Below are 57671 nucleotides of genomic sequence, written 5' to 3'. Positions count from 1 at the left end.
GGTTACTCTCCTTATATTGACTACTATAACCCATTGGCAAGTATCATGTATCGGGATAATCAACGGGAGAAACTTGCTTTCATCGGCAATATGTATGGGGAATGGCAGATTATAAAAGGATTGAAGTTCAAGAGTAGCTTCGGAGCGGAAATCAGAAGGGTAGACAATAAAACCTTCTCGCCTGTCTATGAGGTATCCTCAAGCCAAAGAAATTTAGAGAGTAGTTTATCGAAGTCGCAGACCAAAGGGCATTACTATACGTTCGAGAATACCCTTTCGTATGAGAAAACGTTTGCCGAGAAGCACTCCATATCCGCTCTCGTAGGTTATACCAACGAATGGGGTAAGCAGGAAACCTTGAGCGTAAATGCGAGAGATCTTATCGGAGAGTCGGATAACCTGCATTATATAGACGCTACGCTGGACAAGAACAAGACCACGGCCAGCAATAGCGCTACGGAATATGGTTTGATGTCTTATCTGGGCCGCCTACACTACGATTACAATAACAAATACCTTATTACAGCCACTTTCCGGCGAGACGGCTCCTCTAAATTCTCTTCCAAGAATCGCTGGGGTAACTTCCCCTCGTTCGCTCTAGGTTGGAGAATCGACAACGAACCGTTCTTCCAGAAATTGAACGCCGAATGGGTTTCCTCCTTGAAACTCCGCGGGGGCTGGGGACAGATCGGAAATCAGAATATCACCAATTATGTGGATCGTAGTTTGCTGTCATTGAGTACGCAATACGGCGCTTTATTCGGAGCGAGAGAGAATGAGACCTTGTATCAAGGTATTGCCGTGAGCAGATTGGGCAATCCGGATATTAAATGGGAGACCACGGAATCTCTGAATATCGGTCTTGACGCAAGCTTCTTTAACACCCGCATGGTCTTCAGCTTCGAGTATTATTACAAGACAACGAAGGACATGCTGCTGGCCGCTCCTATGCCTATCTATATGGGATATGCCAGCAACACCTACACCAATATCGGCGAGGCGAACAACCGCGGTATCGAGATGAATCTCGAGTGGAGAGACAAGACCGAAAGTGGTTTCGAATACAACGTGGGAGTAAATATGTCGACCATCCGTAACCGCATGACGAAATTGAATGGTGGCACACCAATCTCCGATGGACCATTCCGAAACGGAAGCATGTACCTCACCTATACGAATGAAGGTATGCCTATCGGCGCATTCTGGGGCTATAAGACAGACGGGCTTATCCAAACACAGGAACAGTTGAATGCCGTTAAGCGGGCGGATTTCCAACCTAATGCCGAATTGGGCGATGTATTGTTCGTAGACACGAACGGCGATGGTAAATTAGACTCGAGTGATAGATGCATGATCGGTAATCCTATTCCGGATATCATATACGGTATCAACATGGGTATGGCGTGGAAAGGTTTCGACCTCAATTTGCAGTTTGGTGGAACAATCGGTAATCAAATATTTAATGCGATGCGTTATTACACCTACTTCCCGAACGATATAACGAACAAGGATAGAGCGTTAATGAACTATTGGACGCCAAATAATACAAATACGGACATCCCTCGCCTGACGGCTACGGACGTAAACGACAATGACCGCTTCTCGGACATGTACGTAGAAAACGGGACTTATTTCCGCTTGAGAAACGCCCAGCTAGGTTATACCCTGCCCGCTTCTCTCACGCAGAGGATAAAACTACAAAAAGTACGTTTTTATGTAAGCGGCCAGAACTTGTTTACGATATCCAGTTACTCGGGTATGGATCCGGAAGTGGGTCAGTCCAGCTCTTTGTCTAGAGGTATAGATTACGGTATCTATCCTCAGAACATTTCATTCACCGGAGGTATTAATGTTACTTTTTAAAATTTATAATGTCATGTTTAAAAACAAATATATCATAGGAATCGTACTAGCGATTTTAACAGGATTCAGCAGTTGCGCAGATTTGGATTTAGCTCCGTTAGGAAGTCCGGAGGCTGGAGAGATATCAGAGGAAAGACAAGCTTTCTTGCGTCTGACCGCTGTCTATTCCGTCATGAAGGACTTCCGTTACACATGGTCAATGCAATGTTTCGGCGACGTGTTGTCGAATGACGCGACCTACAGCGGTTCTTCGAACGACGCACAAACCTTCACGTTGCTGGAGAATTATCAGTATCAAGCGGATCATACCGAGATCTTGAACAAATATCGGTATTCTTACCAATGTATTAATAAGGCCAATTTGTTTATACGGGATATGGAAATGGCAGACGATGCCCTATTCTCGAAATATAACAGGGAACAGATGATCGGTGAGGCCAAGTTTATTCGCGCCTATACTTATTTCGAGCTTGTGAAAACCTTTGGTGGTGTTCCTTGCTATACGGGAGTCTTGGATCTCGATCATGAGAGACTCGGACGTGCGTCTGTCGAAGAGATATACTCGGTTATCGAGCAAGACCTAAACGATGCGGTTAGCGTATTACCTAAGAAAAGTGAGGTGGCTAACTACGAGTCAAGCTATGCGGGAAGGATTACCAAAGGCGCGGCCATCGCCATGCAAACACGTATTTATCTGTATGAGAAAAAATACGATGAGGTAAAAAAGGCATTCGAGAAATTCCAGAATGAGTGCGGGGGTGAGTATAGCTTGGTCGCTCCGGAGGATTACGCTTGGCAGTTCTCACTGGACGGCGAGCACTGCTCTTCTTCAATCCTTGAAGTAAATATGTATACCTCCACAACCCAAAGCGGGTATGGCGTTAATAACGGCAACCGTCACGTGCTGATGTCTATGCCCCGAAACATGACGATCGGCTTCGGTTGCGCACAACCTACACAGGCCTTGGCAGACGCTTATGATGCCGAGGGGGATATCATACGAAAGAAGACCACTCTCCTTTCCACGGAAGAGGCCATAGAGATCGAGACCGCAGCCAAAGGCGATGTGGCACCCGTTACGGACGACCGAACCGGTTGGTACAATCGCAAACTATATCTCGCGCCCGGGCAAAGAGAGGAGAATAGGGGAAATAATCAACCCACGAACCTCAGGCTTATCCGCCTTGCGGAGGTATATTTGAACTATGCCGAGGCTTGTTATTTCAGCGGCGATATCGCTAATGCGCAAAAGTATCTGAATGAGGTAAGAAGTCATGTCAACTTGGCTCCTAAGAACCATACAGGAAGCCAATTGTTTGAAGACATCATGAATGAGCGTCATCTGGAGTTCGGAATGGAAGGTTTCCGGTTCTTTGACGTGGTACGTGTAGGATGGGGCGAGAAAGTCTTTAACGGAACCAAGAAGGCGGAATTTGGAGCTAAGACTCCTTTCAGCACCGGTGCGGAAGTATTGCCTATACCTCAAACCGAGATTGATATTAGTGACGGTTTAATAACTAATTAATAAGGAAATAACAATTCGCAAAAATCATAATAGCATGAAAAGGAATTTAGTATTGCTCGGAATCTGTCTCTTGGCCGTATCGTTCGTTGGAGAGGCCTTTGGACAGAAGAAAAAACCTCGTATCGGTATTGCCGGTATACAGATAGAAAACAGCGTGTTCGTCCCGAATAGGCAGCCGCTCGTAGGACACCCCGTAAGAATGCCGGACTATCTCAGCCCAGACTCCGCAATGGGACAGGCGGCCACTTGGCTTCCCACGCAGATTGGCTATGGCGGTGGAAGAGGCCCCGTGACAAAAGAATCGTACGACGCGTTTGTGGAAAAAACATTGGAGATGATCAAGGCCAATATGCCATATGACGCTTTCTGGTTTTATAACCACGGAGCTTGTAGCGTGGAAGGCGTAGCCGATCCCGAGGGCGAATTCATGGAGAAGGTGCGTAGCTTGATCGGAAACGATGTCTTGACTACCACCACGATGGATCTTCACGGAAATACGTCTTGGTTGGTAGCTCTCAACTCCGATTTGATTACGACTTATCGTCAAGCACCGCATGCGGATTCTCGTGAATCACATCGGCGAGGGGTTGTCAATTTGTTGGAACGTCTTGAATCAGGGAAAGGGCGTCCGGCATACAAGGCATGGGTTGCTGTTCCTGTCCTAGTTTCCGGCGAATGGTCGAGTACCCGTGTCGAGCCTGCGAAATCGCTGTACGCATTGGTTCCCGAGGTTGAAGCCATGCCCGGAGTGATAGACGCAGGGATCTGGATCGGTTATGTTTGGGGAGACAACCCACGGAACCAAGGAACCGTGATGGTTTACGGTGACGATGAGGAACAGGTAAAAGCCGGGGCGAAGAAACTCGCCCAGAAATTCTGGGATGTCCGTAAGCAGTTCTCGCTGGAAGCTCCGGGATATTCGCTCGAGAAATGTATCGATTTGGCAATAGCAAGCAAAAAGAAGCCTTTCTTTATCAGTGATATGGGAGATAATCCCGGCGGAGGCGGCTCAGGCGAGGTCACTTGGACTTTGGCGAGACTCTTGAAGCGTCCGGAATTCCAGACTGATAAGGGAAAGAGCGTTCTTTATTGCTCCATCCCGGGAGAAGAAGTGGTTAAGCAGGCACGTAAGGTCGGCGTAGGCGGACACGTAGAAGGCATGGTAGGTGCCATGGTCGATAATTCCTACGAAGGTCCCGTGAAATTATCGGGTACCGTGGTTTATGTCAGTCCGGAAGAAGACAAGAACGCGGAATCATGGAGACGGAAAAGAGATATCGCTATCGTAAAGACCGGAAGCGTTTATGTGGTAGTAGGCACATCGTCTCCCACTCCAAACCTAGAGGGTTCAGGAATTGACCCGAAGGAAATGGATATCGTAATGGTTAAACAGGGTTACCTTGTAACCCAATGGTACAATATACAAGCGGATTGGGTGATGGCTTTTACAAGGGGAGGCGTGGATCAGGACTTCAAGAAGCTTCCCTATAAGAATATCGTGAGACCGATGTTCCCGATCGATCCAGACATGGCTGATCCGGAATTGAACGTTATCATGGTTCCTTCCGCCAAGCATTACTATGGCAGATAGATCGTATTGATCGATTTTTTACTGCAATGCCTATGCAGTGTTACTGCAATAGGTGTTGCAGTATTACTGCACAGGCATTGCAGCATCACTGCAACCCGGGTTGCAGTGATGCTACTAAATTATCCTATATTCCTACTCAATAACTTTCGGACTTGCTCCTCCGTTAAATTCCGGCGGCTCGCATAATCTCTCATCTGCTCCTCATCGATAGAACCGATCATGAAATATTGAGAAGAGGGATGGGCAATATAAATCCCACTAACCGAAGCCGTAGGATACATGGCACCATTCTCGGTTAACGAAACACCAATTCGCGACATATCGAGCAATCCATCCAATGTGAAATTCAATAATTGATCCGGTAGAGAAGGGTAACCGATAGCCGGACGGATTCCTTGGTATTTCACCTTGTAAAGATCCGGGATAGACAAGGATTCGTCTTTAGCATATCCCCAATATTCTTTACGTACTTTCTCATGAAGATATTCGGCTGTAGCTTCCGCTAGGCGATCGGTCAAGGTTTGCAGCAACATTGAATTATAGGTATCGCCTTCTTCCTCAAATTTATCCTTCAAACAATCAGCGCCAGCTCCAGCGGTAACGACAAACGCCCCTACATAATCAGTTCGCTCCTCGGAAACCGGTATTACATAATCGGAAAGACATTTATAAATATTTTCCTCTTTTTTTACTTGCTGACGTAATAAAGGCAGCGCTATATCACCCATTCGGATCGTATCCCCTTCACTATTCGCTGAGAAAAATCCGTAAATCGCTTTACAATATTCAACCTTCATATTGACCAGCCGATCCAATAACCTAACAGCATCCTTGTATAATTGCATCGCCTCGGTAGCCTTCGCACGATCTTTTTCCGGGAATCCGGCCAACCAAGAGGCACGACAAGAATCGCAACCATGTATCTGGGAGATTTCCGAGAAACGGCCATTCAATTTCCATGCGCTAAAAAAGAAGGTCCAGTGGATATAAGGAATCACTTCTTCCAAGGGGATATAAGGGATAACATGTACCCCCATCCGGGCCGGAACAACCGGTGTATACCCGGTCCAATCTATTTCTATCGGATGCTTACGAGCCTCTGAAAGAGAAGCCAAGGTCTCTTTCTTCTGCCCTAAAGAGGCACGCAAGGCTTCTTGTTCTTGTTCCAACTCCCTGATATAAGCGTCACGGGTATCTGGATTCAATAGTTTGGCGGCGATCAACGGATTCTGTGAGGCATCCAGCACATGAATCACCGGATAATCATAATGCGGAGCGATCTTCACCGCCGTATGCAATTTGGAGGTCGTAGCGCCACCCACCATCATAGGAATCGTAAGTCCCGCTTTCTGCATCTCGTCTGCGACATGCGCCATCTCTTCTAAAGAAGGGGTTATCAAGCCGGATAAGCAAACCAGATCCGGTTTCTCCTCGATCGCTTTCTTTATGATCACATCTGCGGGAACCATTACCCCTAAATCAATCACCTCGTAGTTATTACAAGACAATACGATAGAGACGATATTCTTACCTATATCATGTACATCCCCTTTTACCGTAGCGAAAATCACTTTACCGGCCTTCGCGGAGCCGGAAGCTTTCTTTTCAGATTCAATGGCCGGTTGTAAAATAGCCACGGCCTTTTTCATCGTACGTGCGGTCTTCACGACTTGAGGGAGAAACATCTTTCCGGCACCGAATAACTCGCCGACCTTATTCATTCCGCTCATTAACGGACCGTCAATTATATCCACGGCATGCGGATAAATCCGCAAGGCTTCTTGTAAATCGTCCTCCAAATAGTCTCCGATCCCTTTGATTAAGGCATGTTCCAAACGCTCCTTCAATGAAAGCTCACGCCAAGCCTCATGCTTCTCCGGAGTTTCTCCGGAAGCTTGAACATGTAAATTTTGAGCATAAGTAATTAATTCCTCGGCAGCTTCCGGACGGCGTGCCAAGATCACGTCTTCCAACAAGGTACGGAACTCCGGCTCTATATCCTCATAAAGTACGGAGGTAGACGGATTCACGATACCCATATCCATCCCCTTCCCGATCGCATGATATAGAAATACGGAATGCATAGCCTCGCGTACATGATTGTTCCCCCGGAAAGAGAAAGATAAATTACTTACACCACCACTCACCTTCGCACCCGGCAAGTTCTTCTTGATCCATTCAACGGCACGGATAAACGCCAGACCATAGCCATTATGTTCCTCCATACCGGTAGCGATCGCCAATACGTTCGGGTCAAAAATAATATCTTGGGGATTGAAATCGATCTTCTCGATCAATAGGCGATAGGCCCGTTCACAAATCTCAATCTTTCTTTCATAGGTATCCGCCTGCCCCTTCTCGTCGAAAGCCATCACGACCGCAGCCGCACCCAGTTGCTTAATACGGGCGGCATGTTTAAGGAAGACCTCCTCTCCTTCTTTCAAGGAGATGGAATTCACGATGCTCTTTCCTTGCACGCACATCAAGCCTTCCTCGATCACTTCCCATTTAGAAGAATCGATCATGACGGGTACACGGGCAATATCCGGTTCGGAGGCGATCAAGTTTAAGAATGTCTTCATTTCTTTCACGGCATCCAACATACCATCGTCCATATTGATATCGATCACTTGGGCGCCATCCTCCACTTGCTTACGAGCGATCGTCAACGCTTCCTCATAACTGCCTTCTTTTATCAAGCGTAAGAATTTCCGAGAACCGGCCACATTACAACGCTCTCCCACGTTCACGAAATTATTCTCCGGTTTCACCTCCAGCAGTTCCAAGCCCGACAGCCACAGGCAATCCGGTTTCGGAGCCGGGATATGCGGTTTAGCTCCTTTCACCAACTCCGGATACCGGGAGATATGCGCTGGAGTCGTTCCGCAACAGCCTCCGATAATGTTCACTAATCCCTCTTCCACAAAAGGCTTCACATGTTGGGCCATTTTATCCGGCGTCTCGTCATAGGTACCAAAACTATTCGGCAATCCGGCGTTCGGATAAGCGCTGATATAATAGGGGGCATACTTCGCCAACTCTTGTAAATAGGGCTTCATATCCGCCGCTCCGAAAGAGCAGTTTAAGCCAACCGAAACAATATGTGTATGCTGTATGGAAGCTAAGAAGGCCAATAAAGTCTGTCCGGAAAATGTTCGTCCACCTTGCGCAGACAAAGTCAAAGACAACATAATCGGCAGGTCTTTTTCTTTCTCTTTCAACACGACCTCAGCCGCTTCCAATCCCGCTTTTACGTTCAACGTATCGAAAGTAGTCTCGAAAAGGATGATATCCACCCCGCCATCAACAAGTCCCTCGACTTGCTCCTTGTAGGCATTATACAAATCTTTATAAGTTACGGCACGATAAGCGGGATCGCTTACATCCGGACTCATGGAAGCTGTCTTATTGGTAGGACCGATCGATCCGGCCACGAAGATCGTACGATCCGGATGCTCTGCCATATAGGTATCCGCCACTTCCCTCGACAATCGGCCGGCGGCCAGATTTATCTCACGTACATAGGCCTCCATCGCATAATCTGCCATGGAAATAGCATTCGCGTTAAACGTATTCGTAGCGAAGATATCCGCTCCCGCATCCAAATACTGACGATGAATAGACTGGATTACATCCGGGCGGGTGATACACAATAAATCATTGTTCCCCTTCAACTGTCTCGGAAAATCGGCGAAACGTTCGCCTCGGTAATCTTGTTCGTTTAGTTTGAAACTTTGGATCATGGTACCCATACCACCATCCAAGATCAAAATGCGCTCATTCAAGAGTCGCAGAAATCGTTCCTTATTCATAAATATGTTTTACCTTTCTTGCGTACATATAACTATATCCCCGGAGGATCCATACCACAGCGATGGCGAAAAACAGACGGGTAGGCACCACCCAAAGAACGGGTACCCCTATCGCGGCAAAGATGATCGTATCTTCCAACAGGGAATGGCACACGGCCAAATGATGGTTCAGCAAGTTGCCGTCACCGTAAGACAACTTCCTCTGCTCCATTTGCTCTACCATAATAGCCCCGCCATAAGCCAGTCCGACCACATTACCTACCAACCACAAAAAAGCGGCATCTTGAGGCAAGCCAAATAATCGCATCAGTGGAGAAAAGACCGAGGACAATCCTTTCATTAGATTAAACTCTTCCAATATATAATGAAGGATCATTAAAGCCGTAACAATTATCAAAATAGAAATCACCACCTTCATCGAGCTGGTAAACCAAAGTACGAATACTTCCAACCAATTATCGCATACAGCCGCGCTTTGAGCGATCCCGACCTGTCCCCATCCTTCATGGGGCATTACCCAATTCAAAGAAAAGGCGATCACGAAACTCATGATCAAACGGAGCAGCGTCATCTCCCAGAAAGAAGACCCGGTCTTTGCCTGTACGGAGGATTCTACCATTAGATTATGGGAAGTAAGGCACATCAATGCCAATATCGTAGCTTCACGGACTCCTAAAGACATCGAGGTGATCAAAGCGATCGGAGCATATAATGGGGAGAATATACTGGTTATAAAAACAATGGCTGTCTCCCCCGGCAGACCCACCAACGAGAACACGGGCACTAACCAATCCGAGATCTGACCTAATATTCCGGAATATTGCAATATACGGACCAATAAAGAAATAGGCAAAATAATCTTTAGCAGCCATAAACACGTCTTGCCTGCTTTAGGCAGAGCTTTCAGGATACATCCCCAAACCCTACCGATCACGCCTTGCCCTGTTTCCATCTCGACTTATCGTTTGAAAGCCCGATCCATCTCCCGTCGGTCGTCACGTTCCCGGATGGAGTCTCGCTTATCATATTCCTTTTTACCTCGTGCGATCGCGACGACTACTTTCGCCAATCCTTTCTCATTGATAAACAAACGAGTGGGAACGATCGTAAAACCACTAGCACGAACCGCACCCTCGATCTTTCGTAATTCCTTTTTGGTAAGAAGTAATTTCCGGTCCCGCCGTGCGTTGTGATTATTGTACGTACCGTAAAAATATTCGGCGATGTACATATTCTTCACCCACAGTTCCCCTTTTTCCACGATACAAAACGTATCTACCAAACTCGCCTTCCCTAAACGGATCGATTTAATCTCCGTTCCGGTCAGTACGATCCCGGCCGTAAAAGTGTCGAGCAACTCGTAGTCGAACGTCGCCCGCTTATTCTTTATCTGTATGTTATTACTAATCTTCTCCTTCATCTTGTGTTATTCTGTCAAAAACTCAAACCGGGCATCAGCATCGATAACAAAATCTCGATAACTGCCGGAGTCAGTAATATAATGGCGGTTGTAAATCCTACGAACTTCAAGCGGATCTTCTCCTCGACTCCCATATACGGACCAGCGCCTTCCCAAACAATATAGAATGTATAAAGGATAAATATCCGCAAGAAGAAAAACTCGGGAAGCAACATCAATACGATATTCAAAGCGAACATCAACGACGAGGAATACCCGACGAAGCGCAACCACAGTTTCAAATCCTTCTCCCGTTTAAATATACCTTGCCATATCTCGTTCATCAGATAAGCCCCGAGGTAAAAACCACCGAACGAGGACACCAATGTCCGGATAGACGACTTCAAGGCCAGCTCTAAATCAAACTCCTTCCGCGTAAACAATACGCCCAGAAAAGCCGCGACAGTAACGAAGCCGATCAAAGGATACACGAATCGGGATAAGAACTCCTCCTGCTTCTCTCCTTTTTTCGCTAACAAGACCCACGCCTTCGCCGGCTGTGAGATGATAGCGATTACCCACCTAAATATCTCCTTATACATCTCTGTTTACTTTTAAATAGCAAAAGTATATATTTAATTCGTAAAACGCAACGTAAATACGTCGGTAGCCCCCCAAACACATGCGGTTGTATCCGCATTATAGCGTTCGGCATAATTTATTTTAAAGTTTATCTCATTTTGCCCCTCCCTGCTCTCTATCGCTTTGGCTTGGTCCAAAAACTTATCGATCGTAAAAGCGGTCGTATTGATCCATTTAGTGGAATCGCCGGTACCCCCCTCTTGGGTTACCCGGAGATATAGGTTATAGATCCGTTGTCCGTCATCATCTTTTTCCACCTCCTGATCAGGGTTATAGGATAAATTGAAAATATCCTTTTGGTCTACCTGATGATTTACATGTTGGGTTTGCAAGAAGAAACGTCCTTCCAAATAAATACTTTTCTTAAAGTCCAGCGTAACCAGACGCTCCTTGTCCAATACAACCGTAGTATCAGTCAATGTCTCATGCAAAGGCCATACAGCGACCGAATCATACTTATAAATCTCAGCGTTGTAAACACCATTGCCCAATTCCTCGCTAAAATTCGTCTTGAAATCAACCACACAGCAGTCGCCATCTTTCAAATCCGTCCGATTCTCAAACTCAGAGGAAGAGACGATAAAGATCTCCCCTTGATCATCCGCCGTGTAGATACATCGCATAGGATTCTCACGTATCACTCCTACTCGATGATAATTGATGGAATTACTTCCATCCCCCATACAAGAGGTCATTAAGAAAAATAAGGATAAAAATAAGCCGTATAAAATTCGCTTTCTCATCTTCTTTAGTTTATAAGTAAAGGATCTGTTACTCCCCATGTAAACTGGGTACTATCTTTCGGATTAATTTGATCGATATAATGAATCCGAACATACATATCCGCGTCGCGTCCACCTTGTTCTCGCATATCCTTGATAAAATTCGCCAGATTAAAGGCATTGATAACCGCGATAGCCTCCTCTGCCTTATCCTCTGGCTTTCCGGTCGTAGCGGCAGCCCGTAAATATAAGGAATAAATTGATTTCCGATTTTCAACAACTGGTTGTTGAGTCGGATCATAAGTCAGTTGCCAATTTAAAGCCCGGTCTTTTGTTGTCCAACAGGCGGAAGGCAAAAACAAATAATCTTCCAATTTGACGTACAGAACAGAGTCGTTCGGATTAACCGCAAGTATCGGTTGCTCATTTGTCAATAGTTTATGCGTATCCGTAAGAGGACTCTCAGCGTTTTGCTGGTTAACGGCGGTTTCCCCTTGTATCGTCACCGTATAATACCCTTTTTGTTCCGCACCCGTATTTTCCGGCAAGCTAGGATCATAATCAAAACTCACCAACAAGCATTTACCCTCTGAGTATGAGCTCAGCTTCGTCGCATAGATCCAGCCGAACCGGGTATTAGCCATCATCAACGCGCTATCTCCATGTTGACGAACCACAGCGGCGGTCGTTCCCGGATTATAGACGTTATTTATGTCTTTCAGGCAAGAAGTAAACAGACTCACGATAACCGCCACCCAGACAAAACCTATTAAATTCTTGTATCTCATTTCACAATACTCCTCTTAAAGTACGCAAAGATACGATCTTTACCCATATACATAAAAAAAACGGCAAAAAAATAGGGCGTATCGATAATCTTCTTATCGGTACGCCCTCAACTTCTATACTAATTTCTTTATGAGTTTTTCACGACTTGGAATAGAACGGTATAAGAAGCCCATTTCAAATCCGTACTATCTTTTTCATTAATCGTATTTAGATAATTGACCTTAAGATTAAAAGACTTTGAATCTTTATTAGCCTCAGCGCTATTCACAGACTCCAATACAGACTTAACATTAAACGCACGGACTTCTCCTATGGATGATGCAGCAGAACCTGTTCCGTCCGCTACTTTAGCGACACGCAAGAACAAGTCATATGTCGGGACATTATCCACCATAGTAGGCTCCTTTGAACGATCCCAATATAAAGTATAAGAATTTTTCTGATCCTTAAACATATCCATTGTTATAAAGAAGAATAAATAACCGTCTACATACACCCCATAGTCGCCATTGCTAAATAGGTTTTTTACAGGTATCTCATTCTGAAGTAAGCTGGCCGAATCTGGCACATTATAAAAGACTGGCTGTCCTTTTGTTATCTCATCTGCCACAGAGATTGTCGCTGTTAAATAACCATTTGTCGCCGCATTCGCATTCTCCGGAGAATTTAGGTCTAATTCATAGTTGATCAAGTAACAAGCTCCGTCAACTACTTGTGCCGATAAAGACGGAGAGTATAATGCTCCCATATTTGTATTCAGTACCGTTTTATATGTCTTTTCAGAAAGACCTGCGACACCAAAGCCGGCACGAGTCACCGTATTATTCGATTCTCCAAGACAAGAGGTCAACAACAATAATGACGCAGCCGCCGCTGCTCCAATTAATTTAAATGCTTTCATAATTCAATTTTTCTATTTTTAAGTATTTGTATTTACACTGTTAATCTATCGAGTATTAAAAACCAAAACGAAATCCGAACTGAAGGCTCATGTTAAACGGCTTCTCCGAATGGATGGTTTCGATCTCGCTACCATTATCAAAATAATAACTGGCTCCCACCTCAGCGAAAGCGCTTACAAAACGGATAATCGGATAACTTACACCCGCACGGGCATTTACAGACCATAGCCATTCTTTCATTCGAATATGTTCGCTTTGCTTTGCGATCTCTACCTCATCCGAGAATAATTTCATTCTACGTTTGCCTGCGACATTCACTTCCGCCATACCTCCGGCAGAGGCGTAAAACATAAAACGATTCCATTCCGCGATCTTATAAGTCAATGATAATGGAATTCCTATAAAATGCAATCGCTGATCATTCTCTATATGATACGTATTATTCGTACTCCACTCCGATCTTAAGTAAGAATAAGTTAATCCAGTCTGCAAAGAAAAACGATTATTCAAATAACGACTAATTGAGATCCCCACCCCAATAGGCGTCTTATGATGAATATCCGTCTTAGCAGGATCTTTCTTCTCCGCATCGAACGAATTTAAGCTCATCAGATTCTCACTCTTAAGCACGCTGCTATTCGTCACATACTGAGGGACCAGATTATCAGCGCCCATAGAAAGACCTCCACCTCCCATACCGAACCCCCATTTCCGGGACGCAGTCTTCTCCGGCTTCTTTTTAGCAACAGGAGTAGCATCCGCGACAAGTACATCATTCTTGAGAACAACTATCTCATCATTATTCCTTTCAACCTCCGGCTCAACGGTATCTTTCTCATTCGCCGGTATATCAGCAGACATTACCTCCGACTCAGAAATAGGCCGATCCTCTGCGCTCTCTACATTTTGCCGGAACGCTGCCATCCTAGCCTTAGCTCCCACTTTAACCGCTCCAGATGCCGCTTTTGCCTTCACGACCGCAGCAGCAGGAATAGTCGCTAATACGGGTGCTTGCTCCATCGTTTTCTCTACCGGAACAACCGGGGTATCCACGGATGTCGACTCTTGTGAAGACTGTATTTCTTGGGCTATAGGTAGATCTTCCATCTCCCTGTCATATAAATAGATACCACCCGATACGACCAATAAGGAGATCACGGCGGCGGCAACCCAGTAGCGAAGCGTACGACGCAAAGGAACCGGAGCCTTTCCGGGCAATCGATCGGCTATAGCCTCCCAGTCGCCGGGTAGCGTATCCATCTCGAAATCCTCTAGCTTCGATCGGATCGCGTCATCCCATATATCTCTTTCCTTTTTACTCATCTTATCTCAATACAATGCGTTAATTCTACGTTGTAATAACTGCTTGGCACGGGTATATTGGGAACGGGAAGTACTCTCTGTTATGTTCAACATCTCACTGATCTCCTTATGAGAATATCCCTCTATCGCGAACATATTGAATACGGTACGGAAGCCAACCGGCAACTCCTTCACTAGATTCATCAACTCAGCCGCCGACATGTCCGAGATAGCCGAACTATCGGGTTGAATCAGTTCCGCCGTATTGTCAAGATCGGTCGCTTCACGCAACACATCCGACTTTCGCAGATATTCCAACGCACAATTAACAAAGATCTTCCGCATCCACCCCTCAAATGAACCACTCCCTGTATAGGAATCCATACTGGTAAAGATTTTCACGAAGCCATCCTGCAACAAATCACGAGCCGTTTCCCTGTCGTTCACATAACGAAGGCAAACTCCCATCATTTTTCGGGAATACGCATCATAAAGCTCTTTTTGAGCTCGTCTCTCCCCCTTCCGACAACCCTCTATCAGTTGTAGCTCATTCATTCAGTCGTGCCTTGAACGTCTCCCTTCTGGAGACTGTACAATATTAGGATGTAAATAATTAAACAAACGCTGCATTCCGTAGAAAAATTATTTCATAAACAGGGCGGACACTCCGGCCCGCCCTCACGGAACATCTGCAAAGATAAGATGTTCTTATGAATTTCCATGTTAATGAGCGTGAGTATGCTCACTTTTTTTCGCCGGAGGTACCGGACAGCCGGCGCCATTATCTACCGGAACCGCTTCCATACCGATCTTTTTGAAGGCCGCGGCCAAGCGGGTCTTCGAAGTCTTATCCGTCTTGTAAGTCACAATGGCCGTACGGGTGCTCAGATCACATTTCAAGTCGGTCACTCCTTTCTCGAAAGCGATATTTTTCTCGATCTTCTTGATACAGTGATCACAATCCATCGCTTCGATAAAGAATGTCACAGAGTCCTTCTTCTTTTTCGCTTCTTGGGCGAATGTCATCGATACCGTACATACGGCACAAAATAGCAACATAATTAATCGTCTCATAATCAATTGTTTTTTTAATATTAACAGTTCTAATTATCCATTCATATCTACCAAAAGAAAAGCACCACTATAGGCATCGGGCTACACGTATATAGGCGTAGGGGCACACCAGTATACGCATAGGCCTACACGTATATACGTACGGGCTTATACGTATATACGTGTCAATCCCTGCTTATATTAAAGCGGATACCCGCATAAATTTTCCGTCCATGCACCGGTCCCCACACCATAGATCCATCGAAGTTATCCCCTCTGGGATTGCTGGCATCGATAATCGGATTCGGTTGTTTGTAATTAAACAGGTTCTCCGCTCCCACGTAAATAGACCATTGACGGAAATATTTCGTAATCTGCGCATTCACAACCGTATAAGCCTTAAAATTCGGCTCCCATAACGGATTAGACGCATCCGGTGTCGGCATACGACCGCCTCCATTAAACTGGCCGGTCAAATCAAACTGCCATTTTTTCAACGGGGTTTGATAAGAAGCGGTCAATAAACCTTTATAATCACTAACCAACGGCTTTTTCAATCGATGCGCCACACCCTCCTCATTCCGGTAATCGGTCTTCGCGTCCGTATAACGATAAGCGGCCGTTAACGTAAATCCCCGGAAAAAAGGATAGGAAGCCTCCACTTGGAAGCTATTCGAATAGGAACGCCCATCCAGATTGTAGAAACGAACCGCATGAGGATCACTATCCATATCCACCACGATTTGCTTCAAGAAATCGGTATAATACCATTCCCCGCTCAAGCTCAGTTCCTTCCCGAACAAAGGTATATAAAATGACAGATTCAGACCGGTATTCCACGCTTCTTCTTGATCCAGATTGTCGGCGATATACATTTTTCGACTACTGGATAACAAAAAGTTGTTCTCTGCCAGCACATTCGCTGTCCGGAATCCTTTACCTGCCGAAGCCCGGATATGGAACCAGTCAAAAGGATTATATTTAATATGTACACGAGGGGTTACAAAGAAATCATACAACGTACTATAATCCGCACGTACACCCGCCAATAAGATCAGTTTATCATTCAGATTGAACGTATATTGGGCATAAGCTCCCGGCACGACTTCCGTACGGTCATAGGCATGACGGACCGACTCTCCTCCCGCATATTGAACCAGATTCTCGTCGAAACCATCATAGTTCATACTTAATCCGGTACTCAAGCTATGCATCGGCGTAAACTCCTTTTCATACAGCAAACTGGCATATACATTATTCTGATATACATTATAGGGCGTACGGTCATATCTTGATTTTTGCTCATGATAAGAACCGGAAAGTATCAATGCCACGCTCTCTACCTTTTCCTTATCGATAATATAGGCCTGCTTCGTAAATAATTCGGCCCGGTTCGTATTTAAATGAATCCGATACGGGTCGGTGAAATCATGGTGTTTCGTATCCTGCCCACCGGTACGGCTCTCATGCAGATAGCGAACTCCGTATTGAGCCACGTATTTATCCAATTTATGATACCAACGATTCATTACGTTCACCTGTTCCCTTAGCGGCGTATCGAGAAAACCATCGTCATTACCGTCATGTTGCATTTTATCATTCGAGTAGTGTACCAATAAAGCGGTAGAGAGCTTGTCGTTGATATGCCAAGAAGCATCCGCATTCCCTTCATAACGTCCGGCATCACTAGCGAACACATTAGCAGAGAAAATATCCGCCGTAGGGGGCTTCTTGAATTCCACGTTGATTTGTCCGGCCAACGCCTCATACCCATTCTTAACCGAAGAGGTTCCTTTAGACACCTGAATACTTTCCATCCAAGCTCCCGGAACATAATCCAGCCCATATAAGGAAGCGGCCCCCCGGAAATTCGGGTAATTCTCGGTCAACATTTGTACGTAGGTTCCCGCCAATCCCAACAGCTTAATTTGCCGGGCACCTGTAGCCGCATCCGAGTACGATACATCGACAGACGGATTTGTCTCAAAGCTCTCCGCCAGATTACAGCAGGCCGCACGGCAAATCTCATCGTACGTAATTTTCTGAGTTTGCAATACGCTCGTACGGGAAGCGATGGTTCCCATCTTGCGCTCACTAACCACGACCTCATCCAAGGCGATCTCACCTTTTAAGAAAATCTGCATAGCATCGTCCTTCTCATCCACAGGGGTGACCTCAGTCATATAACCGATATAGCTAACCACCAGATTCTTGGAGTCACCTTTTCGTTCTAACTCGAAATTTCCATCCACATCGGACGTGGTTCCATTTTGGGTTCCTTCCCAATATACATTTGCACCGATAATAGGTTGTTTGTTTTCATCACATACACGTCCTTTCACTTTCTTGCCGGAATCCTCGGCCCAAGTCAAAGTAAAAGTCAAACAGGGCAGTAAAAATATCAGATATAATTGTCTTAACATGATAGTTGTTATTTGATTGAATCGTTAAATACAGTTTCCGCAGGGATAGAGCATCCCCTACCTTAAAAAACCAAAGGGTATTCAGCGAGCAGCTTCCACCCTCACGAATACAATCAAATCAAAAGCGTAGTCAATAAAGAAAGGTACACACGAGGACAGGCTACGGGAGGACCTGTCACCCTAATCTCATAGGAATCAGCAAATAAGGAAGCGATTTGTAAACTCTCGAAAATAGAGGAGAAGAGCAAATCATGTACGACTGGTTGCAGATCCGGTACTTGTATATTTACAGAATTCCAATCAAAATCAACCCGTTCAATGCCACAGCCGTTCATGCCACAACACTCCACCGTATTATTCGCAAGATTATCACGACTATGATCATGTCCATGAATCTCACAGCACTTAGCTTCCAATAAAGCCTCCACTCCCTCTTTCTCGCAAACGCCACAACAATAAGATACGAAATTAACCCCCGCTCCCCCATAAAAGATTAAGGAAGCAAGAATTACAAGAAACAAGGATGTGGCAAATCGTCTCATATGCCGCAAAAATAAGCAAAAAAACTCGAAATCAAAATACCCCCTTTACTTGATAAATTTAGACAGGTAATAATAGGTATCCGGAGAAGGTTCACTCTCTATCCGGTAACGGGTGGAAGCCGTTACAGAAAATGTATACCCACGTTCAGACTCTACATCGATAGGAAGAAAAAGCTCGTTGCCATAAATATTTGTAGCTAATATGGATTTTGCCGAAGCCGTATCGATCGAATCTGTCAATGAATAATAAACGGTATAAGTTAAGTCCTGCTTTTCCGACACAGGTTTCTCCCAAGTTAAGTGCAACTCATCGTCCAAACGTTCCACTTTGATCCCCTCCGGTGCGGCAGGTACCGAATCATTCAGCCAAGTCAATGGAGGCAATTGGGCCGGATATTTATAGTAATTGTCTCTCAACTCTTTATAGAGTCCCTTATCATTATACAGGACATTTCCACAACGAAAGAACGCACAGCCGGCTCCTCCGTAATAACGGCTATAATCGATCTGGTCCGTTATATCATTCACGGCCCAGTCCGCCTCACTCTTGTCCATCCGATAAGCTCCCAAGCCGGGTACGACCAAACGCCCGTTACAATTATCCACCCAATTATCCACGAAAGGAAAGAAATTCTTATGCAGGTAATACATCATCGGAACAATCATATCTTGTTTACCTTGTTGCATCCATATCTTCGGGTCTTGGAAGACACTTTCGTAAGCGGTCCAACCCGCGTTAGGTACCCGTTCAATACGATTATATTTCCCGAGTGGCGAACTGCTCACCTGTACCCAAGGTTTCGTTTGCTTTACCCAATCGTAAATACGGTAAACCATCCGGTTGATATTCTCCCTACGCCAGTCTGCCAGAGACTTTTTCTTACCGGATCTATTATACAGCGCTTTATCCGGGAATGTTTTCGCCTCTTCGGGATAGCGGATATAATCAAAATGGATGCCATCTATATCGTAGCCATTCACGATCTCCTTGACTAAGGATAAGATATAATCAGCGGTCTCCGGTACGCCGGGGTCCAAATACCACTCCCCATTATGCCGTTTGCAGAGTTTTGGTTTCTTTTTAACCACGGAAAGCTTTCCTTGCTCCTTCACGCTTTTTTCCGTTCCCAACGGGAAAGTCACGAACCACGCATGACATTCCATTCCCCGCTTATGGCATTCATCAACGACAAAAGCGAGTGGATCATATCCCGGTAATTCTCCATACTTACCGGAGAATGTCTTACTGACTGGTTCGATAGCCGAACGATACATCACGTCTCCCCTCAAGCGAGCCTGAATGAAGACCATATTAAAATTCGCTTCTTGAAGCCGGTCCAAGATATCAAGCAATGCCTGTTGCTGGGCTTTTCGTCCCGCCTCGGTAGTAGCCGGTTTATGAGGCCAATCCAGACCATAAACCGTAGTCAACCAAACCGCACGAATTTCCTTTTTGGGAGGCTCTACCGCTTGTAACAGACAAAAAACGGGTAAAGCCAGCGACAGGATAAGCAACAGACAAAACTTTCTCATCTTTATAATGCCTTATTGAGCCCGCGAATGTAGTATTTTTTGAGTCTCTTCCGGTAAATCAGTCGTAATAAAATCGACTCCCAGATCGATCATCTCTTCCATTAATTTAGGGTCATCTACGGTCCAGACATTCGAAGTCATGCCTAGGACTTTACAATCCTCCACCCAATCCGGATGAGATTGCAAGACTTTATAATGGTAGTCTAATCCTGTAAAACCAAGCTCTTTCAATTCCATCGGGGATAATTCTCCATTCAGATAAGAAACCTCAGATTTCGGACATAGACGGATAAATTCTTTACAAGCATCCATATTAAAAGATATGTAATCCGTACGTTTCGCTAATTTCATACGCTTCACCATATCTACAACAGCTTTAGCAGCCTCACGGTTGCGTTCCGGGGTCTCATGAGCTTTCAGTTCTAAAATTAACCGGACATTCTTCAATTTCTTCGCACGTTTCAAATATTGCTCTAAAGTAGGGAGCTTTTCGCCGTTGCTCAATTGCAAATCTTTCAATTCATCATAAGTACAGGATTGAATATGTTTTCCTTGGATATCATTATCATGGAATATTACCAGCACATTGTCCGCCGTAAGATGTACGTCGAATTCCGAGCCATAGGCACCAATCTCGCTGGCACGTTCCAAAGAACGGATAGAGTTCTGAGCAGAGCCCTCCGTTTTCCAATACCCCCGATGGGCGATCACTTTCGTGTTATCCTTTGCCGCTACCATTCCTGCCATCATCAGGCAAAGTAGCAAAAGAAGAGTAGATTTTAAATTCATGGAAATTAAATTAGTTGACAAATGACAAGTGACAGTTGATAGTTGACAAGTGACAGTTGACAGTTAAATACCGCTTGTCGCAACTGTCAACTATCAATTGTCAACTGTCAACTATTTTCCGATCTCTGATAAATAACGTTCAGCCTCGATAGCAGCCTTACAACCACTTCCCGCAGCGGTAATAGCTTGACGATAATGGGGATCAGCGACATCTCCAGCGGCAAACACACCCGGAACTTTCGTTCGGGGAGTTCCCGGAACTGTCTCGATATAACCGATCTCGTCCGTATCTATCCATGGCTTGAAGATATCCGAATTAGGTTTATGGCCAATCGCCAAGAAGAAACCATCGATGGCGATATCCACTTTCTCCTCATCCGGCTCTCCCATACGTTTTACCAAATGAGCACCCTCCACGCCATTCTCTCCAAACAAACCTAAGGTATTATGCTCGAAAAGTACCGTGATATTCGGAGTCTTGAAGACACGTTCTTGCATTACTTTTGAAGCACGCAAATAGGGTTTACGCACGATCAAGTAAACCTGCTTCGCCAAACCAGCCAAGTAAATCGCTTCCTCACAGGCCGTATCTCCACCACCCACTACCGCTACCGTCTTTTTACGATAGAAGAAACCATCGCAAGTAGCGCAAGCGGATACACCCATACCCGCATATTTATGCTCATCCGGAAGACCCAGATACTTCGCGGAAGCACCCGTAGCGATAATCAAAGTCTCCGTCTCGATCACTTTCTCACCATCAATCGTAATTTTATAAGGAGCCTCACCCAAATCAGCGGCGGTAGCGATACCGAAACGGATATCCGCACCAAAACGGACGGCTTGTTTTTTTAAATCTTCCATTAACTCAGGACCGGTTATACCGTCCGGATATCCCGGGAAATTCTCCACCTCCGTAGTTGTTGTTAATTGTCCCCCCGGCTGTATTCCTTCATAAAGCACCGGAGATAAATTTGCACGGGAAGCATAAATCGCTGCCGTATAACCTGCTGGACCCGAGCCTATAATAAGGCAACGTACTTTCTCATTCACTGAATCGCTCATAGTATCTAAGTATTAATTATCAATTTTCAATTCTCTATTATCGAAGGTCTATCACCTCTACGTCCGGATAATCCCCTTCGTTAAAAACAAAAAAACGATCCGGTTGGTTTATACCTGTTTTCAATTGGCTGATCTGGATCGTACTGCTAACGCCGTTTTTAGAAGTAACCGTGATACGAGCCGGGAAATTTGAATATTTCTCGATTTGCAACTCCACTTTCACGATATCCCCTTTTTTCTTCGGTGTCAATTCCACATCGTAAGCGGCTTTTCCGTTCGGTGCCGTACTCTCGCCTTTATATGTTGCCGTGAATCCTTTCTTATAACTATTTAATAAAAGAGCAGGATTCGTAAATTGTAACTCCTCTCCCGTAGGATTCGTCACGTTCACCTCATCGTTCCGTTCCACATACGTCCATTGCGTCGTACCATTAAACCAAGTAAGCGCATCCGGCGTGACTAATGTAAACTTATCACCTTTCATCTGGATGGTTCCCTCAAAACTCTCTCCCGCATTTTGACCGGCAGAACGGGTAAACATCGTAAAAGAAGCGCTTATCCCGTTCGAATTCTCATAAGCAGCAGCAGCCTTCCCCAAGATATCATTCGCGTTCTGGGCATGCGCCCCCACTCCTAACCCCAACAGGAAACACAAGAATAATCCGACAAACGCGATACACCGCCACACTCTTATTTTATGTTCTCTTCTCATATTTATTTCAAAGCATTTAATACTTGCTCCAACGAATACTCATCTTGCACCAATACTTGACGGGCCTTACTTCCCTCAAACGGGCCAACAATACCGGCAGCCTCCAATTGATCCATCAAACGTCCGGCACGATTATAACCGATAGCGAATTTACGCTGGATCAAAGAAGTAGAACCTTGTTGCTGAATCACGATCAAGCGAGCCGCCTCGTCAAATAAGGGGTCTCGATCTGATAAATCGACAGCTCCCGAAGTCGATGCCTCTCCCCCTTCCGGTACATAGTCCGGAAGCAGATAAGCGGTTTGGAAGCCAGCCTGCTCACCGATATAATCCACGATATCCTCCACCTCGGGCGTATCTACGAAAGCGCACTGCACACGAACCGGCTCTTGTCCCGCCACGACAATCAACATATCGCCCCGTCCGATCAAACGGTTAGCGCCCGGAGCATCCAGAATCGTACGTGAATCGATCATAGAAGCAACCTTAAAGGCAATACGGCTCGGAAAGTTACTCTTGATCGTACCGGTAATCACCTTTGTATCCGGGCGTTGCGTAGCCAAGATCATATGGATACCTACCGCACGGGCCTTCGCCGCAATACGAGAGATAGGCAACTCGATCTCACGTCCGGCCACTGCGATCAAGTCGGCAAACTCATCCACTACCGCCACGATATAGGGTAAGAAGCGATGTCCCTTCTGCGGGTTCAACCGCCGTTCGATAAACTTAGCGTTGTATTCCTTTATATTACGAACATTCGCGTTCACCAGTAAACGGTACCGGTCTTCCATCTCGATCACCAACGAGTTCAATGTAGCGACAGCGTCAGCTGGCTCCGTAACGATCGGCTTCTCCGCATTCGGAAGTTTCGCCAGATAATGACGTTCTATCTTGGAATAGATACTAAACTCAACCATTTTCGGGTCTACCATCACGAATTTCAACTCCGATGGATGCTTCTTATATAATAAGGAAGTGATGATCGCATTTAGACCGACAGACTTACCTTGTCCCGTAGCACCGGCTACCAATAGATGCGGTGTCTTACAAAGATCGAACATGAACACCTCGTTCGTAATCGTCTTACCCATCGCCACAGGCAACTCATACTTACCCTCAATGAATCGGCGTGAAGCGATAACAGATTGCATCGATACCGTCTGAGGATTCTTATTCGGCACCTCGATACCGATCGTTCCTTTTCCGGGCATCGGGGCGATAATACGGATCTGCAAAGCGGATAAACTCAAGGCGATATCATCCTCCAAGTTCTTGATCTTAGAAATACGGACACCCGCCTCGGGTACAATCTCATAAAGCGTAACCGTAGGTCCGACTGTCGCTTTGATCGAAGCGATCTTTATATTGAAATCTTCCAAGGCTTGCTTGATCAAGCGTTGGTTTTCCGCCAATTCGTCCCGATTGATCTCCATGCTCCCACTATCATACGCTTTCAGCAAGTCCAAGGTAGGGAATACATAACGGGAAAGATCCAAACGGGGATCATACGTACCCAAGGCCGAGGCATCGTAGGTCTCATCATTACCGGCGGCAACTTCCACCGTAAATCCGGCATCCTCCTCATCCTCTGACTCCGGGGTATTTATCTCATCTGTTTTTTCGTTTATCGGATCGTCGTCACCTTGAGCGATCGTAACTACTAAATCATCAGCAACAGCGACCTCTTCGTTCTTATATTCCGGTACTGTTTTACGGTTTTCTTTCCCTTCGGCTTTCAACAATTCAGCCTCCGTATCGAACTCCTCATACTCATCCATTTCCGGTTGTTCATCCGGTTGCTCTACGACAGGCTTAGAGCGAGGAATTACATTATCCTCCTTTTCCGTCTGATCGACATCTACCTCGCCTTCACGTTTCAAACGATCTTTCACCCAACCTAAAGAAAATACGCGCTGTAAGAACGGGATTGTCTTCTTACTGGTAAAAATAGCGATGATTAAGAATGAGCCTAATAAAAGCAAGATCGTACCGGGGATTCCGATATTGGTAATAAACATCTCCGAGATGTAATATCCGTGTTGACCGCCTAGATAAATAAACGTATCCTCATATCCCTTGATAAATATAAAAGCAAAAAACACAGATCCCCAGATCAACGCCGAAGCGCTAAACAAAAAACGCCTCAACAAGGATACTTTATTTAAGTTCATGAGTTTCGCCCCAACCGATCCCAAGAAAAAGAGGATCATAAAAGAAGAGATACCGAACCAACGATTCATCAACAGATCAGACAAATACGCCCCGCGTACACCCGTCCAATTCTCTACCGATCCTCGATTGATCAATAAATCACCTAAAGGAACATTCTCTATTTTGCTTTGATCGGCAGCTCCTGTAAAGAAAAACGAAATCAAGGCAAGCCCTACATAAATGGTTAGTATAGAGATAATCAAACCTGTAATGAAACGGGTCCGTTCATTTGTAAAAAAAGTCTTCAAGGCTGCGAACCAGCTCGGCTCTGTATGATTTTGCTTCGTTGTTGTTGTCTTCTTTGCCATAAATAGTTTCTCAATAATTCTTTTATAACACGCAAATGTACATAGAAAAATCGAGTCTGACGAACCTTTGAAAAAAAGACGTACGTGTTTTCTGAAAAACATGTACATGTTTTCGCGGAAACACGTACATGTTTTTAGGGATAGATTTTAACGGCATTAAATAGATCTGTGCATCTCATGCCCTTCCACATAGATCGCACTTTGAGGACGAGACGGACAAAGATGCTCGCAAGCACCACAACCAATACAAGTTTCCGTATTGATCACCGGGATCTTTAACGACTTTGGATCTGCCGGATCTTTCGCCACCATCTGGATCGATTTTGTCGGGCAATGGCGTTCACAATTACCACAACTCATACCGTCCGTATTGACAATACAAAGATCTCTTACCCATACGGCATGACCGATCTGTATAGCAGATTTATCTTCTTTCGTAATAGGTTTGATCGCTCCCGTCGGGCAAACCTCCGAACATTTCACACATTCCGGACGGCAATACCCTCTATCGAATGCCATCTTCGGCTGCATCAGTTTCATCAGATCCGTAGACGGGCGCAGGACATGATTCTCGCAGACAGATACACAAAGCTGACACCCCGTGCAATGTTGCGCCAGATTCCCGATACTCAAAGCTCCGGAAGGAACCAATGGTGCCAAACGATTCGGCTCTTTACGTTCTTTAATCGGCGCAAAGCCTCCGTCTTTCTTCATCTCCACATAATCCTCCAGTTTTTTCTGCTGAGCATGCAAAACGGAAGACATGGCTACCAATGCCGTAGCCGACAAGGCTCGACGGCGGGAAACATCCGTAGTGTCCTTCGTTAAGGATTCTTTTACCGAAGTAGCTTTATCAGCCTTGCGTGCCCTCGTATACAAAATCGCGCCTTGACGGCAATTATCCAAACAGTCCATACAAGTCACGCAACGGCTATAATCGATCGCATGATTCTTAGAGTCGATGCAAGAAGCCTTGCATTTACGTGCGCATAATCCGCAACCATTACATTTATCGGTATCAATACGAGGTTTAAGTAAAGCATACTTCGACAAAAAACCGAGAACCGTACCTACCGGACAGATCGTATTACAATATGTACGTCCATTTCTCCAAGCTAAAATCGCCAATATGACAAAGCTCAGAATAGCGATTCCCATCGTAGCCAGACTACGCACCCATACGTCCACCGAATAGAAAGCGTAACTATCCATACGTTCCGCAAAATAGGCCAATAGATTGTTGCCCTCTTGATAGATTGGCGCAAATAAATTAGAAGCGATACGCCCATAAGCGCTATAAGGCGAAATCAACGCTACCAAGGAACCGACACCAGCAATACAAGCCACTATAAAAACAACCAAGGTACCATAACGTACCCACTTCAATGCGGGAGAATAGGAAAAGCGGTATTTCTTCCGTTTACTAGCAAACCACGAAATAATATCTTGCAATACCCCTAAAGGGCAGATAACGGAGCAATATACACGCCCCAATAAAAGAGTCAAGATTACCAACCCTACCACAACACCGACATTCAAAGCCAACAACGCAGGCCAAAACTGTATCTTTGCCAACCATCCGAACCAAGCGTGAATCGTACCCGTGAAATCAAGAAATAACAGGGTTATCAGCACAAAGCAAAAGGTGGCGGCGAATATTCTTATTTTTCGTAACATAATTTTCCGTTTGTTTAAAGGTTAACCATTCACTTTCAACTCTTCCACGAATTTATCGATACGCTGCATCTCTTTGGGGATATCGATACCCTGCGGACAATGAGGATTACATTGCTCACACCCTGTACAATGGTTCGCTTGACGCAACTTTGGGACACTCCGGTCATAACCGACTAAGAAGGCACGACGAGCTTTTGCGTAATTTTCGTCTTGCACGCTTTTCGGAACATTTCCTTCGTTCACACATTTATTATAATGTAAAAGAATGCCCGGAATATCCAACGCATATGGACAAGGCATACAATATTTGCAATCATTGCAAGGTATTGTCGGATATTTCATCATAAGCTGGGCCGTCTCTTCCAAAAAGTCTTTCTCCTCGTCCGTTACCGGAATAAGCGGGGAATAAGTACGGATATTATCTTGCAAATGCTCCATATACGTCATGCCGCTTAACACCGTCAAGACCCCATCCGGAGAGCCGGCGAAACGAAAAGCCCATGAAGCCACGCTATTCTCAGGCCGTTGCTGTTTCAAACGAGCAACGATATGATCCGGAACATTCGATAAGCGACCTCCTAATAGCGGTTCCATGATAACCGCCGGAATACCTCGCTTCTCTAATTCGCCATACAGATAATCAGCGTTTACGTTACGCCCCGAGGCATGTTTCCAGTCCAGATAATTCAGCTGGATCTGAACGAAATCCCATTTCACGCCCATATCCAACACATAATCAAACACTTTTACATCCCCATGAAAAGACCAACCTAGGTTACGGATACGTCCCGCTTCCCGTTCTTTCACCAAGAAATCAAGCATTCCATTATTTATATAGCGGTCATTGAAAAGCTCGATACCATTCCCCCCACCGATAGAGTGAAGCAAATAATAATCCAGATAATCGGTTTGCAAATCACGGAACGACTGCCGATACATCGCCAACGAGTTTTCTCTCGTATAGTTCTGGAAGTTTGACAGTTTAGTGGCCAAATAATAGGAGTTCCTAGGATGGCGTGCCAATGCGATACCGGTCGCTTTCTCGGACATACCTTGTACATAAACAGGAGAAGTATCAAAGTAATTCACCCCATGTTCTATCGCATAATCCACTAAACGATTCACGGCTTCTTGATCAATCTGGTCTTTACCGTCCGATCCTTGTTTCAAGGGCCAACGCATACAACCATATCCTAAAATAGAAACCTTATCGCCATTCGTAGGATGTTGGCGATAGGTCATTTTATCGGTAGGAACCTCACCTAACGCCACAGCCGCCCCCGGCTCATTCTTGGGAGCGCAACCGTAAAGCGCCGCCGAAGAGGCGACAGCCCCACCCCCAAATACCTTCAAGAATTTACGGCGATTCATCTCTTGAGGGTTCTCATTCTTTCCACATGAACTCATAACTCGATCGGTTTTTTTATCCTAATTAGTATATCCAACATTAGTCTATCATTAACATTCCTTCTATTAATTGCACAAAAATAATAAAACAGGAAATATATAGGAGAGCAATCCCCGACTAAAAAGAATATTCGGGACTTTATCACGAAAAAAACGGATTTTTGTTGTATTTTTGCGAATTGTTATCAAGAATGATTAGACGAACAGGCACATGGAAAAAGAAGAAAATCCGATATACGAGCGCAACACGCTAGAATTTGTTACGGTAGCACTGGAATATTGTACCTTTGTTGAGACCGCCGGAAATACCGGGCTTTTCGACTTCGTAGATAAGGCGACAAAACTTTTGCCTCTTTTATACTTAAAGGCCAGCCTGTTGCCCGAAGTGGAATCTGAAGAGGAAACCGAACTCGAGCTTTCCGTTTCAGAAGACATGTACGAGTCGGTTCGTTCACGGATAGCCGGTTTGCTTGGCGAACGAGATTCCTATCTGGAAACATTTCATGCGGATATGCGGTATAGCGATACTCCTATCGCAGCGTTTATTTCCGAGAACTTGGCTGATGTCTATCAAGATACAGGAAATTTCGTATCTTTATTCCGTCAAGGAAACGAGGAAGTTATGCAAGAGGCTATCGCTTTGTGCCGCACGAACTTCCAAGAATACTGGGGACAGCAATTATTGAATGCCTTGAAAGCGTTGCACGCTGTGCGTTACAGTGGTGATGAGGATTTGGAAAAGAATGAAGAGGAAGAATGATACAACAATTTATACATACAATTGCTAAAGAGGAAATAGCGAAACTTACCGTAGAGGAATTCAAGGGACGTATCATTACGATCCTTAGTAAAGAGGAGGCAGACAAGGCCGTAGAGTACTTGCTGCGTTTTCCGATCGTTGGTTTTGACACGGAGACCCGTCCCAGCTTTAAGAAGGGACAGCGTTACAAGATCTCATTGATGCAGATATCAACGGATGATACTTGTTTCTTGTTCCGCTTGAATCATATCGGTATACCGGAATCTCTGGAGAAATTCCTAAAAAGCAGTTCGACCTTAAAGATCGGGTTATCTTTACGGGATGATTTCGGGGCGATACGGAAGCGTTCGGATATAGAACCCGCTAATTTCCTTGATTTACAGAATTACGTAGGCCAGTTCGGCATCGAGGATGCCAGCCTGCAAAAGATATATGCGATACTTTTCCAAAAAAAGATATCAAAAGGACAACGCCTCACGAATTGGGAGGCGGATGTATTGACAGACTCACAAAAGAAATATGCGGCCCTCGATGCTTGGGCCTGCCTAAGAATATATAATTTATTGAATCAAGCATAAATGGAGTATTGTAAAGTTTTTCTCAAGCCTAAGAAAGAAGAATCGCTATTGCGTTTCCATCCATGGGTATTTTCCGGAGCGATCCAATCTGTTGAAGGCGATCCGGAAGAGGGTGACTTGGTAGAGGTATACGGAGCGAACCAGCGTTTTTTGGCGATCGGCCATTACCAAATCGGCAGTATCGCCGTACGTGTGTTATCTTTCACCCCAATCGCCATCGACGATGCTTTTTGGGTTGAACGTATCCGTATCGCTTACGAACTCAGAAAGACCTTGCGGCTGGCTGGGGTAGAAAATAATAATACGTTCCGCCTGATTCACGGCGAAGGCGATAACTTACCGGGATTGGTGATCGATATGTATGCGCATACGGCGGTTATGCAAGCACATTCGGTAGGAATGCATTATGCCCGTCATCAGATCGCGGAGGCTTTGAAAGCGGTATTGGGCGATACTTTACAAAACATCTACTATAAATCGGAAGCGACTTTACCTTATAAAGCGAATTTAGGTAGCGAAGATGGTTACTTATTCGGAGGCGAAGTGGAAGATATCGCTATAGAAAACGGACTGAAATTCTGTGTAGACTGGCAGAAAGGCCAAAAGACAGGTTTCTTCGTGGATCAACGGGAGAATCGCTCTTTGTTGGAGTATTACGCAAAAGATCGCTCCGTATTGAATATGTTCTGTTATACGGGCGGTTTCTCTTTCTATGCGATGAGAGGAGGCGCTAAGGTGGTTCATTCCGTAGATAGTTCGGCGAAAGCGATTTCTTTGACGAAAAAGAATGTCGAGTTGAATTTCCCGGGAGATCCCCGTCATGAGGCATATGCGGAAGACGCGTTTAAGTATTTGGAAAAAATGGGAAGTAATTATGATTTAATCATATTGGACCCTCCTGCGTTCGCTAAACATAAGAATGTACTACGTAACGCCTTACAAGGGTATCGCAAATTAAACGCGATCGCTTTCGAGAAGATCAAGCCGGGAGGAATCTTGTTTACCTTCTCCTGCTCACAGGTTGTCAGCAAGGAAAACTTCCGTTTAGCTGTATTTAGCGCCGCCGCCCAATCCGGCCGTAGCGTTCGTATCTTGCATCAATTAACCCAACCCGCAGACCATCCGGTGAATATCTACCATCCGGAAGGTGAATATTTAAAGGGATTGGTATTGTATATAGAGTAAAATAGATATTAAGGGTGAGAAATTGAATATTATTTTCACCCTTAATTTATTGTCTCTAAATCCATTTTCATTTGCTGAATTATTTTCAAAAGAGAAATTAAGTCTTTATTCACAACCGCAAAGATCTCTTCCTCATCAATACGATGATACTCATGAGCTATAATATCCCTTAATCCCATAATAGCAGTCCAAGGTATATCTGTATATTTTATTAAATAACTATGATTAGTTTTATTATCAATAGTCTTGACACTTTCTCCAATAAAAACCAACTGCATACAGATGCCACTTAAAATGAACATACCATCTTGACTCAAAAGGAAATCATCCGGACAATTTATCTCCCCCGATTTACTCTGTATTAAGAGAATCGAATTTTCTATTCGATCTAACAATGAGCCAATCCGTACCTTATCAAACATAAATCAAATCATTTTCGATATTTTGTCCAAATACACTATCAACAAGTTGTTTGCGAAGACGAATGATATCGACTCTACATCCAAACAAAGACTCTAACTCTTGTTTCATTCGGCTACGTAATAATAGATTAGCTTCCCCTTCGTAAGCAATATCTACGTCACTCTCCTCTGTTTGTTCATTTCGCACGACTGAACCAAAAAGGGCCATACGAACAATGCCATAATCTTTAGCCTTATTTTGAAAATAGCCACGTAGCAATTCTATACACTCTTTTTGCGATCTCATAGACAAACGTTTTACTTTTTACACAAAGAAAAATAAAATCTTCCTATATTCCAAATTATTACATAATTGATAAATACAATCCAAATCTACTAATATCCCGGATTCTGTATCAAATTAGGATTCAAGGAACGGACTTTATCGGGAATTGGGAAAACGGTGGTATAGCCATTCGATTCATGGGGCAATTGAGGGCGATCCGTATAAGGGCGGGTAAACTTTCCAAAACGTACCAAATCCTGCCTCCTCCAGCCTTCCCAAGCCAATTCCAGTTGACGCTCAGCCAAAATATTTTCTAATGTCGCCTTACGAGGTAACATTCCCACACGGAAACGAACGGCATTCAACTCTTCATCCCCATTCTCTCCATTACGAACTTTCGCTTCCGATCTCATTAACAAGACATCCGCATAACGGAATAATACGATATCATTATCCGATAGCTTTCCATCTTTCGTCCCCATCTTATCGATCTCGTATTTCTTCATGCGGGCACCCGCCGTTTTCTCGGCAGGCAACCTAGACAAATCCAACCTAACCTCTAGAGGTAAATATACCAAAGGAGTCCCATTATCTAACCGAATCGTATCACCATTGAGGTCAAACATCGTATCGGCGTAATAATTCTCATAAAACCGGGTATCGACCGAGTCCGTCCCATACGCAAATACCCGAAGGGCCTCTATCGTAGCGCAAGAGCCGTTCTCTCCCCCCAATCCATATGCTTTGGCATGATTATAGTGACGGGAGCGGAAAAGATATTGCATTTGGCTCGTATATAAGTTCTTATCCATCGGAATCGTGAAAATATTCTCTCCGGACGATTCATTAAATACAGAAAAATTATCCGCATAGTTCGGAGATAAGCTATAGTTTAAGTCCGTTATTGAATCACAGTACGCCACAACCGTTTGCCAAGCGTTCAACTTCCTCTCGCCTACCCTAAAATAGATTTCCCGTCCATTCGGACGCAGACCATCCGTCCAGTCGTTATCCGTAAACACTTCTGCGTTTAAGGCCAACTTCGCCAATAAAAAATAAACAACCGGTCTCGTAATCCTTCCATAATAATCGCCGGGCGAATTACTATGCGCCGTACTCAATAACAAAAGGGATTCTTGTAATTCTTTTACAACAAAATCAAAGACCTCTTTCCGGTCACTCTGCCGCACGTCTTTCACCGGAATGGAAGAAGAAACGATAAGAGGGACACGGCCAAACATATCGACTAAATAATAATAATACATCGCACGCAAGGCACGAACCTCCGCCTCATACCGATCTAAATCGTTATAATCCGTTTTTTGCCGCAACTCGCCTAATATCTCTAAAGATTGATTGCTTAATACGATTACTTTATACAGATATTCCCAAGTAGCTTGGATAGCGTCACTATTCGTTCCCCACTTATGCAAGAAGAGACCTTGCCAGAAACCACCGTCATACCAGTCGCCGCCACGAGTCGGGAGCATGGCCTCGTCAGTCGTAAAGGTATTCAAGTCGTAGACACCCCGGTACGTTCCTTGCAATCCTTGGCTATCGCTATAACCTCCGATATAATTATATAAGGAAGCAACCGTATTCAGATAGACATTCTGAGGGGTATCGTACGCATCCTCCGGATAAAGCTGATCACGAGGGTCCTCTTTCAGATAGCCATCGCACGACGATAACATCAAACCCGCAAATATATAGGATAAAATAGAAAGCTTTCTCATACGAACACCTTTTTAAAAATTAAAACTCAACCCCATCGTATAGGAACGAACCACCGGATAAGATCGCTTATCGTCTATACCTAACGTATTATTTACGATAGAGCTATTTATCATCGGAGTCAATCCCGAATAACCTGTAATTGTCGCCAAATTATTTACGGAAACCGAAAGCCGTACGTTTCTTACATATTTCCTTAAATTACCCAGAGGCACGTTCCAACCCAACGTCAAATAATCAAAATTGATATAATCCCCTTTCTCCAACCAATAATCCGTAGCCGTCTGATCTTGAATATTCAGGGATGGAGCTTCTCGCAACACGTTATAATCCGGGAATATATCCATATTCATATAAGTTAGCGATGTTCCATTATAAATCTTATGCCCAAAGGCTCCGTTAATCTGTACTGATAGATCGAATTGTTTATACCGGAAACTGATATTAGAGCCTAAAAGTGTTTTCGGCATGGCTTGTCCCGCAATATAACGATCCTCACCATCCTCCAAACTCACCCCGTTTCCATTCAAGTCCTCAATCTCATACTTATAGCCGCCATTCCCATCGGAAACCAAACCTGTACATTTCGGTAAATAAAAAACACCCAAAGGCTGTCCGACCATTTGATAAACGATATGATTATACCCTCCATGGAAACCAGCCCCATTTAAATCCGAGATGCTAGTATATTCCGGGGCGGACATATATTCCCCTTTATAGTAACCGCTCAAGGAGAGCAATTTATTCCGTTGGAAAGTTACGTTTACGTTTATATTCAATTCCATATCTTTCGTACGCAAGGGCGTGACGCCAATACCCAATTCCACGCCACTATTTCGCATCGATCCCAGATTCGCCAACATTTTATTATAAGCGAAAGGCGGAACGCTTACATCGTATAAATACAACATATCATCCGTCTTGGAATTATAATAATCTACGGCAAGAATAAAACGATTGTCGAAAAACCCGGCATCGATACCGGCATTGAACGTACGTTTTACCTCCCATTTCAAGTCCGGATTCGCATTACGGATCGTACCCAAGGTAACGGTGGGCGCACCATTTACGGAAACAACCCCATTAGGCTTCATCAATCGCAAAGAATTGTAAGAATCGATCGCGTCTTGATTACCGGAAAGGCCATATCCCGAACGAATCTTTAAATTCCTTACCCACGAGACACCTTCCATAAACTCCTCTTCGGTCAACACCCAAGCGACAGAAGCCGAAGGGAAAAAACCCCATTTATTATTGGCCCCCACTTTCGAAGAGGCATCCGCACGGGCATTCACGGTAGCGATATACTTTCCATCATAAATATAATTCACACGTCCAAGGAAAGAAGCCAGATGAGGAGCCTCATAGTAAGAACCGGTCCCCTCCCATAAACGTACCGCACCTGCCTGTAAATTATCATAACCAAAACGATCGGTACTGAAATTCGTCGCAGTCGTATAAAAACCTCTCGTTATCATTTTCTGAGCTTCTGCCAATCCCAATACATTTAGTTGATGCAAACCAAAGTCTTTTTTATAGGCCAACATGAAATCTCCTAATAAAGATTCTGTTTTCCGCTCCCCCCGATAAGCCTGCCCATGCGCCCAAACCGAAGTAGGGAGGTATTGGGCGTTATCTATTACATTATAGGTATACGAACCGAAAGCCGTAAACATTAAATGCTTACTCAAGTTAAAAACCAGTTTTAAGTGCGTATTTATATGAGCATTCGAATCATCATCCTTCACCTCCAACCAAGCCAAAGGATTCGTGATCTGGCTAGCGTTGGTTATTTGATCCCAGCTACCCGTCTCCATATTCTTATGATTCGGAAATGTCGGGTTGAAAGTAGCGGCGGAATAGAACATCTTCTGTACATCATTTAAATAAGCATTTTTTAGCAAGGAACCAAATATGCCTAAATCAAAGACCAGAAGATCATTGAACGCATGCTGCGTAATATTCAACTTGGTCGTAAAATTACGTGAGTTCGTATTTCGGATAACCCCTTCCCTTTCCACAAATCCCAAGGAGGCACGATAACTGGAAGTCTCCGAACCACCCCCAAAAGCGATATGATGATTCTGCACCAACCCCAACCGGGTAATCTCATCCTGAAAGTCCGTATTATTCCCTAAATCTAAAATACCGATATTACGTTCCTCCGCCAGTTTCCGGAAACCATTCGCCGATAACATATCCAAACTTTTATAAGCCGCCTCCACACCGAAACTCCCATCATAACTGATACTAAAAGCTCCCTGCCGCCCTTTCTTTGTCGTTACCTCGATAACACCGGAAGCACCACGAGAACCATATTGAGCAGTCTCCGAGGCATCTTTCAAGATCGTGAAGTTCTCGATATCCGCCGGATAGATCGAGCTAAGCAAATTAAGATCGGCAAAAACCCCATCAATAATCACCAACGGATCATTACCTCCCGTCAAGGAAGTTGTACCCCGGACCCGGACGGCAGCCAAGGCAGCGGCGCTATTTCCTCCAACCGGGATACTAACGCCGGACACCCTTCCCCGAAGAGCGTCCAAGGGTGTAGAGATCAATCCCTCATTCATCCCCCCTTCATTCACCCGGTTTACGGAACCGGATAAAGTACTACGATTGCCCGTAGCATATCCGACAGTGATCAACTCATCTATCAAATTGGAGTCCGACAAGAGAGGCTTGATCGTATCCGGCAGAAGCGGCAGCTCCTGACCGTAGCCGTAAGAGAAAGACAAGGCCCCGCACAGAAACAAAAACAGGACTTTTCGGATATATATAAAAACTTTCATAAGTACGTTGGATTTAAGATTAATAACCCATATAAATAAAACTTCCCTCGGTTTAGTTTTGTTCGCACCCAAGATACAACATTTCCTCAAGATCTTAAAAATAAAAGCGTACCAAGTTGTCAAGAAGCCTCGACAAGGCTTTAGCGATATTTAATAATGTCCCTCAAAAATATATACGGAAATATTTCTTTATTCCGTAATAGATTGTACCTTTGCCATCGTTAAAAAACATAGCGTATTATTAAGTAATAACATACTAAAACTTATTTATTATGTCAAAAGTAACAGTTGTTGGTGCCGGAAATGTAGGCGCTACTTGCGCAAATGTTCTTGCCTTCAATGAAGTGGCAGACGAAGTTGTAATGCTAGACGTAAAGGAAGGCGTATCCGAAGGTAAAGCGATGGATATGATGCAGACCGCTCAATTGCTAGGTTTCGATACTAAGGTTGTAGGTTGCACAAACGATTATGAGAAGACAGCTAACTCTGACGTTGTAGTTATCACTTCTGGTATTCCTCGTAAACCGGGTATGACTCGCGAAGAACTGATCGGTGTTAACGCTGGTATCGTTAAGAGCGTAGCTCAAAACATCTTGAAATACTCTCCGAACGCAATCTTGGTAGTTATCTCTAACCCGATGGATACAATGACTTATTTGTCATTGAAGTCTTTAGGCTTGCCGAAGAACCGTATCATCGGTATGGGTGGTGCTTTGGATAGCTCTCGTTTCAAATATTTCTTATCTCAGGCTCTAGGCTGTAACGCTAACGAGGTTGAGGGTATGGTAATCGGTGGTCACGGTGACACTACAATGATTCCGTTGGCTCGCTTGGCTACTTACAAAGGTATCCCTGTTAGCCAATTGTTAAGCGCAGAGAAATTGCAAGAGGTTGTTGCTTCCACAATGGTTGGTGGCGCTACATTAACTAAATTGTTAGGTACTTCTGCTTGGTATGCACCGGGTGCTGCTGGAGCATTTGTTGTTGAGTCTATCATTCACAACCAAGGTAAGATGGTTCCTTGCTCTGTTTACTTGGAAGGTGAGTACGGTGAATCTGATCTTTGCATCGGTGTTCCTGTTATCCTTGGCAAGAACGGTATCGAGAAGATCGTTGAGTTGGAATTGACAGCTGAAGAGAAAGAGTTGTTCGCTAAGAGCGCTGCCGCTGTTCATAAGACTAACGAGGCTTTGAAAGAAGTGGGTGCACTTTAATTTGAATTTCTATTAAAGCGATAAAAGAGGCTGATCCTTCGGGGTTGGCCTCTTTCTTTTTATGTGGATACGGACAGTTACGACGGAACGAAGATAATATTCGTATTTTTCAATCTTTGAAGATACATACGTATCTCCATTGATTTATTTCAAAAGATCACGGTAAAGCATTTATGACAAAAGTACAGTTTTTGTTTGAATATGAAAAGCCTTCACTAGTTCAATACGAGCTTCACTAAGTTTATTCGTTTCATCCCAAACCGGTAATCACTACTTCAACTTTCCAGCCTCATTCAATACTTTCAGGAAGTTGCTCCAAGCTTTCTCTATCTTTTGCATGTTTTCGTCCCTTTCCTCTTGGTTACTTACCTCATTTTGTAGAACATCTACAACAGGATATCCATCATATAAATAATATCTCTGATAATCCCCTAATAAGACTGGGGCATTATAGATAACGGAACTTATCGAAGAGATACTGCCTACCGTGAAGTGACCGTTTCCAGCTATCCGGAATTCAACCTTCTCATTGCCTAGCACGTCTTGCTTGATAGAAATATTCTTCTCGAAAACGATTTCTTTTGTAACTGAATTAAAAGATTTGATATCATCCGGGACTTTGATCACTTGTCCGGTAGTAGCCGTATCAAAATTTTCCTCATCATTATCGCAAGCGCAATAACCGATGAGAAATACAGACATGATAAGATATAATAAAAATGACTTTTTCATATTAAACCTCCTTTATTGGATTTCATTGCGTGTTGTCTTATTAGTAAGACACTTAAAAAGAGACAAATGCTGCACGTTTACCATTATTTAACAAACATTATTAACCAAACCGTCCTTCCATTATATAAAAAAAGCCGGAGGAAATGATTTCCTTCGGCTTTTACCTATCGTTTGTTATTGGTATTTATTTGACAATACCTAATTTAGACTCACCAACGAAATCTATAATATGTTGGATCTCCTTACTCATCGGAACCTGATCCTTGATCATTAACAAGGCATCCGTAAGGCTGCTGTTTCCTTGGAAGATGATCCGGTACGCATGACTGATGTGCTTGATAACCTTTTCACTGAATCCCTCATGAGACATGATGAAAGAGTTCACGCCATAATACGTGGTAGGCTCCTTTGCCGCTACGATAAAAGGAGGGATATCCTTACGGAAACGACAGCCGGTTTGAATCATCGCCCAAGCCCCAACCCGGGATCCTTGGCTCATCAACACATTACCTCCGAAGATCACGTAATCTTCCAAGATGCAATTTCCGGAAATCTTACTACCATAGCCGAATACACTACGATTTCCGATCCGCGTATCATGAGAAACATGTACCCCCTCATGCAAGAAATTACCATTACCGATACTAGTACGTCCTTCCGCTGTCGAGGAACGGTTAATCACCACATTCTCACGAATCACGTTGTCATCTCCGATTACGGCGATCGTATCACCTCCCTTATAAAAGAAATCCTGAGGCTCAGCAGCGATAACAGCTCCGTTAAATACACGGTTGCGATTTCCCATGCGTGTACCGCTCATCAAGCTGGCATGAGGCATGATCTCGCAATCATCCCCGATCTCCACGTTCTTATCAATGTACGCAAAAGGATGAATCGTAACGTTCTTCCCGATCTTTGCGCTTGAATCTACATATGCTAATGGACTAATCATAACTTTACTACATTTAAAGGTTATTATTCTCTACCACCACCGATGGCACTGTATAAACTGACAACCGCTTGCATACGTTGCACATTGTCGGATACTTCCGTCAACTGAGCGCTCAAGAGGCTCTGCTGTGCGGAAAGGATTTCCAAATAAGTAGATTGAGCCGACTGGAACAAGGCGCTGGTATAAGCCACCGCTTTCTCTAGCTGCTCGATCTGCGCTCTATCTTGGACAAGCTTCTTGCTCGTGGCATCATACTGATGTAAAGCATCACTCACCTCCTTACCTGCTTCCAGAATTGTCTGCTGATAATTCATTTGAGCGATCTTCTCTTCTGCCTTCGATACCTTCAAGTTAGCGACCAACTTACCATTGTTGAAGATCGGTTGGGCCAACGAAGCCAAAGCTTGAAACATAAATTGGCCCGGATTGGCGACAGAGATGCCTGAACCATTCGTCCAGCCCGCTGTCGCCGTGATATTCAATCCCGGATAAAAAGCGGCACGGGCTTTGTTCGTCGTATAATAGGCACTAGCAAGTGTCATCTCCGCGATCTTCACGTCCGGACGATTCTCTAACAATTGCAAAGGCACACCCACCATGATATCCTCCGGCATTACTTGTTCCTCCAAAGTACCCCGATCAATCTGTTGAGGGGCCTTAGCCAATAACACGGACAATGAGTTTTCCACGCTACGCACCTGGCTCTCCAACTCGATCAACGAGCCGGAAACCTGATGGTAAGCGGCACGCATTTGCGTCACGGCAGCCTCGGTAGCCATACCCGCTATCTTCATAGCCTCCATGACACGAACATTCTCTTTATAGATATCAACCGTCTTAGCGGTAATTTCCACCTGCCGATCAAGCATCAACAAGGTATAATAAGTATTCGCTATACCACCGATCAATTGAGAGCGCACGGCCTGTCTTGAATACTGGCTCTGTAAGTAGGAGGCTTTTTGGCCACGGCTCGCGTTCAAGAGCTTTCCGAATAGGTCAACCTCCCAGCTAGCGGCCAAAGGCGTTGAGTAAGCCTTTACGTATTCGCTATTTCCAATCGATGTAATCGTCCCTTGGGGAGCGAAATTAATAGAAGGCAAGAAAGACAGACGGGCGGAAGTCAACAATACTTTCGCTTCCTCTACCCGAAGAACGGCTGCCTGCATATCTACATTATTAGCTAATCCCTCCTCAATTAACGCCTGTAACTTCGGATCACGAAAAACTTCCTTCCAAGGAAGGTTTCCCATATTGGTCGTATCCGCGGAGGCTAATGTATCAGTCTCGGAAACCGGATCACGATAAATTCCCGTCGCATCGATGGAATCCGGACGCTCGTATGCCTTATAGATATGGCAACTGCTTAACAAAGCAGTCGCACATACCATATATATAATTTGTTTCTTCATTGTCATCTCTTATTTTATTTTAGCGTACTGTTCTATTTCCGTACTCATATCGCTGTTATCCAAATCTTCCCATTCGATCGGCTTGAATTTCTCCTGTAAGTACTGGAATACCACGAACAAAACCGGAACAATAAAGATCTGGAAGATCATACCGATGAACATACCGCCGATAGCCGCTGTACCCAATGTACGGTTACCGTGCGCTCCTACTCCGAACGCGAACATCATAGGCAACAATCCGACCACCATCGCCAATGAGGTCATCAAGATCGGACGCAAACGGGCGGCGGCTCCTAATACGGCAGCCCATGTGATACTCATACCCATACGACGACGTTCCAAAGCGAACTCTACGATCAAGATAGCGTTCTTCGCCAACAAACCTACCAACATGATCAAGGCGATCTGCATATAGATATTGTTAGACATGGTTCCTACGATCATCTTCAACGCCGGGATATTTCCCAAAGCGGCCCAACCTTGGACGAACAAAAAGCTACCCATCAAACCGAACGGCACGGAGAGCAATACGGACAAAGGAAGGATGTAACTCTCATACTGCGCGCTCAACAGCAAGTAAACGAATACGAAACACAACAAGAAGATCAAAGCCGTCGTACTGCCACTCGTACTTGCCTCCTCACGTGCCATACCACCTAACTCATAGTCGAAACCTGCCGGAAGCGTTGTCTTAGCCACCTCGTCAATCGCTTTCAACGCCTGACCACTGGTATAACCATCCGCCGGGGCAACCATGACCTTGATGGCGGTATACATATTGAAACGGCTGATGATATCCGGGCCATATACCTTCTTCATCGTAATGAACTGGGAAATCGGAGCCATATCGTTACCGCTCTTTACCTTGATGTTCTTCATGGACTCCATATTCTTACGCAAATCGGGATCCGCTTGCACCATTACACGGTACATCTTACCGAAACGGTTGAAGTTAGAGGCATATAAACCACCATAATATCCCTGCAAGGTAGACAAGATGTCCTTCGGACTGATACCGGCTTTCTTACAAGCGGCAGCGTCGATATCGATCTCGTATTGCGGGAAGTTCGGGTTAAACGTAGTTTGAGCGGACTTGATCTCCGGACGTGCCGTCAAAGCGGCCATATATTCCTTGGAGATATCAAAGAAACGATCCAAATTACCTCCGGTCTTATCCTGCATATTCAACTCAATATCACTGGACGCTGAGTAACCGGGGATCATAGGAGGCGTAAAGAACAATACCTGAGCGTCCTTTACGATCTTTTGGGCACGCATGAACAAGCTACCATATACGATATCGGAATTTTGCATCATAGAACGCTCCTCCCAATCTTTCAGCTTGATGATGAATGAACCGTAAGAAGGTCCCTGACCACCGATGAAACTAAAACCGACAACCGCCGTACGAGACTCAACGGCCGGATCGGCAGCGATCAAGCTATCCACCTTATTCATTACCTCAAAGGTACGCTCCTGGGAAGTTCCCGGGGGTAACGTAACAGCACCCATAATCGTACCCGTGTCCTCGTTCGGCACCATGCCTGTAGGAGTAACCTGCATCAAGAACACCAATAACGCAATACATGCGGCAACAATACCGAATGAAAGCCATTTTTTCTGAATGAAGAATACGATACTTTTCTTGTATTTAGCCAACAAAGAATCATAAGCCGCATTAAACGAAGTATGGAATCGGGAAACGAAGGTCGTTTTCTTTTCCTTATGTTCCGTATCGTGTGGTTTCAGGAATATCGCACACAAGGCGGGACTCAATGTCAAGGCGTTCAAAGCGGACAAACCGATAGCGATCGCCATCGTCAGACCGAACTGGCGATAGAACGTACCGGCCGTACCTCCCATGAAACTTACGGGAATAAACACGGACATCATGACCAACGTAATGGAGACGATAGCGCCACCCAACTCACTCATGGCATCGATAGAAGCGAGTTTCGCCGACTTGTACCCTTGGTCCAACTTGGCATGGACACCCTCGACGACGACGATCGCATCATCGACCACAATAGCGATGGCAAGCACCATAGCACAAAGAGTCAACAAGTTGATACTAAATCCGATCAAGGATAACATAAAGAAGGTACCGATCAAGGCAACCGGGATAGCGATAGCCGGAATCAACGTAGAACGCAAATCCTGCAAGAACACATATACCACGATAAACACCAATACGAACGCCTCCAACAAAGTCTTGATTACCTCATGGATAGAAGCGAACAAGAAGTCATTGGCATTCATGGAAATATTCACCTTCATTCCGGGAGGCATTGTCAACTGAGTTTCCTCCAGCAAGGTTTCAATGTTACTAATTGTTTCCGTAGCGTTGGTTCCCGGCATCTGGTAAACGATACAGGTAACGGCGTCGTGACCATTTACACGGTTGATAAAGTTGTAAGTCAAACGCCCCAACTCGATATCGGCGATATCTTTCAAACGCAAGACCTCACCATCCGGCAAAGCCTTTACAACAATCTGCTCAAACTCATTAGCCTCTTGCAAACGTCCTTTATAGCGGATCGTATATTGGAAAGACTGATTTCCTTGTTCGCCGAACGAACCCGGAGCGGCCTCTACGTTCTGTTCAGACAAGGCAACGGTTACGTCGCTCGGACTTAATTTATATTGGGCCATCACATCCGGCTTCAACCAAATACGCATGGAGTAGTCCGTACCCAACACGTTGGCATCACCGACACCCGGCACACGCTGGACTTCCGGGATCAAGTTAATCTTTGCGTAATTCTCAAGAAACTCTGAGTCATAACGATCATCTTCCGCGTATACGGAGAAAACCAACAACATTGAGTTCTGACGTTTCTGGGTCGTCACACCAATCTGCGTTACCTCGGCAGGCAACAAACCTTGTGCCATAGATACACGGTTCTGCACATTGACAGCCGCCATATCCGGGTCCGTTCCTTGCTTAAAATAAATGGAGATATCCGCAGAACCATTATTAGAGGCATTGGAACTCATATACATCATGTTCTCAACACCATTGATCTGGTCTTCCAAAGGCGCGATCACACTATTCAATACCGTTTGCGCATTGGCACCCGTATAAGTTGCCCTTACCGAAACGGTTGGAGGGGCGATATCCGGATATTGGGTAACCGGCAAGGAAATCAAGCCTAGGAAACCCAAGATGACAATCAAGATGGAAATCACCGTGGAGAGCACCGGGCGGTTTATAAATCTATCTAATTTCATATCTTTCGTTTTTACTCGACAAAAGCGAATATTTGTCTTATTCTATATACCTATTAATTAAAAGCAGTCTGCAAATTACCGTCATGCTGGTCTTTCAAGGCCTGATCGTACTTTGCCTTTTGCTGCTCACGAGTAATCGGCTGGATTTCCTGGCCGTCTTTCAAGATCTGTACGCCTTCCACGACAATCTTATCACCGGACTTCAAGCCTCCCGTCACTAAATAATTTTTGCCATCATTCAAATTGGAAACCTTGATCTCGGTATTCTTCACGGTATTATCAGGCTGCAATACAAATACGAATTTCTTATCCTGGATCTCCACGGTAGCCGATTGAGGGATCGTAATGATATCGTTCATCGTATATGGGAAGATAATATTACCAGTACCACCGCTTCGTAAGACATTTCCCTCGTTAGAGAAAATAGCACGCATGCTTACAGAACCGGTAGATTGATCGATAACACCGCTCACGGCATCAATCTTACCCTCATGATGGTACGTAGAGCCATCCGCCAATTGCAGTCTTACGGCCGGCATCTTCTCTAATTGCTCTTTCAAGGTACCACCGGCTTTCGTCAATGCCAATAGCTCCTTTTCCGTCATAGAGAAATACACATACATATCACCGATCTCAGATACGGTAGTCAGCGGTTGAGCGATCGAAGCGCTTACCAAGCTACCTACACGATACGGGAATGTACCGACAACACCGTTCGAGGGACTTGTAACCGTACAGAAAGACAAGTTCTGGTTAGCGCTAACCAATTGAGCCTCCGCCTGCGCCAAGCTCGCTTTTGCCGACATCAGCTGGTTCACGGCAGTCTGATACTCGAAATCACTGATGATTTTCTGATCAAACAAAGTTTTCTTATTCTTCTCGGTCAATGTTAAAGTGCTTACGTTTGCCTTCGCCATCTCTACCGCGGCCTTAGCCTGACCTACCGCGGCAGCGTACTGCGTAGGATCAATTTGGAACAACGCCTGTCCTTTACGAACCGTAGCTCCCTCATCCACACATAATTTCACGATAAATCCAGAAACTTGAGGACGGACTTCGATATCCTGCGTACCTTTGATAGTAGCCGGATAGGATGTTGTTTGGTCGCTAGTCGTTGAATTGACCGCCATCACAGCGAACTCAGCATCCCCTAATTTCATACCACTCTGACTGTTTCCACAGGCAGTTAATAAAGACATACCAACCGCAAACAATGCGATCTGCCTTAACTGAGTAATCGTAATTTTCAGCATTCGTTTATCCATATTTGTATATAATTATATATTCAAGGCTGTTTTTCAGTTACCTTTTCTTTCTAACCCAAGTGGAGATCTTTCACATCTATTCACACAATAGGGTCTTTACTCGTCGTTTCATCCTACAAATGTAGAAACTTTTTACACGATTTCTGTTTCCTACTTATCTTTTTCACCTAAATTAATAGCACTTAAAAGGAAGCGCCTGTTGAAATACATCTCTTTTGGTTTCAAACGAAAATAAAATTGTTTTTTTCAACAATATATTTTACATTTGTGTCCACACACAATAAACAAATATTATATATTATGGAGCCTAAATTTATAATATCAGAAGTATTCAGTACCGCATGGAAGGGAACGAAGTCGCAGCTATGGATATTAGCCGGATTATTAATCGGATATTGTATCTTGTCTTTCACGCTGACAGCGTTCGCGATGCCCATGCAAAGTTCTATTATCGGTAAAATCATCGTAAACGTGATCAGCGCGTTATTCTCCATTATTTTCTCCTTAGGATATATGAAAAATATATTTCAGGCGTTGGATGGGGAAGAACCTCAGTTTTCCGCATATGGACAACAGACAAAGAATATCATCACCTACTTTCTAGCGAGTCTTATCACGGGATTTGTCGTATTGGCGGGTTTCTTATTTTTTATCATCCCCGGTATTTATCTGGCATTGCGCCTTCAGTTCTTCCAAGCCTTTATTATCGAGGAAAACGCCGGGATTATCGAGTCTTTGCATAAAAGCTGGGAGATAACGAAAGGACAAGTATTGCCTCTGTTCATTCTGGCGTTGGTTATGATCGGGATCTTGATATTAGGATGTATTTTGTTCGGTATCGGAATTTTCGTCGCCGTTCCTCTTATCTATATGATGTATGGCTACGTTTTCCGTAAATTGAACACTCCTCTTCAAATACTCGAATAAGCAGAGAGGACGAATACACACTACAATCTATACCATGAATAAAAATTACAGGATAAAAGATATCGCCGAATTATCCGGCGTATCAACCGGTACGGTAGACCGCATTTTACATGAGCGGGGAAAGGTATCGGAGGACGCACGGAAAAAGGTGGAGAAAGTCTTAAAAGAAATTGACTATCAACCAAATTTGATAGCCCGTTCTTTAGCGTTGAAGAAAAAATATCATTTCATCGCTTTGATCCCTTCTTTCCATGAAGGGGAATACTGGGCGAAACTAAGCCAAGGGATCGAGAAAGCGGAACGGGAATTGTTTAGCTATAATATAGATGTCGAGCAAATCTATTTTGACCAATACGATAGCAACAGTTTCGACGAATTAATCCCGAAGATTGAGACCGCGGATTGCCAAGGGGTTATCATCGCTACATTATTCAAGCAAAGTGTCTTGACCTTGACCCAGCGGCTAGACCTGAAAGGTATTCCTTATATATTAATCGATTCTTTTATCGACCACACGAATTGTATCTCTTACTACGGAACGCATTCATATGATTCGGGGTATATAGCGGGACGCCTTTTATTCGAGCAAATCCGTGAAGAGGACGATCTAGTGATTTTCCGTTTCACCCGTAAGGGGGATTCATGTTCTACGCAAGTGCAGAAGCGAGAGGAAGGATTCCGGGATTATCTCGCCAATACCTCATTCAAGGGAAAGATTCATTTGCTGCATGTGCACGCGGATGACCGAGAAGAGAATACGAGACTACTGAATACTTTCTTCGACAAATATCCTCAAGTAAGAATCGGTATCATCTTTAATTCGAGGGCCCATTTCCTTGGAGATTATCTAAGTAGCGAACGGCCGGACTATCCTTTCAAGCTTCTTGGCTACGATGTGATAGAACCGAACGTCCGTTATCTGGAAAACGGCTTGATCACGCATTTGATCGCCCAGCGACCGGAGGTACAAGGATATCATTGTATCAAGGCACTTTTCAGGTATTTGATCCTTAAGGAGAAAATTGAGCCTGTCAATTATATGCCGATCGATATCTTGGTAAAGGAAAATATACAATACTACAATAATTATATCTGATGAACTCCTTATTTAGCGTAAAAGAGAAAGTGATTTTGTTGACCGGAGGCTATGGTATATTAGGAGCCTGCATGGCCAAACACTTGGCGAGAGAAGGCGCGTATGTCGTAATCCTCGGACGAAACGAGCAAAAAGGATCTGCCTTGGTCAATGAGATTAAAGCGGAAGGGGGCGAGGCCTTATTCTTGGTTTCAAACGTACTGGATAAAGCCTTGCTGGAGCAAAACAAGCAAGAGATATTGAAAGCATATGGGAAGATTGATGTTTTAGTCAATTTGGCGGGTGGCAACCAAGCCGGAGCGACGATTCCTCCCGACAAGACGATCTTTGATCTGGATATCGATGCTTTCCGGACGGTCGTGGACCTGAACTTATTCGGGACCGTACTGCCGACAATGGTCTTCGCCGAGGTCATGGTGGGGCAAGGGAAAGGAAGCATTATTAATATCTCGTCCGAATCGTCCCTACGCCCATTGACTCGTGTGGTTGGCTATGGATGTGCGAAAGCCGCTATCAACAATTTCACGCAATACATGGCCGGGGAGCTGGCGATTAAATTCGGAGAGGGCCTGCGAGTGAACGCCATGGCACCGGGATTCTTCCTTACCGAGCAGAACCGGGCATTGATGAGCAATCCGGATGGATCACCTAGTGATCGTTGCAACACGATCGTCGCGCACACGCCGTTCCGCCGCTTAGGAAAACCGGAGGAGTTACTCGGTACTTTACAATGGCTGGCGAGCGACGCCTCCGCATTCGTAACCGGTACCGTGATCCCCATAGACGGAGGTTTCGACGCTTTCTCCATCTAAATAATGTGCCAATGTGCCAACCAGCCATGCATCAAACCGCATTGGTATATTGGCACATTGATAAATTTAAAAATTATTCATTATGTATCTATGTGAGCAAACTTGGCGTTGGTACGGACCGAATGATCCTGTCAGCCTTTGGGACATCCGTCAGGCGGGTGCCACCGGTATCGTAAATGCGTTGCACCATATCCCGAACGGGGAAGTTTGGACTACGGAAGAGATTCAAAAGCGGAAAGCCTTGATCGAATCCGCCGGATTACGGTGGAGTGTGGTTGAGAGTGTGCCCGTACACGAGCATATCAAGACGCAAACCGGGGATTTTCAAACCTATATAGAGAACTACAAACAAAGCATCCGTAATCTGGGAGCTTGCGATATCCGGGTAGTTACTTACAACTTCATGCCGGTATTGGACTGGACTCGTACCGATTTGGCTTATACGATGCCGGATGGTTCCAAAGCCTTGCGCTTTGAACATGCGGCTTTTATGGCGTTCGACTTATTTATATTGAAACGACCGGCGGCGGAAGTCGAATATACGGAGGCGGACAAGGCGAAAGCCAAGGCACGCTATGACGCTATGAGCGAGGAAGACCGCCAGCTGTTGGTTCGCAATATGATCGCCGGACTACCCGGCTCGGAAGAGACTTTTACGATCGAGCAGTTCAGGGAAGCGTTAGACCGTTATAAAGATATCGACGCGGAGAGACTTCGCTCGAACCTGATCTATTTCTTACGGGAAATGGCTCCCGTGGCGGACGAGGCCGGTGTCAAGCTCGTTATCCATCCGGATGATCCCCCCTATTCCATTCTCGGGCTTCCCCGTATCTTGAGCACGGAAGATGATTTCCGGAAGTTAATAGAGGCCGTGCCGAATCCTAGCAACGGGCTTTGCCTATGCACAGGTTCTTTCGGTGTCAGAAGTGATAACGACTTGGCCGGGATCATGGAACGTTACGGGGATCGGATCGATTTCGTTCATTTCCGCAGCACGCAACGAGACTCGGAGGGTAATTTCTTCGAGGCGAACCATCTGGAGGGCGATGTGGATATGTACGGTGTCATGAAAGCCTTACTGGAATTGCAGCAACGCCGCCAATGCTCCATCGCCATGCGACCGGATCATGGACATCAAATGATAGACGACCTAAAGAAGAAAACCAACCCGGGCTACTCCTGCATCGGACGTTTACGGGGTCTGGCCGAGCTACGGGGATTGGAGATGGGTATCGCCTTATCCCTGTTCAAAGGACATTAAAAAGACAGCGTCTTACAGTTAGCACAGTACTGTGTACGAAGTACCGCAGTACTGTGGCTAAAGTACTACAGTACTCTGTACGAAGTATTGCGGTACTCAGCACGTAAGTACTGGAATACTTCGTACAGAGTACTGCCCTATTTATAGCACAAGGCTACCTCGCCCCTATGGGGGAACATCACAAACCGAACAACCGGGGAATCAATAAACTTAAATCCGGCAAGAAGGCCACCAAGAACAAGACGATAACCATCGCCGCGAACATCGGCAGCAACGGACGGATCACCTGATCGATCTTTGTCCCCGCTACGCTACATCCGATAAACAATACCGAACCCACCGGTGGCGTACACAATCCCACACAAAGGTTCAATACCATCATGATCCCGAAATGTACCGGGTCCATCCCCAATTGCCCCGTCGCTATCGGCAGGAAGATCGGGGTAAAGATCAAGACAGCGGGCGTCATGTCCATAAAGATCCCGACAATCAATAGGATCACGTTGATAAGTATCAAGATGACCACCGGATTGTCGCTTATACTTAGCAAAGCGGCACTTACCGTCTGAGGAATATTCTCATAACTCATGATCCAAGATAAACCCGTACAGGTCGCCACCAAAAGAAGGACGATAGCCGTAGTCTTGGCCGATCGCAATAACACTTGCGGCAATTTAGCCCAAGTAAGTTCTTTATAGATAAAAGAGAGGATTAACGCATACAGTACAGCGATCGCCGAAGCCTCGGTAGCCGTAAACAATCCCGCCAAGATTCCTCCGATCACGATCACCAATAGCATCAAACTAGGGATCGCCCTGAAAAATACCCTTGTCGCCTCCGAGAACGGAACACGTACGCCAACCGGATACCCCTTTCGTGCGGCAAACATAGCGGCTACGATCATGATCGCCACTCCCGTAAGAATTCCCGGTAGATAACCAGCCATAAACAAGGCGGATACAGAGACTCCACCACTCGCCAAGGAGTAAACGATCAAGACATTACTCGGAGGTATCGTCATGCCGGTAGTGGCGGAAGAGATATTTACGGCGGCACTGAAATTCGGATCGTAACCGGCCTTTTTCATCTCCGGTGTCATAATACTCCCGATAGCAGAGGCAGCGGCGGCGGCAGAGCCACTGATCGCCCCGAATAACATATTCGCCACGACATTGACCACCGCCAGTCCTCCGGGTAACCGTCCGACCAGCACTTTAGCGAAATCGATCAAGCGCAAGGCGATACCTCCGCTATTCATGATATTCCCCGCCAATATAAAAAACGGGATCGCCAACAGAGCGAAACTGTCCAGACCCGAAGCCATACGCATCGCATAAGTCGTAAGGGCGGGAAGCGAGTCTATATTCACGAGCATCGTCAATATACCCGCCACGCCGATGCTATACGCTACCGGAACCCCGACCACCAGCAGGAAAAAGAAACTTATCACTAATACGAGTATACCTATAATATCCATATCATCAGTCTTTTAAGAATTAGAGGAACGAAATAAGGTGATTGCGTTATCTATCGCATAATAAGCGGTAAGCAATCCCCCTAGCGGCAATGCCAAATACACATATCCTAAATTAATCTCTAAGGAAGCCGAAGTAACTCCCAAATGAAAACGAGTGTATACCAGCCAAGCCCCTCCTACGATCAATACAAATACAGCGAATAAAAATACGATCAAGAAGATAAACAATCGCAAGAGCTTTCTGCGGGAAGGACGCATATGTTGAAGCAATAAATCGATCGCTAGATGCTCATTTTTACCGGATACATAAGCGGCCCCCAACAATCCCACCCAGATCAATAAATATCCGGCCAATTCATCCGTCACGGAACTCGGGGAAACCAGAATATACCGGCTTAATACCTGCCATAGCACATCCACGACCAAGAAAGCCATCAAGAAAATCAACGATAGCTCCAATCCTTTATCAATTATCTTTCTCATGGGTATTCTGCATTTGATCTATTAAATCATGAAAAACCGGATCATTCTTAAACCGCTCGATCATCGGGGCGGCGGCATCCATAAACGGCTGCTTATCCGGGTAAATAATCTCTACGCCATGCGCTTCCATCTCCTCTAGCGATTGCTTCTCTTGCTCCGCCCAAAGTTTCCGTTGATAAATAGCGGCGGCGTCAGCGGCCTGTCGCAGCCAATTACGTTCTTGTTCCGTCAGCTTCTGCCAAGTAGCCAAGCTAATGATGATCACGTCCGGACACATCGTGTGCTCATTGACTGAATAGTATTTTACCACCTCATGATGGAACGCTGTTGTCACGGAAGGCGTATTATTCTCGGCTCCATCCACGACATTACTTTGTAAGGCCGTATACAATTCACCCCAATCCACGGGAGTAGCCGAACCACCGAATGTCTTCATCATCTCCACGGCTATCGGGCTCTTTTGCACACGGATCTTCAGTCCTTTCAGATCCTCGGGAGTACGAATCTGCTTGTTTACCGTATAAAAGCTACGGGCCCCCGAGTCAAAATAAGCGAGTCCCCTAAACCAATAAGGTTCCGTTGATCCCAATATCTGTTTACCTACCGAACCATCCAACACCTCGAAAAACTGCTCACGGGAACGGAATAGATAAGGTATGCCAAATACCTTAAACGGATCGGCAAATCCTTCCAACGCGGCGGAGGAAACTTTCGTGATATCGAGACTTCCTATTTGAAGCAACTCTATACATTGATTTTCGGACCCCAATTGAGCGGAAGAATAAATATCCATGCTCATCTTTCCTCCGGACAACTCTTTCAGACGCTCGTTCATATAGAGCAATCCTAAATGGACGGAATGGCTGGGGGGCAATCCGTGTGCCAGTTTCAGCACCCTTACTTCCTTTACCCCTTCCTTACAGGAGAAGGAGAAAGATACGCACATCAGGAATAGCAGGGCGGTCTTTAGAACTTTCATATTAGAAATGTTAACAATTCGTTGTTTATCGACAAATATAAAGGAAATAATCGAATTGTGCACGTACACAGAAGAAAAAAGTGGCCGCTTTCTTCCTGCCTATATTCACATACGGAACAAGAAGAGCACGGCCTTGATTTAACCTATTTCTCTAATGTTATGATGAAACATCGAGACGGTCAAATGTAGAAACAATCAAAGTGACCGGTCTTATATCGACCGTGATCTTATTTCACGAAAGCGTGAAACTTATTCACGCCTTTTCTCTAACAGCCATTTACGGATCTCCTCTATATCTTCCTTGTCCGCTTCTATAGTGATTGAATATCGCCGGGGTTCGTCCGCTAAATACACCTCCCGCAAGAAATCATAGGCTAAGACTTCCGATATACGCAGTAACAAATCAACATCAATACTGCTTCGCTTAAATATCTTATAAATATTGGTACGTTCATAATGAAGCGCATGGGCAAAATCAGAAACCGAAAGTCCCCGCTCTTCCATTTTCTCTTTTATTAACGAACCGATATGTATCTCCTTTTGTTCTTTCATATACAAAAGCCGTTTTTAAGGTAATCTTATCTCATAAATAAACCCACATCTGAGAAAAGGTGTGTTACACTTTACCTTAAACCCGTCAAACTGCGGCACGACCAAATGCCTTGTACACAACAGAAATAAGGCAAAGGAACACACCAAATACAGGTGTATTCGCATTGTCTATTTCTCTGTGTACTTTAAATTGGTCGTTTTCAGTTTAGAGAAATACCAGCAAATACAATATCGTCATCCTCTCTGACCAAAGAGACAAACTAGTCCCCTCAATCATCGTATAATATCTCCATTTTACCTTTACAAAGGTAGGCAAATTCAACTATCAGAAAAAACACAAAGAATAAAAAGAAGTATAAACATATCGGAAATATAGGCCATTGAAAGAGGCTTTTTTATACTTTTGTGGTAAAACAATATCTAATGGCATCTAAAATACACAATGGAATACTCATTCTTACGCTAATTTTATTTGCGTCTTGCCGTACGCAAAAGCCTGCTCCACGCCCGGCCCCTCCCGAAACTGTGGATTTCCCTACGGCAAATATTCCTCTTCCCGTCGTGGATTTCAATTTCATGTTGCCGGAAGCTCCGGAGCTAGCGGTTTGTCATTCTCCTAGAAAAGATATCACGGAAGCCTTTACGCCCCGTGATAAAAGCCAGATAGCGATCAAGGACCCCAAGCTATTCGATGAGAATAACACGGAAATTATTGATTTATCCTTAATCCCCGCCGGGGAATACGCATTTCCCCTTCCTAATGGAAACGTGATCTCTCCTTACGGGGGAAGGAGAAGACATCATTCCGGAGTAGATATCAAAACTTGTGCCAACGATACGATCGTGTCTGCTTTCGATGGTATTGTCAGGATGGCGAAACCATTCGCCGCCTATGGCAACGTTATCGTTGTTCGCCATTATAATGGACTGGAAACGATCTATAGCCACAACTCCAAGAACTTGGTTAAACCCGGAGATCGTGTTCTCGCCGGACAACCGATCGCCTTAACCGGACGTACCGGCAGGGCTACTACCGAGCATTTACATTTTGAGACTCGTATAAACGGAGTTCATTTCAATCCGAATATCGTCTTCAACATGGCTAAAAGGAAATTACGTTCAAAATGTCTGGTTTGTACCCAGAAAGGTAATAACGTAATCGTCAAATCGGTTGATATATTACCCCATCAAAAGGCTGGTCCATACGTACCGCCACCTCCTTATAAATGGGTTTACAATGAATGAAAAAAGGCCTTACGGGCAATCCGTAAGACCTTTTTTCATTCCGTGGAGATGGAGAGATTCGAACTCTCGTCCAAACGAGGAATTAATTTGCTTTCTACATGTTTATCTTCGCCTTCATTGTCGGGGAAGAGCAAGACCGAAGCCACCCACTCATCCCTTATCCTCTAAAGTTTCGCCTGAGACCCGAGGCTTATCTCAAACTATCTCCGATATTGCTGCACCACCTGATCGGAACGCTTCGGAGCCACAGCATCCGGGTGATGTCACGTCCCCGCAACTTTTGCAGGGATTAAGCTTGAATCTACTATACTTCGATTAAGCAGCGAGAGCGTAATTATTTTCGCCAGTTAATTGTTCGTTGTCTGAGATTTAAGTGCAAGCCAACCACGCACTACATGCTTACAAACCACTTCTACCCGCTGTCAAAACCGGTCATCCCCATGGTTTTGTAATATTTCTTTTGGCAAAGATACATATAATTTCGAATTTAGCAAAGCCCCATAACTGATTCCTTCCGATTAGGATTATTTTAATGTAAACGAAGCAGTTTTCACCTCTTTACTATTTCCACCGATCATTACCTGAAACTCACCCGGCTCAGCGACATAATCTAAGGTTGAATCGTAGAATTTCAACATATCCACATCAATATCAAAGGTTACTTTCTTGCTTTCTCCCGCTTTTAACGCAACTCGCTTGAATCCTTTCAATTCTTGGACCGGAGGGGTTATGCTGCGTACGATATCACGTAAATAAAGCTGTACGATTTCCTCTCCATCCTGAGCCCCCGTATTGGTAACAATCACGGATGCTTGAATTTTTCCATTTGCATCCATAGAATTCATATTCAAAGATACATCGCCATACGTATAAGTCGCATAACTCAAACCGTAACCAAATGGATAAAGAGGCTCATTCAACACATCTATATAATTGGAGACATAACGAATGTACCAAGCATCGGGAGACATAGGACGTCCTGTCATCTTATGATTGTAATAGATCGGACATTGGCCTGTTACACGAGGAAAAGACATGGTTAACTTCCCCGTCGGAGAAACCTTTCCGGTCAAGACATCGGCAATAGCCGCTCCTGCTTCCGTACCACCGAACCATACGTTCAAGATCGCATTCACCTGCTTTTCCTCGGATTGTAATGCCAAAGGTCTTCCGGTAAAAAGTACCATTACGATCGGCTTTCCTGTCTTTTGGATAGCATCCAGTAATTTTTTCTGCGTTTGCGGCATTTCAAGGATGGCTCTACTAGCGCCTTCTCCACTCATATCTATCGATTCACCCAAAGCAGCGATAATCACATCAGCGCCTTCCGCCACTTTTAGGGCCTCGGCGATTAATTGTTCATCGCTTCTATCATCCCGGGTTGAACGATTTTGATCCGTAAAGTTTGCTTCATAGACGGAATCATCGACTAGATTGCTGCCTTTTGCAAAAACAACCTCTACTCCATTTCCCAAAGATTCCTGTAAATCCTCTACCAATCCATGATAAGATTTAGTCTGCTCATCATATTTCCACGATCCAGCCATATTCGCCTTGCTATCCGCTAAAGGACCGACCACAGCGACCTTACGACATCCTTTAAGTGGAAGCAGATTATTATCATTTTTAAGTAACACGAAAGACTCCGCCGCAATACGACGGGCCGCGGATACGTTATTTACCGACAAGAACTCTTTGGCGGCTCTTTTCGGATTACAATATTTATATGGATCATGGAACAATCCCAATTGGTATTTTGCGATTAGTATTCTCCGGCAAGCAGAGTCAATCTCAGCCTCTGTTATTTTCCCTTCTTCCAATGATTTCTTTAATACGGCATGATAACAGTCCGCTATCATATCCATATCGACACCCGCCTTTAGCGCCTTGACTCCGACTTCCTGACTATTACCTATTCCATGGTTTACCATCTCCGCTATTGCCGTAAAATCAGACACGACAAAGCCGTTAAATCCCCATTGTTTACGCAATACGTCATTAAGAAGCCAAGTATTTCCGGTCGCGGGGATACTTTCAAATTCGTTGAATGAAGTCATGATACTTCCTACTCCTGCTTCTACAGCAGCCTGATAAGGACGCATGTAATAATTCATGGCAGTCACACGGCTCATATCTACCGTATTATAATCCCGACCAGCCTCGGCCGCTCCATAAAGCGCATAATGCTTTACACATGCCATAAGAGTCGTATCAGCCGATAAATCATTGCCTTGATAACCACGCACCCATGCTTGAGCCATTATACCTCCAAGAAACGGATCCTCGCCCGCTCCTTCCTTTACTCGTCTCCACCGGGCATCATGATATATATCGACCATCGGGCTATATGTCCAACAGATACCATCAGCACCAACTTCCTTCGCGGAAATTCGAGCGACCTCTTCTATATTCTCCGGTTTCCAACTACACGAAAGACCTAGAGGAATGGGAAAAACGGTTTTATAACCATTACAAATATCAGCGCCAACAATTATAGGAATCCCCAACCGACTTTCTTTAACCGCGACTTCTTGTAACTGCCGGATCGCATCGACACCGAATATATTAAATATACCACCAACCTCTCCTCGTACAATACGACTGGCTATCTCACTCTTTTTAGGATTTGGCATTACGTTTCCATAACTAGGAAGATTCAATTGGCCAATTTTCTCATCAACGGTCATTCGACTCATCAGACCATTTATAAATTCATCCGCACTTTTCTGTTCAATCTCAGCTCTTGTGATTCTCTCACTTTTTTCTCTCGCTATCGAACAAACAGGCACTATACATGCCATTGAAATAAATAAAACTGAACTTTTAAGGAATTTCATAACTTAGCTTTTTTACTTCAAAAAAAGCCCGAATAACAGAAAACAGCAATAAACTCACTACTTCAAAGATACGATATGCTATAGAACACACTTTTCTACACTACGTTTTTACTACGTTTACCATCAATAATAAACTAGTAATAAATAAATTGCGCAATCGATTTAAGAATCTACTCCGCAAGTCTCCAGAAAAGATATCTGGAGTTCTATTCGATCAGACCGATCTCACGAAACCAATCTTCAGCCCGATCCGGCCATTCATTTACAGACGCTCCCGTATCTCGTAACCCATATCCATGGCCACCTTGACTATATAAATGCATCCATGCCGGAACACCAGCTTCCTTTAAGGCATAATAATAGAAAATACTACTGTTGATATAAGATTTATCATCTTCCGCTTGAATTAACATGGTTGGAGGTGTGGCAGATGAAACCTTTAACTCTGGTGCCAATTGGAAATTCTCTCCATCTAAATAAGCAGGATAAACCAATAAACAATAGTCCGGACGACAACTTACTTTATCCGTAGCATCAATAGCCGGATAAGTACGTTTCAAAAAATTATTGCTAACCATGGCAGCTAAATGGCCACCAGCCGAGAATCCCATCACACCGATTCGCTTTGGAGCTATATTCAAGTTCTCAGCGTTCGCTCGAACATAACCAATCGCACGCTGTACATCTTGCAAAGGAGCTTCGTGTTTTTCCAGTCCTTCCCGTCTTGGAACCCGGTATTTAAGTAAGACCGCAGTTATTCCAAGATTATTAAGCCATTCACAGACTTCATCACCTTCCAAATCATAAGCTAAAATATTGTAACCACCACCGGGACAGACAATCATAGCGGCACCCGAGGCCACTTCATCCGGAGCATGATATATAGTAATCGTTGGCTCACTCACATTCGTAATACGCAAAACACTCTCACCACCGGTTTTTCCACCATCCGTATCAGCTTTCTCTATTAATTTAATAGTTTCTCCCGGCGCCCCTTTTGGGAATAATAAAATCGGATTTTCTTGTGCCATAGACGTATTGATTAAACAAACCCCAATCAATAAAGGGAATATCCACTTCTTAACCATACAACACATTATTAAGTTATAGGGAGCGAATATATACATCTTATTTTATTTATCCAATCAGAATCGAATAAATAAAAACAGAAAAAGGAGTCACCCCTTACGGAC

Annotated in this window: 46 protein-coding genes and 1 other RNA gene (1 of these 47 running past the window's edge); 12 read left to right on the top strand and 35 right to left on the bottom strand. The window is 44.7% G+C overall.

Annotated features, from left to right (window positions below):
* The 3 genes in view from DWX84_RS14100 to DWX84_RS14090 are tightly spaced (at most 34 nt apart) and all read left to right on the top strand, a layout consistent with a single transcriptional unit that may run on beyond the window.
* A protein-coding gene (locus tag DWX84_RS14100; protein WP_172618159.1) for a TonB-dependent receptor crosses the window boundary here: on the top strand, positions 1-1863 show its 3' portion. 1332 nt of this gene lie to the left of the window's left edge; the window shows 1863 of its 3195 coding nt (coding positions 1333-3195); its start codon lies beyond the left edge, outside the window; the stop codon is at positions 1861-1863.
* A 13-nt stretch (positions 1864-1876) separates the two neighbouring features.
* Positions 1877-3388 (top strand): RagB/SusD family nutrient uptake outer membrane protein, encoded by a 1512-nt coding sequence (locus tag DWX84_RS14095; RefSeq protein ID WP_121961084.1) that lies wholly within the window; start codon positions 1877-1879, stop codon positions 3386-3388.
* A gap of 34 nt (positions 3389-3422) precedes the next feature.
* The gene (locus tag DWX84_RS14090; protein ID WP_005855465.1) at positions 3423-4979 is read left to right on the top strand and encodes a M81 family metallopeptidase; all 1557 of its coding nucleotides are present in this window, start codon (positions 3423-3425) and stop codon (positions 4977-4979) included.
* Positions 4980-5098: 119 nt separating this feature from the next.
* On the opposite strand, the gene metH is transcribed toward DWX84_RS14090, so the two are convergent.
* The 19 genes from metH to DWX84_RS13990 form a co-directional block, all read right to left on the bottom strand.
* Positions 5099-8791: a methionine synthase gene (gene metH / locus DWX84_RS14085; protein ID WP_121961071.1), complete on the bottom strand. Its 3693-nt coding sequence runs from the start codon at positions 8789-8791 to the stop codon at positions 5099-5101.
* Positions 8784-9743, bottom strand: coding sequence for a nucleoside recognition domain-containing protein (locus DWX84_RS14080; RefSeq protein ID WP_005855462.1), 960 nt, complete (start codon positions 9741-9743; stop codon positions 8784-8786). Before DWX84_RS14080 ends, metH begins: the two co-directional genes overlap by 8 nt.
* Before the next feature lie 6 nt (positions 9744-9749).
* Positions 9750-10211 carry an SsrA-binding protein SmpB gene (smpB, locus tag DWX84_RS14075; RefSeq protein ID WP_005855460.1) on the bottom strand — a complete coding sequence of 154 codons (462 nt, stop codon included), beginning with the start codon at positions 10209-10211 and terminating at the stop codon, positions 9750-9752.
* Positions 10212-10225: 14 nt separating this feature from the next.
* The gene (locus tag DWX84_RS14070; RefSeq protein ID WP_005865193.1) at positions 10226-10792 is read right to left on the bottom strand and encodes a YIP1 family protein; all 567 of its coding nucleotides are present in this window, start codon (positions 10790-10792) and stop codon (positions 10226-10228) included.
* A 33-nt stretch (positions 10793-10825) separates the two neighbouring features.
* Complete coding sequence (locus DWX84_RS14065) at positions 10826-11575, bottom strand: hypothetical protein (RefSeq protein ID WP_121961072.1); 750 nt, start codon at positions 11573-11575, stop codon at positions 10826-10828.
* Between the two features lie 5 nt (positions 11576-11580).
* Positions 11581-12342, bottom strand: a complete 762-nt coding sequence (locus DWX84_RS14060; RefSeq protein WP_121961073.1) for a hypothetical protein — start codon at positions 12340-12342, stop codon at positions 11581-11583.
* Between the two features lie 128 nt (positions 12343-12470).
* Positions 12471-13244 (bottom strand): hypothetical protein, encoded by a 774-nt coding sequence (locus DWX84_RS14055; protein WP_005865187.1) that lies wholly within the window; start codon positions 13242-13244, stop codon positions 12471-12473.
* A 55-nt stretch (positions 13245-13299) separates the two neighbouring features.
* Positions 13300-14568: a porin family protein gene (locus DWX84_RS14050; protein ID WP_005865185.1), complete on the bottom strand. Its 1269-nt coding sequence runs from the start codon at positions 14566-14568 to the stop codon at positions 13300-13302.
* 6 nt (positions 14569-14574) lie between these two features.
* Complete coding sequence (locus DWX84_RS14045) at positions 14575-15102, bottom strand: RNA polymerase sigma factor (protein ID WP_005865183.1); 528 nt, start codon at positions 15100-15102, stop codon at positions 14575-14577.
* Positions 15103-15270: 168 nt separating this feature from the next.
* Complete coding sequence (locus DWX84_RS14040) at positions 15271-15621, bottom strand: cation transporter (RefSeq protein ID WP_022193096.1); 351 nt, start codon at positions 15619-15621, stop codon at positions 15271-15273.
* A gap of 164 nt (positions 15622-15785) precedes the next feature.
* Complete coding sequence (locus DWX84_RS14035) at positions 15786-18023, bottom strand: TonB-dependent siderophore receptor (RefSeq protein ID WP_121961074.1); 2238 nt, start codon at positions 18021-18023, stop codon at positions 15786-15788.
* Between the two features lie 113 nt (positions 18024-18136).
* On the bottom strand, positions 18137-18565 hold the full coding sequence (locus DWX84_RS14030) for a hypothetical protein (RefSeq protein ID WP_008771636.1): 429 nt from the start codon (positions 18563-18565) through the stop codon (positions 18137-18139).
* 45 nt (positions 18566-18610) lie between these two features.
* Entirely contained in the window at positions 18611-20098 is a 1488-nt protein-coding gene (locus tag DWX84_RS14025) for a glycoside hydrolase family 10 protein (RefSeq protein WP_057329385.1), read from the bottom strand.
* Positions 20099-20110: 12 nt separating this feature from the next.
* The gene (locus tag DWX84_RS14020) at positions 20111-20887 is read right to left on the bottom strand and encodes a glycerophosphodiester phosphodiesterase family protein (protein ID WP_122377538.1); all 777 of its coding nucleotides are present in this window, start codon (positions 20885-20887) and stop codon (positions 20111-20113) included.
* A 111-nt stretch (positions 20888-20998) separates the two neighbouring features.
* Positions 20999-21952, bottom strand: coding sequence for a thioredoxin-disulfide reductase (gene trxB / locus DWX84_RS14010; protein ID WP_005865171.1), 954 nt, complete (start codon positions 21950-21952; stop codon positions 20999-21001).
* A gap of 37 nt (positions 21953-21989) precedes the next feature.
* Positions 21990-22664: a LolA-like putative outer membrane lipoprotein chaperone gene (locus DWX84_RS14005; protein ID WP_121961075.1), complete on the bottom strand. Its 675-nt coding sequence runs from the start codon at positions 22662-22664 to the stop codon at positions 21990-21992.
* A gap of 2 nt (positions 22665-22666) precedes the next feature.
* Positions 22667-25186, bottom strand: a complete 2520-nt coding sequence (locus tag DWX84_RS14000; protein WP_121961076.1) for a DNA translocase FtsK — start codon at positions 25184-25186, stop codon at positions 22667-22669.
* A gap of 156 nt (positions 25187-25342) precedes the next feature.
* Positions 25343-26863 carry a 4Fe-4S binding protein gene (locus tag DWX84_RS13995; RefSeq protein ID WP_048927717.1) on the bottom strand — a complete coding sequence of 507 codons (1521 nt, stop codon included), beginning with the start codon at positions 26861-26863 and terminating at the stop codon, positions 25343-25345.
* A 21-nt stretch (positions 26864-26884) separates the two neighbouring features.
* Positions 26885-28270, bottom strand: a complete 1386-nt coding sequence (locus DWX84_RS13990) for an aldo/keto reductase (RefSeq protein ID WP_009017539.1) — start codon at positions 28268-28270, stop codon at positions 26885-26887.
* A 211-nt stretch (positions 28271-28481) separates the two neighbouring features.
* On the opposite strand from DWX84_RS13990, the gene DWX84_RS13985 reads away from it, so the two are divergent.
* From DWX84_RS13985 to DWX84_RS13975, 3 genes are read left to right on the top strand one after another with little or no spacing between them, the layout of a single operon-like run.
* Complete coding sequence (locus DWX84_RS13985) at positions 28482-29030, top strand: DUF5063 domain-containing protein (RefSeq protein ID WP_005865156.1); 549 nt, start codon at positions 28482-28484, stop codon at positions 29028-29030.
* A complete protein-coding gene (locus DWX84_RS13980; protein WP_005855416.1) occupies positions 29027-29608 on the top strand; it encodes a 3'-5' exonuclease in 582 nt (193 codons plus the stop codon). Before DWX84_RS13985 ends, DWX84_RS13980 begins: the two co-directional genes overlap by 4 nt.
* Complete coding sequence (locus DWX84_RS13975) at positions 29609-30793, top strand: class I SAM-dependent rRNA methyltransferase (protein ID WP_005865154.1); 1185 nt, start codon at positions 29609-29611, stop codon at positions 30791-30793.
* A 41-nt stretch (positions 30794-30834) separates the two neighbouring features.
* Here DWX84_RS13975 and DWX84_RS13970 read toward each other — a convergent pair whose 3' ends face one another.
* The 4 genes from DWX84_RS13970 to DWX84_RS13955 form a co-directional block, all read right to left on the bottom strand.
* Positions 30835-31215, bottom strand: a complete 381-nt coding sequence (locus DWX84_RS13970; RefSeq protein ID WP_005865152.1) for a DUF86 domain-containing protein — start codon at positions 31213-31215, stop codon at positions 30835-30837.
* Positions 31208-31501 (bottom strand): nucleotidyltransferase family protein, encoded by a 294-nt coding sequence (locus tag DWX84_RS13965; RefSeq protein WP_048927716.1) that lies wholly within the window; start codon positions 31499-31501, stop codon positions 31208-31210. The genes DWX84_RS13970 and DWX84_RS13965 overlap by 8 nt, the downstream gene beginning before the upstream one ends.
* Before the next feature lie 89 nt (positions 31502-31590).
* The gene (locus DWX84_RS13960) at positions 31591-33216 is read right to left on the bottom strand and encodes a RagB/SusD family nutrient uptake outer membrane protein (RefSeq protein ID WP_005865148.1); all 1626 of its coding nucleotides are present in this window, start codon (positions 33214-33216) and stop codon (positions 31591-31593) included.
* A 12-nt stretch (positions 33217-33228) separates the two neighbouring features.
* Positions 33229-36006, bottom strand: a complete 2778-nt coding sequence (locus DWX84_RS13955; protein ID WP_048927714.1) for a SusC/RagA family TonB-linked outer membrane protein — start codon at positions 36004-36006, stop codon at positions 33229-33231.
* A gap of 272 nt (positions 36007-36278) precedes the next feature.
* Between DWX84_RS13955 and mdh the strand changes: the two genes are divergently transcribed.
* Positions 36279-37220: a malate dehydrogenase gene (gene mdh, locus DWX84_RS13950; RefSeq protein ID WP_048927713.1), complete on the top strand. Its 942-nt coding sequence runs from the start codon at positions 36279-36281 to the stop codon at positions 37218-37220.
* A 270-nt stretch (positions 37221-37490) separates the two neighbouring features.
* Here the strand turns inward: mdh and DWX84_RS13945 are convergent, their stop codons facing one another.
* From DWX84_RS13945 to DWX84_RS13925, 5 genes are all read right to left on the bottom strand, one after another.
* Positions 37491-37952 carry a hypothetical protein gene (locus DWX84_RS13945; protein ID WP_022193087.1) on the bottom strand — a complete coding sequence of 154 codons (462 nt, stop codon included), beginning with the start codon at positions 37950-37952 and terminating at the stop codon, positions 37491-37493.
* 184 nt (positions 37953-38136) lie between these two features.
* Positions 38137-38904, bottom strand: a complete 768-nt coding sequence (gene lpxA / locus DWX84_RS13940) for an acyl-ACP--UDP-N-acetylglucosamine O-acyltransferase (RefSeq protein WP_022193086.1) — start codon at positions 38902-38904, stop codon at positions 38137-38139.
* Between the two features lie 23 nt (positions 38905-38927).
* Positions 38928-40319, bottom strand: a complete 1392-nt coding sequence (locus DWX84_RS13935; protein ID WP_005865140.1) for a TolC family protein — start codon at positions 40317-40319, stop codon at positions 38928-38930.
* 3 nt (positions 40320-40322) lie between these two features.
* Positions 40323-43544 (bottom strand): efflux RND transporter permease subunit, encoded by a 3222-nt coding sequence (locus DWX84_RS13930; RefSeq protein WP_048927712.1) that lies wholly within the window; start codon positions 43542-43544, stop codon positions 40323-40325.
* A gap of 53 nt (positions 43545-43597) precedes the next feature.
* Positions 43598-44809, bottom strand: coding sequence for an efflux RND transporter periplasmic adaptor subunit (locus DWX84_RS13925; protein WP_008771622.1), 1212 nt, complete (start codon positions 44807-44809; stop codon positions 43598-43600).
* A gap of 300 nt (positions 44810-45109) precedes the next feature.
* Here DWX84_RS13925 and DWX84_RS13920 point away from each other — a divergent pair, with 300 nt between their 5' ends.
* The 4 genes from DWX84_RS13920 to uxuA all read left to right on the top strand — a co-directional run bounded on the left by DWX84_RS13920 (position 45110) and on the right by uxuA (position 48905).
* Positions 45110-45736, top strand: coding sequence for a hypothetical protein (locus DWX84_RS13920; protein ID WP_008780866.1), 627 nt, complete (start codon positions 45110-45112; stop codon positions 45734-45736).
* Between the two features lie 34 nt (positions 45737-45770).
* Entirely contained in the window at positions 45771-46832 is a 1062-nt protein-coding gene (locus tag DWX84_RS13915) for a LacI family DNA-binding transcriptional regulator (protein ID WP_048927711.1), read from the top strand.
* On the top strand, positions 46832-47644 hold the full coding sequence (locus DWX84_RS13910; RefSeq protein WP_005855387.1) for an SDR family oxidoreductase: 813 nt from the start codon (positions 46832-46834) through the stop codon (positions 47642-47644). Before DWX84_RS13915 ends, DWX84_RS13910 begins: the two co-directional genes overlap by 1 nt.
* A gap of 82 nt (positions 47645-47726) precedes the next feature.
* Entirely contained in the window at positions 47727-48905 is a 1179-nt protein-coding gene (uxuA, locus tag DWX84_RS13905; RefSeq protein WP_048927710.1) for a mannonate dehydratase, read from the top strand.
* Positions 48906-49083: 178 nt separating this feature from the next.
* Here the strand turns inward: uxuA and DWX84_RS13900 are convergent, their stop codons facing one another.
* The 4 genes from DWX84_RS13900 to DWX84_RS13885 form a co-directional block, all read right to left on the bottom strand.
* The gene (locus tag DWX84_RS13900) at positions 49084-50382 is read right to left on the bottom strand and encodes a TRAP transporter large permease (protein WP_008780864.1); all 1299 of its coding nucleotides are present in this window, start codon (positions 50380-50382) and stop codon (positions 49084-49086) included.
* A gap of 12 nt (positions 50383-50394) precedes the next feature.
* Positions 50395-50865, bottom strand: coding sequence for a TRAP transporter small permease (locus tag DWX84_RS13895; protein ID WP_048927709.1), 471 nt, complete (start codon positions 50863-50865; stop codon positions 50395-50397).
* Positions 50849-51844, bottom strand: coding sequence for a TRAP transporter substrate-binding protein (locus DWX84_RS13890; protein WP_121961080.1), 996 nt, complete (start codon positions 51842-51844; stop codon positions 50849-50851). The genes DWX84_RS13895 and DWX84_RS13890 overlap by 17 nt, the downstream gene beginning before the upstream one ends.
* 249 nt (positions 51845-52093) lie before the next feature.
* Entirely contained in the window at positions 52094-52396 is a 303-nt protein-coding gene (locus tag DWX84_RS13885) for a helix-turn-helix domain-containing protein (RefSeq protein WP_005865121.1), read from the bottom strand.
* Between the two features lie 423 nt (positions 52397-52819).
* On the opposite strand from DWX84_RS13885, the gene DWX84_RS13880 reads away from it, so the two are divergent.
* Positions 52820-53641, top strand: coding sequence for a M23 family metallopeptidase (locus tag DWX84_RS13880; RefSeq protein WP_008771615.1), 822 nt, complete (start codon positions 52820-52822; stop codon positions 53639-53641).
* Positions 53642-53681: 40 nt separating this feature from the next.
* On the opposite strand, the gene ssrA is transcribed toward DWX84_RS13880, so the two are convergent.
* From ssrA to DWX84_RS13865, 3 genes are all read right to left on the bottom strand, one after another.
* Positions 53682-54081, bottom strand: a transfer-messenger RNA (tmRNA) gene (ssrA, locus tag DWX84_RS13875).
* An 84-nt stretch (positions 54082-54165) separates the two neighbouring features.
* On the bottom strand, positions 54166-56478 hold the full coding sequence (bglX, locus tag DWX84_RS13870; protein WP_121961083.1) for a beta-glucosidase BglX: 2313 nt from the start codon (positions 56476-56478) through the stop codon (positions 54166-54168).
* A 206-nt stretch (positions 56479-56684) separates the two neighbouring features.
* Entirely contained in the window at positions 56685-57566 is an 882-nt protein-coding gene (locus DWX84_RS13865) for an alpha/beta hydrolase (RefSeq protein ID WP_121961086.1), read from the bottom strand.
* Between the last annotated feature and the right edge of the window lie 105 nt (positions 57567-57671).

The organism is Parabacteroides sp. AF21-43, assembly GCF_003635435.1.
GTDB lineage: Bacteria > Bacteroidota > Bacteroidia > Bacteroidales > Tannerellaceae > Parabacteroides > Parabacteroides distasonis.
This window is presented reverse-complemented; position numbering and strand designations above follow the sequence as displayed.

Excerpts from the sequence above, each read along its gene's own strand:
- DWX84_RS14095 (WP_121961084.1), top strand. The coding sequence starts at position 1,877 with ATGTTTAAAAACAAATATATCATAGGAATCGTACTAGCGATTTTAACA.
- DWX84_RS14090 (WP_005855465.1), top strand. The coding sequence starts at position 3,423 with ATGAAAAGGAATTTAGTATTGCTCGGAATCTGTCTCTTGGCCGTATCG.
- metH (WP_121961071.1), bottom strand. The coding sequence starts at position 8,791 with ATGAATAAGGAACGATTTCTGCGACTCTTGAATGAGCGCATTTTGATC.
- DWX84_RS14080 (WP_005855462.1), bottom strand. The coding sequence starts at position 9,743 with ATGGAAACAGGGCAAGGCGTGATCGGTAGGGTTTGGGGATGTATCCTG.
- smpB (WP_005855460.1), bottom strand. The coding sequence starts at position 10,211 with ATGAAGGAGAAGATTAGTAATAACATACAGATAAAGAATAAGCGGGCG.
- DWX84_RS14070 (WP_005865193.1), bottom strand. The coding sequence starts at position 10,792 with ATGTATAAGGAGATATTTAGGTGGGTAATCGCTATCATCTCACAGCCG.
- DWX84_RS14065 (WP_121961072.1), bottom strand. The coding sequence starts at position 11,575 with ATGAGAAAGCGAATTTTATACGGCTTATTTTTATCCTTATTTTTCTTA.
- DWX84_RS14060 (WP_121961073.1), bottom strand. The coding sequence starts at position 12,342 with ATGAGATACAAGAATTTAATAGGTTTTGTCTGGGTGGCGGTTATCGTG.
- DWX84_RS14055 (WP_005865187.1), bottom strand. The coding sequence starts at position 13,244 with ATGAAAGCATTTAAATTAATTGGAGCAGCGGCGGCTGCGTCATTATTG.
- DWX84_RS14050 (WP_005865185.1), bottom strand. The coding sequence starts at position 14,568 with ATGAGTAAAAAGGAAAGAGATATATGGGATGACGCGATCCGATCGAAG.
- DWX84_RS14045 (WP_005865183.1), bottom strand. The coding sequence starts at position 15,102 with ATGAATGAGCTACAACTGATAGAGGGTTGTCGGAAGGGGGAGAGACGA.
- DWX84_RS14040 (WP_022193096.1), bottom strand. The coding sequence starts at position 15,621 with ATGAGACGATTAATTATGTTGCTATTTTGTGCCGTATGTACGGTATCG.
- DWX84_RS14035 (WP_121961074.1), bottom strand. The coding sequence starts at position 18,023 with ATGTTAAGACAATTATATCTGATATTTTTACTGCCCTGTTTGACTTTT.
- DWX84_RS14030 (WP_008771636.1), bottom strand. The coding sequence starts at position 18,565 with ATGAGACGATTTGCCACATCCTTGTTTCTTGTAATTCTTGCTTCCTTA.
- DWX84_RS14025 (WP_057329385.1), bottom strand. The coding sequence starts at position 20,098 with ATGAGAAAGTTTTGTCTGTTGCTTATCCTGTCGCTGGCTTTACCCGTT.
- DWX84_RS14020 (WP_122377538.1), bottom strand. The coding sequence starts at position 20,887 with ATGAATTTAAAATCTACTCTTCTTTTGCTACTTTGCCTGATGATGGCA.
- trxB (WP_005865171.1), bottom strand. The coding sequence starts at position 21,952 with ATGAGCGATTCAGTGAATGAGAAAGTACGTTGCCTTATTATAGGCTCG.
- DWX84_RS14005 (WP_121961075.1), bottom strand. The coding sequence starts at position 22,664 with ATGAGAAGAGAACATAAAATAAGAGTGTGGCGGTGTATCGCGTTTGTC.
- DWX84_RS14000 (WP_121961076.1), bottom strand. The coding sequence starts at position 25,186 with ATGGCAAAGAAGACAACAACAACGAAGCAAAATCATACAGAGCCGAGC.
- DWX84_RS13995 (WP_048927717.1), bottom strand. The coding sequence starts at position 26,863 with ATGTTACGAAAAATAAGAATATTCGCCGCCACCTTTTGCTTTGTGCTG.
- DWX84_RS13990 (WP_009017539.1), bottom strand. The coding sequence starts at position 28,270 with ATGAGTTCATGTGGAAAGAATGAGAACCCTCAAGAGATGAATCGCCGT.
- DWX84_RS13985 (WP_005865156.1), top strand. The coding sequence starts at position 28,482 with ATGGAAAAAGAAGAAAATCCGATATACGAGCGCAACACGCTAGAATTT.
- DWX84_RS13980 (WP_005855416.1), top strand. The coding sequence starts at position 29,027 with ATGATACAACAATTTATACATACAATTGCTAAAGAGGAAATAGCGAAA.
- DWX84_RS13975 (WP_005865154.1), top strand. The coding sequence starts at position 29,609 with ATGGAGTATTGTAAAGTTTTTCTCAAGCCTAAGAAAGAAGAATCGCTA.
- DWX84_RS13970 (WP_005865152.1), bottom strand. The coding sequence starts at position 31,215 with ATGTTTGATAAGGTACGGATTGGCTCATTGTTAGATCGAATAGAAAAT.
- DWX84_RS13965 (WP_048927716.1), bottom strand. The coding sequence starts at position 31,501 with ATGAGATCGCAAAAAGAGTGTATAGAATTGCTACGTGGCTATTTTCAA.
- DWX84_RS13960 (WP_005865148.1), bottom strand. The coding sequence starts at position 33,216 with ATGAGAAAGCTTTCTATTTTATCCTATATATTTGCGGGTTTGATGTTA.
- DWX84_RS13955 (WP_048927714.1), bottom strand. The coding sequence starts at position 36,006 with ATGAAAGTTTTTATATATATCCGAAAAGTCCTGTTTTTGTTTCTGTGC.
- mdh (WP_048927713.1), top strand. The coding sequence starts at position 36,279 with ATGTCAAAAGTAACAGTTGTTGGTGCCGGAAATGTAGGCGCTACTTGC.
- DWX84_RS13945 (WP_022193087.1), bottom strand. The coding sequence starts at position 37,952 with ATGAAAAAGTCATTTTTATTATATCTTATCATGTCTGTATTTCTCATC.
- lpxA (WP_022193086.1), bottom strand. The coding sequence starts at position 38,904 with ATGATTAGTCCATTAGCATATGTAGATTCAAGCGCAAAGATCGGGAAG.
- DWX84_RS13935 (WP_005865140.1), bottom strand. The coding sequence starts at position 40,319 with ATGACAATGAAGAAACAAATTATATATATGGTATGTGCGACTGCTTTG.
- DWX84_RS13930 (WP_048927712.1), bottom strand. The coding sequence starts at position 43,544 with ATGAAATTAGATAGATTTATAAACCGCCCGGTGCTCTCCACGGTGATT.
- DWX84_RS13925 (WP_008771622.1), bottom strand. The coding sequence starts at position 44,809 with ATGGATAAACGAATGCTGAAAATTACGATTACTCAGTTAAGGCAGATC.
- DWX84_RS13920 (WP_008780866.1), top strand. The coding sequence starts at position 45,110 with ATGGAGCCTAAATTTATAATATCAGAAGTATTCAGTACCGCATGGAAG.
- DWX84_RS13915 (WP_048927711.1), top strand. The coding sequence starts at position 45,771 with ATGAATAAAAATTACAGGATAAAAGATATCGCCGAATTATCCGGCGTA.
- DWX84_RS13910 (WP_005855387.1), top strand. The coding sequence starts at position 46,832 with ATGAACTCCTTATTTAGCGTAAAAGAGAAAGTGATTTTGTTGACCGGA.
- uxuA (WP_048927710.1), top strand. The coding sequence starts at position 47,727 with ATGTATCTATGTGAGCAAACTTGGCGTTGGTACGGACCGAATGATCCT.
- DWX84_RS13900 (WP_008780864.1), bottom strand. The coding sequence starts at position 50,382 with ATGGATATTATAGGTATACTCGTATTAGTGATAAGTTTCTTTTTCCTG.
- DWX84_RS13895 (WP_048927709.1), bottom strand. The coding sequence starts at position 50,865 with ATGAGAAAGATAATTGATAAAGGATTGGAGCTATCGTTGATTTTCTTG.
- DWX84_RS13890 (WP_121961080.1), bottom strand. The coding sequence starts at position 51,844 with ATGAAAGTTCTAAAGACCGCCCTGCTATTCCTGATGTGCGTATCTTTC.
- DWX84_RS13885 (WP_005865121.1), bottom strand. The coding sequence starts at position 52,396 with ATGAAAGAACAAAAGGAGATACATATCGGTTCGTTAATAAAAGAGAAA.
- DWX84_RS13880 (WP_008771615.1), top strand. The coding sequence starts at position 52,820 with ATGGCATCTAAAATACACAATGGAATACTCATTCTTACGCTAATTTTA.
- bglX (WP_121961083.1), bottom strand. The coding sequence starts at position 56,478 with ATGAAATTCCTTAAAAGTTCAGTTTTATTTATTTCAATGGCATGTATA.
- DWX84_RS13865 (WP_121961086.1), bottom strand. The coding sequence starts at position 57,566 with ATGGTTAAGAAGTGGATATTCCCTTTATTGATTGGGGTTTGTTTAATC.